We start from the raw sequence: 56072 nt of genomic DNA on the forward strand, positions 1-56072 counted from the left end.
AGAGCATGAGACCGAGATCATTCCGACGCTCGAAGAGCTGGGCATCGGACTGGTGCCCTTCAGCCCCCTTGGGAAGGGCTTCCTGACCGGCAAGATGGACGCCAGCACGCCATTGGCCGACGACGACCTGCGCCGGCTCCTGCCGCGCTTCTCCCAGGACGCCATGGAGGCGAACCAGGCGCTGGTCCGCCTGCTCCAGCAAATCGCCGGCGACAAGCGAGCCACGCCCGCCCAGATTGCGCTTGCCTGGGTGCTGGCCCAGAAGCCTTGGTTCGTTCCAATCCCTGGCACGACGAAGTTGCACCGGTTGGAAGAGAACCTGGGCGCGCTCGACGTCGAGCTGACGCAGGGCGACCTGCGGCGCATCGAGGAGGCCTCCGCCAAGATTCATATCCAGGGCGCGCGCGTGCCTGAACGGCTCCAGGCCCGGTTTGGACGATGACTCCCTATATTGCGGGCCATGACCGCCGCGTCCCTGTCGTCTCCGCGCTCCGAGCTGGGGCACTTTCTCCGGACCCGCCGGGCGCGGCTGCGGCCGTCCGAGGTGGGGCTGCCCGAGGGTGGGCGGCGGCGCACGCCGGGGCTGCGGCGCGAGGAGGTCGCGCAGCTCGCTGACGTGGGGGCGAGCTGGTACACGTGGCTCGAGCAGGGACGCGACATCCAGGTTTCGGAGGCGGTGCTCGAGCGGCTTTCGAGCGCGCTGCGCCTCGATGCCGCGGAACGTTCGTACCTGTTCGAGCTTGCCCAGGGTCGCTCGCCCCGTCCGATTGCCGCAACGCCGCCGATCGTGAGCCCCCTGCTCGCGCTCACGATCGAGGCGCATCGTCATCCGGCGATTGTCTCGACCCTGCGCTGGGACGTCGTCGCAATGAACGGACCCGCGCTGAAGCTCTGGGGTGATCTGCGTGGCACGAATGCCCTGCGCAACCTCTTCCTTGGAAAGGGACCGCCGCTCGTCACGGTGGAGCGCGAGGCACACGCACGAAACCTCGTCGCGCGCTTTCGCTCGGAAGCAGCACGCGCGAGTGCCCACGAGCAGTTCCAGGAGCTCGCGGACGAGCTGAAGGCGAGGAGCCCCGAGTTCCGCCGGCTCTGGACGCAGCATGACCTGGCTGCCGAGCCAGAGGGCACGAAGGTCGTCGACATCCCCGGAACCGGACACATCGAGCTCGCGCACGTGACGCTGATGCACGTCGAGCCGGACGCACGCACGCTCCGAGTCCTCTTCTATTCTCCCGTCGGCCCCGAGAGCGCGCAGCGAATGGAGCGTGCTCTCGCGGAGCGTTGAAAGCACGAGGACCGTCAGGCGCTCTCGCGGACGTGGACCACCACCTTGCCGATGGCTCGCCGCTCCGCTAGGGCGAGCAGACCATCGGCGGTCCGCTCCAGGGGCAAGCGGAGCGTGATGTACGGAGAGATGCGGCCCTGCGCATACCAGGCGAAGAGCTGGTCCATGGTTTCGCGCAGCGCGGCCGGGTCGTGGTGGCGGAAGTAGCGCAGCGACGAGCCCAGCACCGCGCGATGCTTCACGAGCAGCCGGTGGGCGGGAATGCTGGGAACCTGTCCCGCGGCGAAGCCCACGAGCACGTAGCGGCCTCCCCAGCCCAGCGTGGAGAGCGCTGGGTCGAAGAGCGGGCCGCCGACCGGATCGAAGCAGACGTTCACGCCTCCTGAGCCCGTGGCAGCGAGGACCTGCTCCTTCCAGTCTCCATGACCCAAGACATGGTCAGCGCCCGCTTCACGCGCGATGGCAAGTTTCTCCGGAGTGCTCGCCACCGCGATGACCTTGGCGCCCAAGGCCTTGCCCAGCTGTACCGCCGCAAGCCCCACGCCTCCGCTCGCTCCAAGAACAAGGAGCACCTCTGAAGCCTTCAGATTGGCGACGCGGACCAGCGCCAGCGCGGTGCTTACGTAGGCGCTGGTCAACGCGGCGGCGACGTCGAACGAGACTCCCGGCGGCAGCAGGAACGTCTCCTGGACGGAGGCCACGGCCTGCTCGGCGTAGCCTCCGTGCCAGAGGATGGCCACGACGCGGTCCCCGGGTTTGAAGCCCGAGCCCTCCGGAGCGCTGACGATGGATCCCGCGGCCTCCAGGCCCGGGACGAAGGGCAGTTCGGGCCGGGTCTGGTAGGTCCCGGCGATCATGAGGAGGTCGGCGAAGTTCACGCTGCAGGCGTGCACGTCGATGCGCACCTCGCCGGGTTTCGGAACAGGCTCGGGGACGTTGGTGAGGGTGAGCTGCTCGGGCCCACCCCATTTCCCGCAGACCATCGCTCGCACGTCATTGCTCCTGGGTGGAAGTGAGGCTTCGCCAGAGGTCTTCGTTCGTGGGCAGGTTCAACGCCTCGGTGACCAACTGCTCGAGCTGCTCCGGGCTGCGGGCGCCGACGAGGATGGAGGTCACGAAGGGGCAGTGCACCAGCCACCAGGTGGCCAGGCCGGATGGAGACAGTGCATGCGCGGCGGCCATCGACTTGAGCTGTTCGACGCGGGCTGCGTTCTCCGGGGTCCAGGCCTTCGCGTAGAGGTCCCGGCGCTGGCCGATGCGCGTGCCCTCCGGAATCCCACCTGTGATGGCGTACCGGCCGCTCAGCAGGCCGCCGGCCAGCGGTGAATAGGGCGTGTACTGGAGCCCCAGCTTCGCGCAGGCCTCCAGCACACCGTTGTGCACGTCATCCTGTTCCAGGAGGTTGAAGCGGTTCTGGACCCAGCCGAACCCCACCGGGCCTCCGGAGCGCGGCGCGGCGCAGCGCCAGAGGTCGCTCGCGGCCACGTTCGACAGACCGAAGCGGCGGACCTTCCCTGCCCTCACGAGCGCCTGGAACGTGTCCAGGACCTCCTCCCACGGAGCGGCAGGGTCCGGCACATGCGCCAGATAGAAGTCGAGCGTGTCGATGCGAAGCCGTGCGAGCGAGCGGTCTACCTCCGCGAACACATGCTGCCGACCGAGCCCACCGCGCAGGCCCACCTTGGACGAGATGAGCACCCGGTCCCGCATCGCGGCGCCACGCGAGGCGAGCCATGTGCCGATGATGGCCTCGCTGGCTCCGTCCGCGTAGGTGCCCGCCGTGTCGATGAGGTTGATGCCCAGCGCCACCGCGCGGTCCAGGAGCGCATGTGCTTCGGCTTCGGTCTCGCCCTGCCCCAGCAGCTTCCGGGAGCTTCCGATGCCCCCGAAGTTGGCCGCGCCCAGCGCGAAGACCGACACGTCGATGCCACCCAGCTTGCGGTAGATCACGTCCGCCACGCCTCCGGAAAGGGCAACGCCAAATCGCTCTCCCCCGCTCCGGCCAGCAACGTGAAGTGCGCCGTGTAGGTCGCTGCTGGAGCTCCCTCATCAATGAAGACCTGTGACGTTGCAGTAAGCCGCACCTTGCCTCCCTGACGGAGCGTGTCGGCCTCCAGAGCGGGCAACACGTCACAGCGGGCCCGGTAATCGCAGGTGATGGGCCGGTGGATGGCGAACTCACAGCGGCGCAGCAGGATCTGCACGCCAAGCCGCTCCGCCCACGCCGCGCGCACGAGCAACAGCCACGGGGCAAGCCCGGCCGCGGTGAACACGCCAGGACCGAAGGCCGTCCCCCGGTGATTGAGCGAAGGCCCCAACGGCGCCCCGAGCACGATGCGTCCGGGCTCGAACTCCACGAAGTGGATCCCCAGGAACTTCGTCATCGGGATCCGCTCATGGAGGTCTGTCGCCAGAAGAGCGAAGACGTCGTTGCGCACCTCAACTGGAAGGCTCATGCGCCAGGCACCTGGAGGTCGGGACCGGCTTCGAGGACGACGTGGTAGTGGGTGCCGCCACTTCCCGCCGCGTTGACTCCCGCGAAGCGCGCTTCCTTCAATGCCTGTGGCTCCGTGACGACTCGAAGGTTGTCGGTCTCACCCGTTCCCCCCAAGGTCGCCGGAATCCGCTTCGCGGCCAGTGTGAGGAGCGCCTTGATCAGGCTCGCGGCTCCTGCCGCTGCTCCGGTGTGGCCAATGTTCGGTGTGATTGCGCCCAGGGGCAGCGGTCTGGCTCGCGCGGTCCCGAGTGTCCGTCCCAGCGCGGCCAGCTCCGCGCGATCGCTCGCGGGATGCCCGCTGCCGAAGCACTCCACGAAGGCGAGCGCGTCCGCTGACACGTCACACCGTGACCAGGCACGCCGGATGGCCAGGCTCATCGCGGGTTCGGAGACGAGCCCGTGGTCGTCAGGCGCGCCGAACGCACTCCCCACCGCGCGGATGATCCCGAGCACGGGCTCACCCCGCTCCCGAGCATCCGACAACCGTCGCAGCACGCACACCGTGGCGCCTTCGCCGGGCAGATATCCATCGGAGGCCGCGTCGAACACGGTCGGTGCGTCCCGGTGGGACAGGAGTCCCTGCGCGCCTTCATCCACCAGCCGCGTGCCACCGAGGCGCATGTCCGCGGTGGCCCAGAAGACCGCGTCCGCTTCACGTGACGTCAACCGGCCGCAGGCGACCTCCAGGCCTCCCAGGGACGCCGCCGCGCCTCCGGCCTCGATGGCGCAGGTCGGTCCGGTCAGGTCGAACGCTCGGGCGATCCTCGCCGCCATGAAGCTGGGCGACAGGTTGAACAGGCTGCCGGCCCACAGCTCCGGCAGATCGTTCGACAGTCGCTTCATCGCCGCTCGCACGGTGCGGGCCACGCCCTTGAGGTCCTTGCCCGTCTCGCGCAGCACGCGCTGAAGGTGTTCTTCAATCTCCGGCAGACGTGCCGCCGCGACCTGGCGCAGGCCGTACTCGCTGCAGTGCTCCGCGGAGACGACCACCGGGACGTTGCTTCCCCGTTCAATGGAGACCTTCGCCGCCGCGCTCCGCGCCAGGTCCACCAGCAGGTAGTGGAGCGGATCATGCCGGAGGATGTCGGCAGGACGTTCGTCGTACTGGCTGGCGCTTCCAGTGAATCGTGACGCATCCAGGTTCAGCGGCGCCCCGAGCCCGAACGGCAACCTCCGGAACGCCCGACGGCCGTGAAGCAGGTTCGTCCACAGCGTGGCGAGGTCGGGGGCATCCGCGAACGCGCCGGCCATCCCAACGATGGCGATGGGCTCGTCACTCCTCGCCGGACTCCTCCGCACCCCTCTCAGCAGCGCCTGGGCCCGCGCGGGTGAAGGCTGGTCCTCCACCACCGCGTGGTAGTTCTGGCCTCCGCTCGCGATGGCGCTGACGCCTCCGATGCGTGGCTGCTCGCCAGCCGGCCAGGACCGGGCCGTCTTCTCCACCTCGATGAGCCCTCCCGGTTCGAGCAGGCTCCTCGGCTTGTCCCCGTGCACCGGTCCCGGAATGCCACCGGACTCGAACAGCGCCAGCAGCGCGATCAGGTTCGCCAGGCCTGACGCCTCCTTCGCGTGCCCCAGGTTCCCCTTGATGGACATCACGGGCACCGGTGACCTGGGCTGTGCGTCCTCCCCGTGCGCCTTCAGTGCCCGGTCGAAGACCTTCGCCTCCACGGCGTCACCAGCCCGGGTGCCCGTTCCATGCGCGAGGATCACTCCCAACTCCCTGGGCTCCACGCCTGCCTGGTCGAGCGCCCGCCGTACCGCGAGCCCGTGACCGCGCGGGTTCGGAACCAGCATGTACGCTTCGGCCGCGCCGTCGTTCGCCCCACCGACGCCCCGGATCACTCCGTGGATGGGCAGCCGCTCCTGGACGGCCCGCTCCAGGCTCGTGAGCACCAGCAGCACCACTCCGTCGGAGATGACCGTGCCGTTGCCCTTCTGGGCGAACGGGAAGCAGCCCTCGGAGGAGAGGAGGCGGGAGTTCGAATAGAGGACCTGGTTGACCGTGTCGACGTAGGACAGCGCGCCCGCGATGGCCCACGGCGCCCCCTTCGTGAGCTCCCGCGCGGCCAGTTCAATCGCGGCCAGACCGCCGGTGCAGTTCCCGTCCACGAGCAGGGCCTTCTCCGTCGTGCCCAGCGCCTCCGCGATGCTGCTCGCGAGCCGGTGCGTGGCGCGCTCCCTCGGGTCCTCCACGAACTCCGGCCCGAACGACTCCCGGAGTGACTGGCGCACCTTGCGGGTGAGGTCCGTCAGCTCCTGATGGGAGAACTCATTCGGGTGCGCCCCATGCACGAGGTACGGCTGGAGCTGCTCCGCCACCGCCAGCACCGCGGCGTCGTAGAGCCCATGGCCACCGCCTCGTGAGTGCGCGAGGAACACCGGGACGGGCTGCCCACTCAGCGCGCCAGGAGTCAGCCCGGCGGAAGCCAGGGCCTGGCGCGCCATCTCCGGCAGGTCACAAGCCCCGACGACACCTCCCAGCAGCGTGGAGGTCCGCGCCGCGCCCACCGCCGCCGTGGGGTCCAGATACAGGGCCCGGGGAATGCGCTCCTCCGGCCACTGGCCATACGTCGTCCTTCCCCCGTGAAGCACTTCCGCCAGCTCATCGAGGGTGCGAGCGCCCGGAAGGGCAAACGCAAAGCCAGAGATCGCCACCGGCGCGATCCCATCCAGATGTCCTTTCCGCATTGCCAGTCAATGTAAAGACATGATCCGGACGCGTCCACGACCAGCCAAATCACATACATCCAGGCCGACACGCGGGGGCACCCCGATCCTACCTGACGTATTCAAGGGGTTCCGTCGAGAGGACACGGTCGCCCTCCTGGGAGCGTCGTTCCAGAGCCCAAGCACGGCTGATACAGTTTCAAGCTGCGCGCTCCACCCACAAACACTCCCAACAGCAAAATCCAGGGAGGCTTGACGCCGGATTTCCAGATCCGTATATCAAGACAGACATCGCGGCCATTGCCAGCCATTGGCGGCCGCCTCATTCCCCCTCATCCCCTGGACAGCCATGAAAAGACTCGATCCGAGCCGTCTCAAGGATTCGTTCATCAATGTCTCCACCTTCCCGGCGGACCTGGCGGAAGGCCGCCCGGGGGCTCCGGCCGGTGCCTTGCTCGACGCCGTGGTGGAGGCCGTGGAGCAGAAGAACGGGTTCGCGGTGGTGTTCGGCGTGAACAAGCTGCTCGCGGACCGCGGGCTGGACATCCACACGGAGTCCGGCGCCGCGCTGGCCCGTGACTACCTGGAGGGCGTCTTCCGGGCGATCGCTCCGCGCTTCGACCTGGCCCGCTACAGCCCCACGCCCATCGCCTATGACCGCGTGGCCAAGATGGACGTGGACGGGTTCAACAAGAACCGGAACTTCACGCCCAACAGCGACCACACGGAGAGCCGCGAGTTCGTCACCACGAAGTGCGTCCACTTCGACTCGGCGACGCCGTTCATCGCGAACCTCTACGGCCCCAACCAGAACATCAGCGGCGGCATGCCGATGATCTGCGACACGCGCCGGTTCTGCCAGGACAAGGGCCTGGACCCCCGGGCGCTCATCGAGAACATCCCCAACAACTACAACGTCGCCGTGAAGGCGGAGTTCTCCGAGGAGATCCTGCGCGATTACTCGTTCGCGCTGAAGCTCGACCTGGAGAACGACATCGTGATGATCGTCCTCCACAACGAGGTGGTGGGAGGGCTCGCCCACGCGGCCACCCAGCCGTCCCTCACCGACGCGAGCAAGGCCGCGAAGCGCCCCATCCGCCACGTCGAGTATCAGGTCGCGGGTACCGACGACCTCAAGCGCTGGTACGACTATTACGGCCTGTCCCTGGATAAGGCGACGAACCACAAGGACGACGCCAACATCACCCGCTTCGTCCGCGGCGAGCTCGCCCCGTACCCGAACATCATCGAGGTGCGGGCATGACCACGCGACAGCACGCGGAGCGCAACGCGGCGGAGATGAAGGACCTGCTCGCGTACCTCGACGCCCGGCCCTGGCCGGACGGCTACGAGGCCGCCCGGGTCCACTACGATTCGCTCGGGCTGCCCATCGCGGCGGACATCCGGGTGGAGCCTGTCAACGTGAACGGCGTTCGGGCCCAGTGGCTCACGCCGCCGGAGTGCGATCAGGACCGCGCCCTCCTCTTCCTGCACGGAGGCGGGTTCGTCTTCGGGTCGCTCGTGAGCCACGGGCACATGGCCGCGGAGATGGGCCGGCAGGCGCGCTGCCGGGTGCTCCAGCTCGACTACCGCCGGGCTCCCGAGCATCCCTACCCGGCCGCGCTGGACGACGCGACCACCGCGTACCGGTGGCTCCTGGAGCAGGGGTTCAAGCCCGGCCACCTCTCCATCGCGGGTGACTCGGCGGGTGGTGGCCTGGTGGTGTCCATGCAGGTCCACGCGCGGGCCAAGGGGCTTCCGCTCGCGGGGGCGCTGGTGTGCATCTCGTCGTGGTTCAACCTGGGCATCCAGGGCGAAAGCTACGAGACGCGCGAGAAGGCGGACGCGCTCGTCCAGCGCAAGGTGGTGGAGGAGGTCGCCCGGCACTACCTCAACGGGCAGGACGCCCGGCAGCCGACGATCTCTCCCATCCACGCGGACCTCACCGGCTTCCCTCCGCTGCTCATCCAGGTGGGCGAGCGGGAGCTGCTCTTCAGCGACTCGCAGGCGATGGCGAAGAAGGCCCAGGCCCAGGGCGTGGACGTCACGTTCGAGGAGTGGCCCGACATGGTCCACGTCTGGCACCTGCACTTCAACCGCCTCAGCAGCGGCCGGGAAGCGCTTCAGCGCATCGGCCAGTTCGTGATCGACAAGACAGGAGCGCGGAAGTGACGACGCCCAGCGACGCGGTGATGGGTCCCCATGTCCACCGCAACAACCAGAAGATGATCCCCGCCAGCGAGAGCGCCTGGGCCGTGGCCCGGGAAGCGAACATGCTCAACATCCGCGTGGAGGCCGTGGGCGGCCAGAACCACTTCCGCGAGGTGGACACCGGGCACGAGTTCGCCAACCTGTGCTCCTGCTCCTACCTGGGGCTCAACAGCCACCCGGAGGTCCTCCAGGGCGGCATCGACGCGCTCAAGCGCGCGGGCATCACCGGCCTGTCGATGGCGGAGTTCCGCATCCGGCTGGGCCTGCTGGAGGAGCTGGAGCACCAGCTCGCGGACCTCCTCGGTGGACCGGTGCTGCCCGCCGTCACCTCCAGCGCGCTCACGGCGGCCATCCTGCCGGTGCTCGGGTCCGGCCACCTGACGGACAGCGAGCCGCTGGTGATGGTGTTCGACAAGTTCGCGCACTTCTCCATGGCGTTCGTGAAGCCCATCGTCGCGGACGAAACGAAGGTGCTGAACGCCCCGCACAACGACATGAACTTCCTGGAGGACGTCTGCCGGAAGTACCCGCGCGTGGCGTACGTGTGCGACGGCGTCTACTCGACGGGCGGCGTGACGGACCTCCAGGCGCTGCTCACGCTCCAGGAGAAGTACGGCCTCTTCCTCTACATCGACGACTCGCACTCGCTCTCCACGCAGGGGAAGAACGGCGAGGGCTACATCCGCTCGCGGCTGCGCGAGATGAACGACCGGACGCTGATCATCGCCTCCATCGCCAAGGCGTTCGGCAGCACGGGCGGCATCGCGATGCTCGGCTCGCGCAAGCACTACGACTTTCTCTACAGGACGGGCCCCATGGGCTGGTCCCAGAGCCTGCGGACGGCGGCCATCGGCACGACCATGGGAAGCATCAAGGTCCACCGCAGCCCGGAGCTGGCGAAGCGGCAGGAGCAGCTTCGCCGCAACATCGCCCTCTTCGACGAGCACATCCAGACCGAGCAGCGCGGCGACGGACTGCACATCAAGGTCGTGGAGGTGGGTGAGCAGGAGAAGGCCGTGAAGCTGTCGCGCGAGCTCTACAAGCGAGGCTTCTATTGCTCCGCGGTCTTCTTCCCCATCGTGCCCGTGGGCAAGGCGGGCATCCGGCTCATGCTGCGCGGCGACCTGCCCACGGAGAGGGTCCAGTCGTTCATCGGCCACCTGAAGGAAGTCCTCGCGACGCTGTAGGCCCAGGGACGCGCGATGGCTGCCTTCCTTTCCCACGACGTCGTCTCCGCGCACGGGAACCTGCCCCGGCTCGTGCGCGAGCTGGAGGCGGCGCTCACGGAGGGCCTGCATGAGCGCGTGCAGGTCCCGCTGCGCGTCGCGGTCCCCTCCTCTTCCCGGCAGGCCGCGTTCGTCTCCATGCCGGCCGTGTCGGAGCAACTGGGCCTCTACATCAACAAGGTGGCGACCCTGTTCGAGCGGGCCGCCACCGACCCGCTGCCCACCATGAACGGAGTGGTCGCGGCGTTCTCCACGCGCACGGGGGAGCTGCTCGCGCTGCTCGATGGCGCGGCGGTGACGGAGCTCAAGTGCGCCGCGGTGTCCGCGCTCGTCACGGACTTCTGCGCGCGCACGGATGCGCGGACGCTGACGGTGGCCGGGACGGGCGCGCAGGCCCGGCAGCAGGTGCTGTCCGTCCTCGCGGTCCGCCCCATCCGGGAGGTGCGGCTGTGGGCCCGGAACCCGGCCCGGCGCGGTGCGTTCGCCGCGGAGCTGCGCTCCTCCCTGGGGGACGCGGTGCACGTCGTGGCCTGCGCGTCGCTCGACGAGGCCATCCGGGGCGCGGACGTGATTGGCACCGCGACGTCGTCGAAGACGCCGCTGGGGAGCTTCGAAGGCCTCTCCCCCAGCGTGCACATCAACTGCATGGGCGGGCACACGGTGGAGGCCCGGGAGGTGCCGCTCGAACTGCTGCGCACGTCGACGGTCATCGTCGAGGACCTGGCCACGGCGCTCGCGGAGGCCGGGCCCGTACACGCCCACGCCATCACCCTGGCGCAGCTCGTGCGGAGGGACAGCGGTCCCCTGCGGACGAGCCGCACCGTCTTCAGCTCGACGGGGCACGCCTTCCTGGACGTCCTCACCGTCGCGCACGTGCTGCGTGAACGAGAGCTGATCCACCGAACCTGGAGGAGCACATGTTGAAGGAGTTGCCCCGAATCGACCTGTCGTCCGCGACGCCAGGGTCCGAAGCCGAGCGCCGGGCGGCGTTCGAAGTCGACCGGGCCTGCAAGCAGGTGGGCTTCTTCACCTTGAGCGGGCACGGCATCGCGCCAGCTGTCTTCGAGGACGCCTATGCCCTCTCACGGGCGTTCTTCCGCCAGCCGCTCGAGGTGAAGAACCGGTGCCGGTTGAAGTCCGGCTTCACCATGGCCGCGGACGACTACACGCCCTACGGATACAGCGGCATGCTGGAGGAGAACGCCTTCGCGTACATGGGCCGCAAGGGGTTGCCTGGCGACTACGTGGAGAAGTTCAGCGTGGGCCGGCTCATCGAGGACGACGGCGCGATCCTGCCGTTCAGCGACGACGCGGATGGCCAGCGGCTGCGCGCGGCGCTCAAGGCGTACTTCCGCGAGTGCGAGGCGCTGACGGCCCGGCTCACGGAGCTCTTCAGCATCGCGTTGGATCTGCCCCGGGACTTCTTCGCGAAGAAGACCTCCGCTTCCACGGACTCGCTGCGCTCCCTGCTCTACCCGCAGCTCAGCCCGGAGCTGGTCAACGACCAGGGCATGGGCGAGCACACGGACGGGACGCTGCTCACGGTCCTGGCGCAGACGGGCCCTGGCATCCAGGTGAAGGAGCGCGGCGGTTCGTGGATCACCCCCACGCTGGAGCGGCGGGATCACCTCATCGTCAACATCGGAGACCTGATGGCCCGCTGGTCCAACGACGAATACGTCTCCACCCCGCACCGGGTCGTCCTGTCCGGCGGTGAGCGCCAGTCGCTGGCGTTCTTCAAGCTCGCCAACGACGACGCGCTCATCGAGTGCTTCCCCAAGTTCTGCAAGGACATGCCCGCGAAGTACGAGCCCGTCGTCTACAAGGCCTTCTCCCTCCAGAAGATGAACGCGCTCTTTGGGGTCAACCCATGATCGGCGAATTCAACGAGCCGTTCCTCGCCGCCGTGGAGGAAGGATGGACGGTCGCGCGCGATGCCACGGCGCACGCGAGCACCATGGCCGCCATCCACGACCTGGACTCTCCCATGTATGAGAAGAGCCAGTTCGCGCACCCGCTCCTCTTCAGCGAGGCGGAGTTCCTGGAGCTGAGCCAGGCGTGCCGCGCCCTGCTCTCCGCGCAGCTGAAGCTCATTGGCCACCTCATCGACACGCGCTCGCGCGAGGGCCTGTTGGACCTGCTGCGGATGCCCCGGCGGCTTGCGGGCTTCATCCACTGGGACAACCTGCGCCACGGTGACGCGACGATTGGCCGGATGGACGTCGTGCCGACGCGGCAGGGCTACTTCTTCTGCGAGTTCAACATCTTCCCGGGCGTGGGCGGAGGCGAGGCCTACGAGGGCTCCCGCGCGGCCGCCGAGGCGCTGGGCTTTCCTCGCGCTGGATTGACGGACAGTCCGCTGCGCGACCTCGCCGTGCTGTACGCGGCGGAGTGCCGCAAGCGGGACCTGCGCCGCGTGGTGATCCTCGACTCCACCATGCATTCAGGCCTGGGGTATCCGCGCCAGGAGTACCTGAAGCGATACCTCGAAGAGCTGAACCCGGGCGTTCCGGTCCACATCCTCGACGAGGTCCGCTACCCGGAGGCTTGGCTCAGGCGGGAGGAGGCCGAGCGCACGCTCATCCACCGCATGTTCACCTACGAGGAGGTCACCGACGGCTTCGTGTTCCTGGAGAAGCTGTGGGCCAGCGGCGCGGTGCTCACCAACGGCTTCGAACCGGAGCTGCGGATGAGCAAGCGGTTCCTCGCGCTGCTGTGCGAGCCGGGTCACCAGGCGCTGTTCAACGACGAGGAGCGGGCCGCCATCCAGAAGTACCTGCCCCCTGCCTTCTCCCTCACGGAGGCGAACCTGGCGGCGGCGCTGCGCGACAAAGCCGGGCTGGTCTTCAAGATCGACGACAGCAGCTCCTATGGCGGCAGCGGCGTGCTGATGGGGACGGACTGGCCCTCGGACGTGCTGGAGCAGAAGCTGCGCGAACCGGGCGTCGAGCGGTGGATCTGCCAGCGCGTCGTGGAGGCGGAGACCGTGAAGCTGCGCGCGGCCGGTGATTCCGTCCCGCATGAGTACCGGCTGGTGCTGGGCTTCTACTCCTACGGAGGGAAGGCCAACGGCTTCCTGGTGCGCGGCAGCCGCACTTCCAAGGTGGTGAACATCACCAGTGGAGGCAAGCTGGGGTGGGCGTTCGTCGTTTCCGAAGAGGGACGCCAGGCCTTCATCCGTCACGCGCGGAGCCGCGCGGAGGACGTCACTGCAAGGAGTGCATGAACCATGGCGGCGAACCTCATCCTTCTGGGCGCAAGGCAGTTCATCACGGAGCGGGCGTGGCAGCTGGGCCTGCGGCCGTTGATCATCCAGCAACCGGGCCAGTCCGATGACTACGTGAACCGGCAGTCCGACCGGGTCCTCCTGATGGGCTACGACGACCCGGCGCTCATCCCCATGCTGAAGGCCGCGCACGCCGTCACGCCCTTCGTGAGCGCCGTCACCGTCGCGGAGGAGGCGCTGATTGCGTGCGCGCGCATCAACCAGGAGCTGGGCCTGCCAGGGACGCCGCTGGAGCTGGTGGAGAAGACACGCGACAAGCCGGCCATGCGGCGGGTGCTCGACTCCGGCGGGTTCTCCCCGGTGCAGTGGGCGCCGGTGAAGACGCGGGAGGACGCCGTCGCGTTCGGTGAGCGCCAGGGCTACCCGTTCATCCTCAAGCCCGTGGATGGCGTGGGCAGCATCGACGTGCGGTTGGTCCGCTCCGCCTCGGATTTGGAGGGCGTGCTGAACGGCCGCGCGTCGTGGATCGCCGAGGAGTACCTGGACGGCCCCGAGTACTCCGTGGAGTGTTTCTCCTTCGCGGGCCGCCACGTCATCCTGGGCATCAACGAGGAGACGAAGAGCACGGACCCCAACGGCAGCGCGTTCCTGGAGGTCGCCCACCAGGTCCCCGCGCCCATGCCTCCCGGACGGGACCGCGAGGTGCGCGACTTCATCCGGAGCTTCCTGGACGTGCTCGGCCTCAAGGATGGGCCTTCGCACACGGAGCTGAAGTACACGTCGCGCGGGCCTCGCATCGTGGAGACGCACACGCGGCTGGGCGGCGACCGGCTGTGGGACCTGGTCCGGCTGACCACGGGGCATGACCTGCTGGACATGACGCTCCAGTGGGCCATGGGGACGCTGAAACCCCTGGAAGCGGATCCGGTGCCCCGGGGCGGCGCGGCCATCCAGTACTTCACCCCGCCTCCCGGCAAGCTCAAGCGGATCAACGGCGCGCTGGCGCTGAAGCGACTTCCGGGCGTCGTGGACATCTCGCTCGCGGTGGAGCTGGGCGCCACCATCCGGCAGGCCCTGAAGTCAGAGGACCGCGCGGGCTACGTGCTCGCCTACGCGGACTCCGTGCAGCAGGCGCAGGCCGTGTGCCGGGAGGTCACCCAGCGGCTCGTGCTGGAGACTACGTAGGGGTCGGCCGGTCGACGCCAAGTGCCTTCAGGCAGGCCGCGGCCCGGGGATGCCCAGCGTCCGCGGCCATCCTGTAATACCGGGCCGCGCGGGCTTTGGACCTGGGCACTCCGTCACCCTTCGCGTGAATCCGCCCCAGGCCGAAACACGCGTTGGCATGGCCTTGCTTCGCTGCTTCCTGGTACCAACGGATCGCGCCGAGGACGTCTCGAGGGCCCCCAATGCCCTTGCGATACATCCATCCCAGGGTCGCCTGCGCATCGGCATTCCCCCCTGCGGCGGCCTGCTTGTACAACTGGATGGCCTTCCCCAGATTCTTCCTGACGCCTCGCCCCCGCTCGTAGGCCTCGGCCACTGTGCAGAGCGCACCCATGTCGCCCTGTCGTGCAAGTGCTCGACAGAGCACGACGGCCTCCTTCCACTTCTCCCGATTCCGGCCGAAGTAGAGCAAGGCCGCGAGATTCCCCTTGGCCTGTGGAAAGCCAAGGACTACGGCGCGCCGGTACCAGCGTTCGGCAATCCGCCTGTCCTTCCGGACGTCCTGCCCCTTCGCGTAGAACAACCCGAGGTTGAAGGCAGCAACATCATCCCCCAGTCGGGCGGCCTTTCTCGTCCATCGGAGCGCCTGCTTCACATCCTTGCGGACTCCATCCCCATACATGAGGTGGAGGCCCGCATTCGTCATCGCCTCCATCCTCCCAGCCCGTGCCGCCATCAAATAGGCATGGAACACAGCTTCTCGGGAGGCCTTGGCATCCGACTCGAGGTTCCAGGCCTGTTCCATGGCCGCGATCTCGAGTGGTTCAATGGGGTCCTTGGTGTTGATTCCGCCAGTCGCGCTCATTCAGGCATGATCCTCTGGACCCGCTGGCTTCCCCGTTGAAAGCGGAACGAGGCTCCCCCGTCCGCCCACACCGCGCCCGGCCCGTAGCAAACATCCGACATGATGAAGTGCACGTTGATGTTCTCGTCCAGGATCTCCACGGCGGATGTGTAGCTCTCCAGGCGAGCCAGACACCGCGCCACGGCATCATGTGGATCATCGTGCGTCAGGGCTTCCAAACGCTCTCGCTTGAACTCCTGACTCGCAAGCTCAAAGGCCTTCCCATACTCCCCACCGACATTGCTGCAGTCCGGCAGGCTGGCGGTACGAACCGAGGTACACACCAGCAGCGGTCTCCCCTTCAGATCAGATGGCCCCGTCAAATGCATACAGGAGAGGCCCATCAGAGCAAGGCCGCAAACAACTCCCAGACCCGACTTGCGCATGACAGCTCACTTGACCGAAAGGTGTGCTTGGACATCGCTGACGAGCGATAGAACCGCATCTACCCACTGCGCTGTCAATGCGGGTGGAAGCGGGTCACGAAGGGCACGGCTTCACTCTGTCCGTCCGGGACCCGCGTCCCGACGACGCGCAGGAAGCCCTGTGCGTCCAACCTCGCGGCCGTGGGCTGCTCCTTCCCGGGGAGGTCCGTCCGGTGCGCGCGAAGGACCTTCAAGCCACTCTTGTCCACGTGGACAACCCCCAGTCCGGAGGCGCCCTTCGCATCCTGACTCCAGGTGGCGGCGACCACGGTGCCATCCGCCAGCAGGTCCATGCCCACAAGCGCCTCCTGCACGCTCGGGAGCCCTGACTTGAAGAAGGCGTAGCCTCCGTCGCCGAAGAACGGGTCCTGAGCCGCGCTCGCGCTCAGCCCCACCACCACGCCCTGGCTGGTCCCATCGGAGAACACCGCCTTGCCCCCCACCAACCGCTTCCCGTTCGACAGCCGGATGAGCGTCCTCGGCGTGAGGTCTGGCGAGCTGAAGTCCGAGAGGGAATGGAAGGTGTTGTCCAGGGTGCCACTGAGGTTGAAGCGGCGCACGACCAGGTTATCGAGGCTGCCCGTGGAGGTACCCGCCACGACGATCTTGCCGTCATGCCCGGCAACGACGCACAAGCCTTCATCCTGGTGCCCCTCGTCCGCCGTCGCCACGCCGTCCCCGCTGAAGGTCGTATCCAGGGCCCCCAGCGGCGTCAGGCGGATCACCACCAGATCCAGGCCACTGTTGTCGACCGTGCCCGCGCCGATGATCCGTTCGCTCGCGTCGAGGGTGAGCGCGTGAAGGGTGGAGATGCCCGTGGAGAGCTGGAAGGTGCGCACGCCCGTGCCACCGAACGTGGTTTCCAGGACGCCTGCCGGCGTGACCTGCCGGGATGGAGGAGCCGGCCCGGCCGGTGCGAAACTCCCAGCAGAGTCGTGCCCCTACCTCGCTACCGCTCGGAGCGACTTGGATTCGATACCCCGCCCGGTTGGCCAACTCACTGGAGGTTGCGCAGTAATCTCACGAACTCGCTGTCTCACTCACGTTGACAGGTTCCGCTGTGCGGAAGCGGCTGACCAGTAGTTCAGCCACCCGAGAAAGTGCGGAATCTCAGGCGAAGACCTGTCCCATGGGAGCTTGAGCGACGGCAGCCCATAGGGCGGAACGTGCAGCTCATCGCCGGGATGGCGGAAGTGTTGCGCCACGATCCCTCCGTAACCGCTCGGCGTCACATGCCCCCATACCGCGCGAGCGCTCTCCGCGATACCTGCAAGCACATCGACAGCCCCCGCGATGCCGACTGCGTCTAGTGGCAGGTCCGCATGGATCTCAAAATGCGGTGGGCCTCCTGCGGCAAGACCGCTTGGGTTTTCCAATCCGGCAACCGTCACTGGCCGGTCATCATCATCGTTGCAGAGGAACGGAAACCCTCCGTTTTCCATGTTGGCCGCGACCCACTCGTCGCGTTGAGGCAATGCAATGAGGTCTTCTGGCTCAAGGGTCCGGTAGCACGTCTCCACCAGCACGGGCCAAGGCTGGGAAGCCTCGCGGACGACGCACCGTCCCCCGTCAGTCCACGGCAGCTTTGCTGCTCGCTGGAGGTTGGCGACCCTCGGGTTCCGCACCGTTGGCTCGTTTCGGCGCGGCGCTGACGTCGCGCAGGCCGAGAGAAAGAGCAGAAGCGCGATGCTGGGGGCAAGATGTCAGACCCATGGGTCATAGTCCGCGATTATCTGACATTCCTCGTTTAGGGACTTGTTCATGGATGCTGCGGAGAACGGCGAAGAGCTCTTCCATTCGACCCTCCACCTCGCGGACCTGCTCTATCCACGAGCGGAGCGGTTGGGAGATGCGCGGCCATCCGAGGAGTGGAGCTTCTCGAACCTGGACACCCGGGCGCGGGCCCTGGGGACGTGGCTGCGGACGCTGAACGCGGCCGGCGAACGAGTGCTGCTGCTGTATCCGCCAGGCCTCGAATACGTCGTGGGGTTCATGGGCTGCCTGTACGTGGGCGCCATCGCGGTGCCGTGCCACCCGCCGGATCCTTCCCGGTTGGACAGCGCCCTGCCCCAGCTTCTTGCCATCGCTCGGGATTGCGGCGCGCGCTTCGTGCTGACGACGAGCAGCATCCTGGAGATGTCCCCGCTCCTCACGTCAGAGGCGCCGGAGCTGGGTGAACTCCACTGGGTGGCCACGGACATGGTGCCGATGTCGCTTGCGGAGGACTGGAAGCGGCCAGCGCGGGCACAGGTGGCCGTGCCCACCGCATCCGAGGACGTGCCTCTGCTCGACACGGACGAACGGTACATGCCGCTTCGCGAGTTGAACGACCTGCCGCCGCCGTCCCCGCCGGACGATACGCGCTGCATCCCCGCGCAGTTCCGCGCGCAGGTGACGCGCACTCCGGACGCGGTGGCGGCGGTAGCGGAAGATGAAACGCTCACCTATGCGCAGCTGGATGCGGCCAGCGACGCGCTGGCGTGGCACCTGCGCGAGCACGGTGTCTCGCGGGGCGTGCGCGTGGGCCTGTGCGTGGAGCGCTCCACCCGCATGGTGGTGGCGATGCTCGGCATCCTCAAGGCAGGCGGTGCGTTCGTTCCACTGGATCCGGACTGCCCGCGGGAACACCTGGCCGCGATGATGGAAGACTCACGGGCGCGGGTGCTCGTCACGGAGTCCCACCGGGTCCAGCACCTGCCGGTGGACGGCGTGTGCACCGTCCTGCTGGATTCCCAGGACGCGTTCGAACTGGAGCTGCTGGGGCCCCCGCGCGCGGGCACGACGCTGGAGGACCCTGCCTGCGTCCTCTACCCGGCCGGCGCCTCCGGCAAGCCCACTGGCGTGATGGTTCCGCACCGGAGCGTGGCGGACTTCTTCAGCGCCATGGACGCACGCGTGGGCGCGGCACCCGTGGGCACGTGGCTCGCCGTCACCCGCATCTCCTGCGACAGCTCCATGCTGGAGCTGTTGTGGTCGCTCGTCCGCGGCTTCCGCGTCGCGGGAGCACCTTCAGGGCTCAGCGCTTGCGCACCAGCAACCGCCGCACCTGCTTGAGGCACGCATCCGTCACGGCCTCCACGGACAGCTCACCGTCGATGTTCACGATGCGCTCGCGCTTCTGCCGCAGCGTGATGGCCTTGAGGTACTGCTTCGCGATCCGCCGCTGGGCCTCGTCCGCTTCGAACAGCTCCGCGGGGCCTCCGCGCACGGCCCGGCGTGTCGCCGCGACGTTCGGATCCACGCCCACGAACAGCGTCAGGTCCGGCGACACCGCGTGCGCGTTCACCGTGTCCACCCACGTCATGGGCAGGCTCGCGCCCTGGTACGCCAGCGAGGACAGCACGTAGCGGTCGCACAGCACCACCTTGCCCTCCTCCAGCGCCGGCAGCACCCGCGCGTGCAGGTGGTCCGTCCGGTCCGCCGCGAACAGGAGCGCCAGCGTCTCCTGCGCCAGCGGCCCCCGGCCGTGCGGCAGCCCCAGGCGGCCCGTGAGCGCCTGGCGCAGCATCGTGCCGATGGGACCGTCGGAGGGCTCGCGCGTCGTCACCACCGCGTGCCCGTCCGCCCTCAGCGCGGACGCCAGCCGCTCCGTCTGCGTCGTGGTGCCGGCGCCATCCAGGCCCTCCAGCACGATGAACCGCCCCGGGAGGGCGGCCTTCCTCGCGGCGCTCACCGGGGAAGGAGCGCGGCGGGGTTGTCCAGGTGCAGCTCGCGGCGCAGCGCGAGCAACGCCTCGTACCGCTGCAGCTCCTCCACCAGCACCGCGCGGCCCTTGCGGTAGCTGCGGAAGCCGTACACCAGGAGCCCCAGCGCCAGGAGCGTGGCGCCCCAGGCCAGCAGCGGCGTGCGGAGCGAGTCGTAGAACAGCTTCCCCGCCGCCCCGCCAATCAGCATGAAGGCGATGACGGACACCCCTGCGTGGGTGAAGTGGGTGGTGCTCTGCCGGGTCGCCAGGCTCTCCTGCAACTGGTCGAACCGGGCCCGCTTGTCCTGGATGTCTGCGCTCACGGAGCCGAGCACCCTACATCACACGTCCCAGCCCGTCGAGTCGCCGGCAGGGCTGCGCCTACCTACACGGACGCTCAGTCACAGGTTGCGCTCATCCCAGCCATTGAACGGACGCACGCTCGCTGCCCGGGCATCGCTTGCCACCCCACCCCCCTCGCGTTACATGCCGCGCACCATGCCTCTCCACGTCGTCAGCAGGATGAGTTCCCCCGACATGAGCCGAGACTCCGAGTTGAACACCATCGAGGAGGCCATCCGCGACATCCAGGCCGGCAAGTGCGTCATCGTCGCCGACGACGAGGACCGCGAGAACGAAGGCGACCTCATCATGGCCGCCGAGCTGGCCACGCCGGAGATGCTGGCCTTCATGGTCCGCCACACCAGCGGCATCATCTGCCAGCCCATGCTCGCCGAGCGGCTGGACGCGCTACGCCTGCCCCAGATGGTGGCGGAGAACACCGAGTCCCACCGCACCGCCTTCACCGTCTCCGTGGACTTCCGCCACGGCACCACCACCGGCGTCTCCGCCAGCGACCGCACGAAGACGATCCGCGCGCTCGCCGATCCGAACAGCACCGCGGACGACTTCCTGCGCCCCGGCCACATCTTCCCGCTGCGCTACCGCGAAGGCGGCGTGCTGCGCCGCGCGGGCCACACCGAGGCGGCCGTGGACCTGGCGCGGCTGGCCGGCCTGCAGCCCTCCGGCATCCTCTGCGAGCTGGTGAAGGACGACGGCACCATGCAGCGCATGCCGGACCTGAAGCAGTTCGCGCGCGAGCACGGCCTCAAGCTCATCACCATCGCGGACCTCATCGAGTACCGCAGCCGCAAGGACCGCCTGGTGCGCCGCGAGCCCGGCCAGGGCGTCGTGCGCACCCGCCACGGCGAGTTCACCGCCTACACGTACACGTGGACGCCCGATGGCGCGAAGTCGCTGGTGCTGGTGAAGGGCGACCCGTCCAAAACCCAGCCCGCCCCGCTGGTGCGCCTGCACGGCGCCTGCGCCATGGGTGACGTGTTCGGGTCACCGGATTGCAAGTGCAACCTGCTGCTGGACCGCGCGCTGGAGAACGTGGCGCGCGAGGGCACGGGCGTCATCGTCTACCTGCCCGGCATGCACGGCAACGACTTCGGCATCCACCACAAGCGCGCGGGCGACGGCAGCAACGCGTCCGTCAGCCGCGCGGCCAACGAGTCCCGCGACGTGGGCATGGGCTGCCAGATCCTGACCGACCTGGGCGTGAGCGCCATGCGCGTCATGTCCAACACGGACATGACCTACCGGGGCCTTTCTGGATTCGGGCTCACCATCGAGTCGCGCTTGCCGCTCGTGGTGGACTAGCAAGACCCGCGAGGTTCGCGGGACGCCCTGTGTCAGACCGGGATGGGAGGGTTCCCCCCCATCCAGCGAGACCAGGGCATGCGAACCGAACCGGGCCACGGCATCGACGACGACCCCGGGCGGCCGCCCTTCTCCCGGTTCGTGCTGCTGTGGTCGGGCCAGACGGTGTCGGGCATGGGCTCGCACCTCCATGGCTTCGGGCTGGGCGTGTGGATGTACGAGCACACGCAGTCCACGTCGCTCTACGCGCTCATCGCCCTGGCCAGCTTCGCGCCGGGCGTGCTGGTGGCGCCGCTGCTGGGCGGCGTGGTGGACCGGCAGGACCTGCGAAGGGTGATGATCCTGGGCCACGCGGGCGGCGCCGTCTGCACGTTGCTCATCGCGCTGCTGATCGCCCTGGACCGCTTGAGCCTGGGCGCCATCCTCCTGCTCGTCGCGGCAGGCGCGGCGTTCAACAGCATCCAGCTGCCCGCGTTCCCCAAGGCCACGACGTTGATGGTGGCTCCGGAGCAGCTCCCGCGCGCCAACGGCCTCATGCAGCTGGGCGTGGCGCTGGCCCGCATCGCCGCGCCCCTGCTGTCCGGCGTCCTGTTGCCCGTCATCGGCGTCATGGGCCTGCTGGCCATCGACCTCGTCACGGCGGGCTTCTCCCTGGCGGTGCTCCAGGCGGTGCGCATGCCCGCGCCCGCGCGGGACGTGGCCCCCGCGCGGGTGTCACTTGGGGTGTCCCTGGCGGGCCGCGCGCTCCAGGACGCCGCGGTGGGCTGGCGCTACATCCGCGAGCGGCCCGGCCTGCTCGGCCTCCAGGTCCTCCTCACGTGGATGAGCTTCAACCTGGGCATCCTCCAGGTGCTCGTCACCCCGCTGATCCTGTCGTTCGCGGACGTGCGCACGCTGGGCGCGGTGATGACCGCGGGCGGCGTGGGCATGCTCGCCGGCAGCCTGCTGCTGCTCGCCTGGGGCGGTTCACGTCAGCGCGTCTGGAGCGTGTTTGGCTTCGTGTTGCTCCAGGGGGTGTTCATGGGCCTGGGCGCGACCCACGCGTCCCCGTGGGTGGTGGGCGCGGGCGCGTTTGGCGTCCTCTTCACCGTCCCCGTCATCATGAGCTGCAACCAGACCCTCTGGCAGCGCAAGGTCCCCACGGCGCTGCAGGGCCGCGTCTTCGCCGTGCACGCCGCGCTGTCCGGTGGCTCCATCCCCATCGCCTATCTGCTCTCCGGGCCGCTGGCGGAGCTCGTCTTCGAGCCGCTGATGGCCCCGGGCGGACCGCTAGCCTCCGCGCTGGGCCCGTGGGTGGGCGGCGCGGGTCCCGGCCGGGGCATCGCGTTGCTCTTCCTGCTGCTGGGCGCCGCCACCGTGTTGCTGGTGGCGGCCTGCATGCTCATCCCGGGCGTCCGCCGCGTCGAGCAGGCCCTGCCCGACGCGCCGCTGGAGCCTGCTCCACGGCTCACGGGGTGACGCTCAGCCCAGGTCCTTCAGGGCCTCGCGCACGGCGGACAGGTCCGCTGGCAACTCCAGCGGCGGGTTCGCGTGCGCGGCCGTCACGTCCTTCAACGTCCGCCGGTGGTAGCCGACCTTGAAGTCCGCGAACTTCAGCCCGTGCGCGGTGGCCACCACCGCGACGCTGGAGCCCTTCGCCATCACGCCCGACGCGGCCAGCTTCTCCACCGCCGCCAGCGCGACGCCCGTCTGCGGACAGGCGAAGGTGCCCTCGCGGTCCGCGCGGGCCGCCGCGTTCGCCAGCTCCGACTCCGACGCCTCCTCCACCACGCCGTCGAACGCGCGCAGCATCCGCACCGCGCGGCGGAAGGACACCGGGTTTCCAATCTGGATGGCGGACGCGAGCGTCGCCCCCGCCTGCATGGGCACCAGCTCCTGGAAGCCGCCCCGGAAGGAGCGCGCCAGGGGGTTCGCCCGCTGCGCCTGCGCCACCGCGATGCGCGGCCGCCGGTGGATGAGCCCCAGGTTGAAGAGCAGATCCAATCCACGGCCCAGGGCGCTCGCGTTGCCCAGGTTGCCGCCCGGGATGACGATCCAATCCGGCGGCTCCCAGCCCAGGTCCTGGCACAGCTCGATGGCGATCATCTTCTGGCCCTCGATGCGCAGCGAGTTCATCGAGTTCGCCAGGTACAGACCCGTGTCCGCCGTCACCGCCTGCACCAGCTTCATGCAGCCGTCGAAGTCCGTGTCCAGCGACAGCACGCGCGCCCCGTTGGCGATGGGCTGCACGAGCTGCGCGAGCGACACCTTGTTCTTCGGCAGGAACACCACCGCCGGGATGCCCGCCGCCGCGGCGTACGCGGACAGCGCCGCGGACGTGTCCCCCGTGGACGCGCACGCCACCGCGCGGATGGGCGTGCCGCGCGAGCGCAGGTGCTTCACCGCGGACACCAGGACCGTCATCCCCCAGTCCTTGAAGCTGCCCGTCGGAGAGACGCCGCACTCCTTCAACATCAGCGAGCCCAGCCCCAGCTCCGCCGCCATGCGCGGCAGCGGCTTGAGCGGCACGCGCCCCTCGCCCAGCGAGACGATGTCCTCCGTGGGCAGCTCCGGCAGCGCCCACTCGCGCTTGCCCCAGACGCCGGAGCCGTCCGGCAGCCGGGACGTCGCGAAGCGGGACTCGAAGCGGCGCTTCCACTCCACCGCGGGGATGGCGCGCAGGGCGGCCTCGTCGTGCACCACCTCCAGCAGGCCTTCACAGCGCGGGCAGCGGTAGACGACGTCCCACAGCGAGGCGGTGAAGCCGCAGCCCTCGCTGCACGCATAGCCCGCCGTCAGCGCCGCGGACGTCATGCCTCCACCTCCACCTTCGTTCCGCACGCCACGCACGCGCGGCCCGGCCAGGCCGGCACGTGGCAGGAGGGACAGGGCACGCGCTCGCCCTCGTCCGCGCCCCGGCGCTTCGCCGTCGCGGGCGCCGCCACGCGGACGCGAGGCAACCGCATGCCGCAGCCATCACACAGCAGGCCCTCCGCCTGGACGTGGCGGCAGTAGCGGCACGTCACCGCGCCCACGGGTGCGGCGGTGCGCACGCCGTCGTCCTGCGCGCGGCCCGTGTCCAGGTCCGTCATCGGCGCGACGGGCACCTCGCCCGTGGTCCCCGAGCGGGTCAGCTCCAGGTCAGGCACGGACTGGGCCGGCAGGTCCGGCCCCGAGCGCAGCCGCGTCAGGTCCAGCTCCGGCAGCGCGGGCGCGTCCACCGGCACGCGGCCCCCCGCGTGGTGCGTCAGCTCCAGCTCCGGCAGCGGGGCCACGGCAGGCGCGGGGATGTTCATGAGGCCGGGGAAACGCTTGCCGCAGCCTTCGCACTCTTCGCCTTCCGACTGCACGTGGTCGCAGACCGGGCAGATGATCATGGCCGGGACGTTACCGGTCCCCTCTCCCGTCGGCAACGCGACCCGGGGCGCCGCGAGTGGGCGTCCAGGCGCGCGTCCTGCCGCACCTCTTCAGCCTGGCGCCGCTCCCAGGCCCGTCATGGGGACGAAGCGCACCGGCAGCAGCCGCTCCACCTGGGGCAGCATCCCCGGCTGCCTCCGGCGGATGCGCAGCAGCTCCTGCGTCTCGTGCACGCCGCCCACGGGGATGACCATCCGGCCCCCAGGCCTCAGCTGACGCAAGAGCTCCCGGGGAATGTCCTCCGGCGCGGCGGTGGCGATGATGGCGTCGAAGGGCGCGGCGTCCGGCCAGCCCAGGGAGCCGTCACCCTCCTTGTAGAACACGTTGTTGAAGCCCAGCCGATGGAGCAGCCGCCGGGCGGGCCGGGCCAGCTCGCGGACGATCTCCACCGTGAAGACCTCGCGGGCCAGCAGCGCCAGCACCGCCGTCTGGTATCCGGAGCCGGTGCCCACCTCGAGCACGCGCTCACAGCCGCGCAGGCGCAGGGCCTCGGTCATCAGGGCGACGACATAGGGCTGGCTGATGGTCTGGCCGTGGCCGATGGGCAGCGGGACGTCCTGATGGGCCGCGTCCCGCGCACCCGCCGGCACGAAGTCCGCGCGGCTCAGGTTGGCGATCGCCGCGAGCACCCGCCGGTCCCGGATGCCCTGCCGTGCCAGGTACTCTGATCGGCCCCAGTCTCCCATGGCTGACGTCCCCCGTGGTCCCCCGGGCAAGAACGTAAGCACCCCGACAGTGCGAGCCATACCGGAGGGCGGGTGCCTGCCTGCTCGCTCCTACCCGCCTACCCGACACGGGCCAGCGCGAGCCGGCCCTCCCAGCGCTCCTCCAGCGCCTTCACGAGCCCCTGGTGATCCGGATCCTGGAGCTTCGGGTCGGTGTCCATGATGCGCCGCGCCTCCGCCTGCGCGAGCGACAGCAGGTCCCCGTCGCGCACGAGGTTCGCCACGGCCAGCTCCGGCAGGCCGCTCTGGCGCGTGCCCAGGAACTCGCCGGGGCCGCGGATCTCCAGGTCCTTCTCCGCGATGACGAAGCCGTCGCTGCTGCGCTCCATGACGCCCAGCCGCTCGGTGGACTCCCAGGAGCGCGCGGCGCCCGCGACGAGGTAGCAGTAGCTGGCCGCGGCGCCACGGCCCACGCGCCCGCGCAGCTGGTGCAATTGCGACAGGCCGAAGCGCTCCGCGGACTCCACCACCATGACGGACGCGTTGGGCACGTCCACGCCCACCTCCACCACCGTGGTGCAGACGAGCAGCTGGATGCGCTTGTCGCGGAAGGCGTCCATCACGGCGTCCTTCTCCTCCGGCTTCATGCGCCCGTGCAGCAGGCCCACGGTGGCGTTGGGGAACACCGCCTGCAGCTTCGTCGCGCCCTGGGTGGCGTCCTCCAGGTCCAGCTTCTCCGACTCCTCCACCAGCGGATAGACGACGTAGGCCTGGTGTCCCTTGGCCAGCTCCGCGCCCACCGCTTCGTAGACGCGCGCGCGCTGCTCGTTGTTGAAGACGCGCGTGGTGATGGGCGTGCGGCCCGGCGGTAGCTGGTCGATGATGGACACGTCCAGGTCGCCGTAGAGCGTCATCGCGAGCGTGCGCGGGATGGGCGTGGCGGTCATCACCAGCACGTCCGGCGTGAGCCCCTTGCTCATGAGCGTGTGGCGCTGGAGCACGCCGAAGCGGTGCTGCTCGTCGATGACCACGAGCCCCAGCTTCTGGAAGGACACGCCGCCTTCCAGCAGCGCGTGCGTGCCCACCGCGAGGTGGATTTCCCCCTTGCCCACCGCCTCGCGCACCTCGCGCTTGTGCTTCGCGGTGCCCGCCGCGCTGATGAGCCCCACGCGGTAGCCCAGCGGCTCCAGGATGCGGCGGAAGGTGCGCTCGTGCTGTTCGGCCAGGATTTCGGTGGGGGCCATCACCGCCACCTGGTAGCCGTCCTGGAGCGCCACCAGGCCCGCCACGAGCGCCACGGCCGTCTTGCCGCTGCCCACGTCGCCCTGCACCAGCCGGTTCATGGGCTCCGCGCGCGCCATGTCCCGGGCGAGGTCCCCCACCACGCGCGCCTGCGCGCCGGTCAGCTGGAAGGGCAGCGCGGCGCGGGCCTTCTCCAGCCGCTCCGGCGTGACGGCGAAGGAGATGCCCTCCTCCGCCTTGATGCCCTGGCGCTTGAGGGCCATGCCCAGCTGGAGGAAGAACAGCTCGTCGAACGCGAGCCGGCGGTGCGCGGGGCTCTGGTGCGCGTCCAGCGCCTCCAGGTCCGCGTCGTCGGGCGGGAAGTGGATGAAGCGCAGCGCGTCCGGCAGGCCCATCAGGTGATAGCGGCGGCGCAGGTCCGCGGGCAGCGGTTCTTCCAGGTGGTGCGCGTGCTGTTCGCTGATGCGCGAGGCCAGCTCGCGGAAGGAGCGCTGCTCGCCGCGCTCGAAGCCCGGGTAGACGGGGACGATGCGGTGGAAGTGGACGGAGGTCGAGTTCTCCAGGTCCTCGGCGGGCTCCAGCTCCGGGTGCGCCATCTCGCGGCCGTTCATGGACGCGCGCACCTCACCGGAGAGCACCAGCTGCTTGCCCACGGAGAAGCGGCTCTTGAGCCACGGCCCGGCGTTGAAATAGGTGGCCGCGATGCTGCCGGAGCGGTCCCCCACGACGGCGCGGAACATGCGCTTGCCGCCGCGCCCCGGCACGAAGTCCGCCGTCTTGACGGTGCCCACCGTCACGCCGCGCTCGCCGGGGATGAGCTCCGCGATGGTGCGCAGCTTGCGGCGGTCCTCGTAACAGCGTGGCAACAGGAACAGGATGTCGCCCGTGCGGCGCAGGCCCTTCTTGTCGAGCACGGCGACGAGGCGCGGCCCCAGGCGCTTGCCCAGGGACTTGAGCGGCGCGGACAGCGGCCCGGTGCGCGGCGCGATGGACAGGAGCTTCGCCTCGGAGCGGGACGCCTCCGCGCCCACGGCCTTGGCCTTCTTCTTCCGGGCCTTCTCCGTGGGAGCGCGGTCCGCCGGCGGCGCGCCCTTGCTGGGCCTGGTGCCTGGAGGCACGGTGGCGGCGTTCTTGGACGCAGCCATGCGCGCGCCGTAGGGCTGGGCCTCCACCTGCGCGGGGCCCGTGCGTGATGCCGCTCCCCGTGTGCCGGAGGGCATCGGCTCGCCCATCGACGCGTTCCGGGCCGCGGCCATGCGCGCGCCGTAGGGCACGGGTTCGCCCTTCGCCGGGCCTGTGTTGCCATCCGGGGGACGGGCGGCCGGAGCACCACCCTTCACCGGCGGCACGGGGTCCTGCGAACGCCATGGAGGCACGGTGTTGCCCCGTGCCTCCAGCGTCCCTGGTGGCGGCGTCACCCGGCGGCGCGGCGGCGCGGGGATGAGCTCCCCTTCGAGCACGTGCGCGCGCTCCGGTGCCCGGGGAAACCCCGCCGCCGCGGCGTTGATCTCCCCGGTGACGACGACGCGCTCCAGCTCCTCCGGCAGCGCCACGCCGCTGAGCTTCAGCGCGCCCAGCACCTGGCGCAGCGCGGCCTTGCGGTGCTCCGGCGGCGCGGGCGGATCCACGTGCGGCAGCGCCGCCCTCAAGTCCTCCAGCGCCCGCGCGTCCACGCCGTTGGCGGCCGCCAGGGTGCGCTCCATCAACGTGCGCAAATCACGCACGATCCCGAGCTGGGCGAAGTCACGCTGACACGCGTACTTGAGAGGTCCAACGAGGCTGGCGAGCGGGTGGTTCACGCGGGATTTCCAGCCTCCATCCTACGAAGCGCCCCTGACGCCGCAGGGAAAACGAAACCGGGGGAGCGAGCCCAGGCCCGCCCCCCCGAAAGACACCCGGCCAGCCGGGCTTCAACGCTAGCTGGCCGGCTCTTCCTTCGGATCCTCGAAGCTGATGGACACGACCTCCAGCTCGCGCACGCCGCCAGGGCTCTGCACCGTGGCGATGTCGCCCACCTTCTTGCCGATGAGCGCGCGCGCCACCGGCGAGGTGACGGCGATCCAGCGCTTCTTCAGGTCGGCCTCCGTCTCACCCACGAGCCGGTAGCTGATGGTCTTGTCGTTCTCCGTGTCCACCAGCTCCACGGTGGCGCCGAAGACGACCTTGTCCCCGCCCAGCTTCGCCGGGTCGATGACCTCCGCGCGGGCAATCCAGTCGCCGAGGGTCAGGATGCGCCCCTCGATGTGCGACTGCTTCTCCTTGGCCGCGTGGTACTCCGCGTTCTCACGCAGGTCGCCGTGCGCACGCGCGACCTCGATTTCACGCGAGATCTTGCCCCGCTCCACGGACTGGAGGTGCTTCAGCTCGTCCTTGAGCTTCTGCAGACCGTGGGGGGTCATCGGGATGTTGTCGCTCCCGCTCATCGAACCACCGCTCCTTCCGTCACCTGGCTGCTTGCATCGGAGGTCCGGCGTTCCCTCCTGGAACCCGGCCCGCGACTCGAAAGGGTCAATGTAGGGAACGAGTGACTGGCCGGTCAACGAAAGCCTTACAACCATCGTCTGGTAGTGGCTGGGCGCCCGACGGCCGACCCGTTAGGCTGCTGCACGTGCTGTCCGTCCAGGAATTGCGCGCGCTCGCCTCCGCCCTCCCCGTGGGCACCTTCCAACATCAGCTGGGCCCCTTCGCGCTGGTGCAGCGTCCGCCGTCGGAGCTGTCCGCCGCGGCGCTCGCGCCCACCCGCATGGCCAGTCCCGGCGACGTGGAGCAGGGCATGCTCGCCCTGCTCTTCGAGTTCGACGACCTGCTCGTCGCCACCCTGCCCACGCTCCGGGACTCGGAGGTGCTGCGCATTGGCCGGAGGCTGGACTGCGAGCTGGTGCTGGACGACGCGTCCGTGTCCAAGCAGCACGCGGAGCTCAAGTGGAGCCGCGCGGAGGGCCGCTGCACCGTGCGCGACCTGGGCTCCACCAACGGCACGTTCGTCAACGCGAGCACCATCGGGCAGCGCGAGGTGCCGCTGAGGGGCGGCGACATCCTCAGCTTCGGCAACGTCCAGTTCTGGTACCTGCTCACCGCCGCGCTGCATGAACGGCTGCGCGCGGGCGCGGCCTCCGGCCTGGGCTCCCACTCCGGCTGAAGGGCCGCCCCACCCTCACCTCACGGGCACGCGCCGCAGTCCGCCGCGCACGCGTCGTACGTGTTGGACGCACCGCAGGACTCCGTCACCTGGCAGATGCCGTCACCGCACGCGGCCAGGTCCGCGTCGCGCACGCGCGTGGTGAGCGGCTGGAAGGTCACCCCACCCACCGTGCAGCTCGTGAAGGCGAGGGAGGTCCCCTCCCGCGTGCACACGGCCGAGCAGCTGCCCACGTAGGCGAGCGGCGCGCACGTCATCCGGGGGTGGCCGCTGCCATCCACCACCGCGCACGCGCGCGTGGTGCTCTGGGCCGCGGTCAGGGGCGGGTTCTGGCTGCCCGCGTAGAGCCCCTGCCCCTGGAAGACGTTGCCGAAGAAGCAAGACTCCGGCCGCGTGAACGTGGCCAGCTCCTCCGCCGTCGTGGGGATGGGCGCCCCCTGCCCGTTCCGGCCCAGCACGGAGATGGGCACGCTCACGCCGAAGCGATTGGCGTGCGCGGCGAGGCACGCGGAGACCATCTGCTGCTCGGCCAGCGTCGGGGGCGCTCCGTTGGCCCAGCCCGGCGCCAGCCCCAGCAGCCCCGGCCAGGTATGCACCGTGTTCGTCTGGGCATCCGTGTACGAGCGCGTCTGTCCTTGCGGAACCGCGCAGCGCACGACGTAGCGCATGACCTGCTCCGCGAGCGCGGGATCCGCGCTGAACCACTGCGCGAAGCTCGCCGTGGACAGGCCGTTGAAAGACAGCCCATTGAAGGACAGGCCGTTGAAAGACAAGCCATTGAAAGACAGCCCGTTGAAGGACAGGGCGTTGTAGCTGAGGGCCGCCTGCCTTTGCGTGGCCAGGTCCTCCCCTGGCGCGGGCGCCCCCGAGCCAGGGTCACAGCCCGCTCCCAGCACCGCCAGCATCAACGCCCAGGCCCCCAACGTTCCCGCGCCACGACGACGCCCGCATTCCACGTTCACCATGTGTGTGCACCCTCGCTGCTGCCGCGAGCGCTCCAGCCGGGCTCACGGTCGTTCGGACGAGAAGGGCGTCAAAGACAAACAGGTGAGCAGCGCCCCCTCACGCACGAAAAGTGTGAGCACGTTGTACGTGGGGCAAGGCATGAGAGCTAAGGGAAACGCGGGAGCGCAGTCAGAGCCGACACTCGCGCCGTCTGGGGTTGAACGCGTGGGCCTGTGTTCATCCAGGAACATGAAGGCCGTGGCCCCGCAGGGTGAGGCGACGTCTCCCCACTCCGGCGCCACGGCCGTCCGTTGCTTCACTTCATGAGGCTTTCGATTACCGCTGGGCCTGGGGCGAAATCTTCACCTGGGCCTTGTTCAGCTTCATGGCCGTCAGCTCGCGGTTGATGTTGGCCAGGTCCGTCTGGGTGAGGCCGAGGCCCGGATCATGTCCGCCCGGGGGACCGCCGCCCTTGGGGCGCGGGCCTTCGGGGGCGACGGCGCCGCCCCGGTCCGGGTCCACCAGGGACGTGCCGCCACCGGCCTCCACGGCCGACAGCGCCTTGAAGTTGGCGGTGGTGCTGGCCGCGTCCTTCTGGGTGAGCTGCTTCACCAGCGTGAGCTTTCCGCTGCCCCGGTCATACCGGTACATGCGGGTGCCCTTGGCGCCCTCGTCCACGGCCACGTCCACGGAGCCGGTGGCCTTCGCCGCCGCGGGGCTCGCGATGGGCTTCGCCGGGGCGAGCTTCACCGGGGTGTTCTGGGTCTTCGCCTGCTGGGCTCCGGCCTGTGCCGCCGACAGCGTGGCGATGCCCACGGCCATCCTTCCCACTGCGGACTTCCAACGCGTGATCATGATTCCTCCCGGCTCCCATACGCGCGGCGGCGCGTTTATTCGCCGGGACTCTACCTATTCGAACGCGACCAGGTCCTGGACCCAGCGGGCGCTGCCCTGCTCCAGCCACCGGGCGCGGGTGTCCCGGAGCGCCTGGGCGGGCGGCGTGCCGCGCCGCAGCGATTCCTGGAGCGCCTGGAAGAAGGCGCCGGCCTCCACGTCCGGCACCTCCGTGGAGGGCGCCACCACGGCCCGGGCCCCCGCCTGGATGAGGGCGGACGGCAGGCTGGACACCGCGTGGTAGCGCCACGCGCCCACGTTCGCGTCACAGGCGGCCAGCATCACCACCGGGGAGCCCCGGAGCGTGTGCCGCTCCAGGTCCTCCGCGGTGAGCGCGTAGCGTCCGGACGCGTCCGGGGACAGCGCCAGGAAGGCCGCGTCGGACATGGTGCCGGCCAGGCCATGCGTGTGCAGCTCCACCTCCGTGGCGTCCTCCATCTCCGCGAGCACCGCCTCGGGCGTCGCCGCGCGGCCCCGCAGGTGGACGTCCCCGGCTCCAGTCACGCCCTTCCACGGCATCAGGCGCGGCAGCCCCAGCGTGGCGGGCGGCTCCACGTCCGACACCACCAGCCGCTTCGGCGCGGGCGCCACGGCGGGGGCCTCCACGCGGTGGCCACCGGGGGCCAGGTAGCTCCACGCGCGGTCCCCGGGGAGGAGCCCCGGGCGCCCCTGGAGGATGGGCTCCGCGAGCACCTTCACCGCCTCACAGCCGGCGAGCACCTGGAGGATGGCGTCCGGCACCGCGGGCACCTGTTCGCGCAGGGGCCGCTTGAGGGCGTTGAGGTACAGCCCGCTGCTGGAGCCCGTGGGGCCCCGGGCCACGAAGAGCATCCGCTCGTCCTGGCCCGCCAGCGCCAGCAGGCACGACGTGGGCGCGGTGCGGTCCACCTCTTCCGCGAGCAGGTCCACGGCGGGGCCCCACTCCTTCGCGCGGCCCGCGTCCATCACCAGCACGTGGTGGCTGTGGGCCCAGGCCTTGCGCGCCTCGATGTCGGTGGAGCGGTGGAGCGCGGAGCCGGTGATGACCCCGCGCAGGACCTTCTGGCCCGCCGCGCGGTCGCGCTCGATGAGGATGCGCCCCTCGATGTGGTCCACGAGCAGCCGCTCGCCGATGGTGAGCGACGGGTCCTCGCGCAGCACGCGGATGCGCTCGCGCACGCGGTCCAGCTCGCGGCCCGGCACCGCGCTGCCCTCCAGCCGCAGCAGGTCTCCCGCGACGGCGACCTCCAGCAGCGTGGGCGCGGTGGGACAGGTGAGCGCGTCCTGCACCTCGCGACGGGCGCCCTTGGCGTCCAGGTCCTCCACGAAGAGCAGCGCGCGAGCGTGGTGGTACTCCGAGCGGCGCGCGCAGTCCTGGGGCGCGTGCTGGACGTACTCGTCCAGGTAGGCGCGGGCCAGCGCGGGGGCGTGGCTCAGCCGGGCGCTCGTCACCAGGTCGGCCAGGAGCAGCTCCTCCTGGAACCAGCTGTCCGTGCGGAATGCCTCCTCCAGCGCGGAGCGGGCCAGCGACCCGGCCTCCTGGCGGCGATCCATCCGGTTGTAGAGGGCCGCCAGGCTCCGCTGGAGGTCCACGCAGCGGTACTGGAAGCCCGCGCTCCGGCACGACGCCAGGCCGTTCTTCAGGGACGTCTCCGCCGTCTGCATGTCCCCCCGGTCCTGCGCCGCCTGGGCCCGGCCGCGGGCGAGCGGAGCGTCGTACCAGGCGGGCTCTCCGGACTGACGGACCAGCGTCGTCAGCTCGTCGACGAAGCGGTCCTCCTGGTGGAGCAGCAGGATGCCGCCCATGAGCAGGTCGCGCTCACCGGAGCGCCGCAGCCGCGCGAGGAACGCATCCGCCTCCGGGCCCTCCAGCGAACGCGTGCCGGAGAGGATCTCGCGGTAGGTGTTGGCCAGCGGGCCGCGCTTGCTGAAGTCCGCCGAGGCGACGCGCGCCACGTAGGCGCTCGCCGTGTTCGTGCGGGTGGCGTCGTCCAGCAGCTCGGCCAGCGGGGCCAGGGCCTTCACGCGCTCCACGGACGGGGCCGCCCGGAGCGCGTGGTAGAGGTACAGCCGCGCCAGGTCCGGGTTGCGGCGCGCCATCGACGCCGGGTACGGCGTGCCGTCCAGCGCCAGCGCCATGCCGGCCGCGTTCATGGCCTGCCACGAGTCCCGCCGCGCCAGCGCGCCCTTGCGCAGGCCGTCGGCGCGCTCGGCGGCCTCGGTGCTCCAGCCGGGCTCCTTCGCCTGGGCCACGCGGGAGAACTCCGCCGCGGCGGCCAGCTCCAGCGAGAGCGCCTGGAGCGCGAGGCCCCGGTTCCAGTGCAGCCTCACGTCGTCCGGAGCGGACTCCAGGCCCACCTCCAGCACCGTCAGCGCGCGCTCCGGCTGGGCCCGGCCCAGGGCCGCCAGCGCCAGGTCTCCCATGACGGCGGGCGTCGCGGGCAGGCGCCCCAGGATGCGCTCCGCGCGCTCGAAGTCCCCGGCCGCGAGCCAGGCGGTCGCGACGCCGTGCAGGTCCCCGTTCGCCTCCAGCTGTGACAGGGCCTGGAGGTCCAGCTCCGGCTTTCCGTCCGCGCCGCCGCGCAGGGTGCCCGGGGCACGGTAGGCCGCGAGGCCCGGGTGGCTCAGGCGGCCCTCCAGCGGGCGAGCCTCGGCGACCGCGAAGGGCAGTGTGCGTTCGGGCTCGGAGGTGCGCCACGGACGTCCCACCGCCAGCACCGCGAGCACCACCGCGGCGGCCGCGGCCGCGAAGCCCGCCACGCGGCGGCGATCCCACCTTGCGCGGGTGCGAGCATGCGCAGGCGTCGTGCCCGCGCTGGACGTGCTTCCCCCACCCGGCACCGCGCGCAGCGCTTGCCCCTGCGTGGCAGGGCCGCCATCAGCGCCGGAAGGCACCACGGGCCCGGCCTCCGTGCTCACGGGCGCCTGTGCTCCGGACGCCGAGCGTGCTTCGGCGGCGGCCTCCACCAGGAGGCTCGCCTGGACCTGGTCCTCCAGGCCGGCCTGGCACTCGGCGCAGGTGGCGAGGTGGGCCTGGAAGGCCTCGGCCTCCTCCAACGGAAGCTCTCCGTCCACGAAGGCGGCGAGCTGTTCACACGACACGCTCACGCCGGGCCCCCCGCGGTGCCTTCCCGGGCCAGGAGCAGCTCCTTGAGCTTCTTGCGCGCACGAAACAGCCGGGTGCCCACCGTCATGGACGGGATGCCGAGCCGCCGGCCGATCTCCGCGTAGCTCTGTCGCTCCATGTCCTTCATGCGGACCACCTCGCGCAGCTCCGGGGGAAGCTGTTCCACCGCCTGCCACACGTCTTCCAACGTGTAGCGCGCCCATGTCTCCGGGGCGGCTTCGGCCTCCGCCAGGGTGTCCCCCATCGCGTCGGTGAATTCCTCCTGGGGGTGGCGCCGGTCGTGCCGGCACCAGTCGAGGAAGCGTCGAACGAGGATGGACGCCAGCCACGCCATGGGGGGCGCGGACCGGTCATACGTATGAAACGCGCGGAAGGCCCGCTCGTAGGTCTCCTGCAACAGGTCCTTCGCGTCCGACGGGTTGCGGCCCCGGCACAGGATGCGGGCCCGCTCCTCCAGCGCTGGAGCACACCGCGCGATGAGCGCCTGGAACTCCGCGGCATCCTCACGGGAGGCCGAAGGCACCTCCGGCTCGGATGCGGAGGACTCCCCGGGCGGGACGGCGCGGGGCGATCGCGGGCGGAAGACCACGAGGCCGTTCCTAGCAGGAGCCGCCCCGCCCGCGAAGTCCGTCGACACCCTCCCCTGCGCTTCCCACCTGGCGGGTGGGAGGCCCGGCACGGTGGCCCGGAGGGCTAGCAGGGGCCGTTGCCCAGCCGCACGCCCGTGCGGACCCGGCCCTTGAAGACGCCCAGCGCCGCCCCGAGCCCCGTCACCCGCACCTTGCTGTAGCTCGACCCGCCCGTGCCGATGTTGACGCGCAGCGAGCAGTGGGCCGGCCAGAAGGGGCTCGCCGGGTACCAGGTGCCGGTCGTGCTCACGGAGCCCATGGCGTACCAGAAGCCGCTCTTGAAGCCGAACGCCGCGCCGGAGATCGCGATGCCCTTGCAGGCGCTCTCGGTGACGTTGCTCGTGGCGGGGATGACCTCCACGAACGGCTGGACGTAGGCGCCGCCCAGGCCGGTGACCTCCGTCACGAAGCGGTGCGGGCAGGACGGCTGATCATACGTGCCGTCGTTGGAGGCCGCCGACGCGTCCGCGTACGAGCAGTGGGGGAACACGGCGGTGACGACCGCGCCGTCCGGCTGCGCCAGCACCACGTCCGAGCCCACGCAGGACTCGTCGATGGCCTGCTCCTGGCTGGCGACGGACTCGTCCACGACCTCGGCGCCAGGGGTCTCCTCCTCGAGGGGGCCTCCACAGGCGGTGGCGAGCGAGGCGGCGAACAGGAACGCGGCGGCAGGGATGAAGCGCATGGGTGACTCCGGAAGGTTGAGCCCACCCGCGGGCTCCTCCCTGTTACGTCCGGTGCCTCGCTTATTCCCCCGCGCCATTTCCACGCCGTTTTTCCGCCGTGCTAAGGCACCGCGCGTGGACATCGACAAGCCCTACCTGCTCTTCCTCGGGGACGTGAAGGATCAGCTCGCGGCCAAGACGGCCCACGGCATCGTGGACTGGCGGCCCGACTGGTGCGTGGGTCAGCTGCGCCTCCCGGGCTGCGTGGCGGACTGTGGGCTGCCGGACATGGACCTCGCCCGGGCGAAGGCGGCGGGCGCGCGCACGCTGGTGGTGGGCGTGGTGAATCCGGGCGGTGTGCTGGCGGACGCGTGGGTGGACACGCTGGTGCGAGCGCTGGAGGCGGGGCTGGACGTGGCCACCGGGCTGCACAAGCGGCTGGCCTCGTTCCCCGCCGTGGCCGCCGCGGCGGCGAAGCACGGGCGCAGGCTGCACGACGTGCGCTTCCCGGACAGGGACTTCGCCACGGGCCAGGGCACGAAGCGGCCCGGCCTGCGCGTGCTCACCGTGGGCACCGACTGCGCGGTGGGCAAGAAGTACACGGCGCTGGCGCTGGAGAAGGAGCTGCGCCAGCGCGGGTGGAAGGTGGACTTCCGGGCCACCGGTCAGACGGGCATCCTCATCTCCGGGCGCGGCGTGGCGCTGGATGCCGTCGTGTCCGACTTCGTCTCCGGCGCGGCGGAGTGGCTGACGCCCGCGAACGACGCGGACCACTGGGACGTCGTGGAGGGCCAGGGCTCGCTGTTCCACCCCTCCTTCGCGGGCGTCACGCTGGGCCTGCTGCACGGCGCGCAGCCGGACGCCTTCATCGTCTGCCACGAGCCCACGCGCACGCGCATGCGCGGCGTCCAGCACCCGCTGCCCTCCATCCAGGACGTCATCGACCGCACGGTGCTGGAGGGACGGCTGACGAACCCGGCCATCCAGTGCACGGGCATCGCCATCAACACCGAACACCTGGGCGAGGACGAAGCGCTGAAGCTGCTGGAGGCCACCGGCCGGGCCCATGGCCTGCCCTGCGTGGACCCCCTGCGCACGGGCGCGGGCCCCCTGGCCGACGCGCTGGCGAGCCGCTACCCGCGCGGGTGACACACCCTTCGTTGAAACCCTCTCCACCGGAGCGGGTCACGGTATATTGAGGAAACCATGGGACGCATTTTCGAGACACGCAAGGCGACGATGTTCGCCCGCTGGAACAAGATGGCGAAGGTCTTCACGCGCATCACGAAGGACATCGTGATCGCGGTGAAGGCGGGCGGGCCGAACATCGAATCGAACCCCGCGCTGCGCCGGGCCGTGCAGAACGCCCGCGCGGCGAACATGCCCAAGACCAACGTGGACGCCGCCATCAAGCGCGCCAGTGGTCAGGACCAGGCCGACTACCAGATCCTCCTCTACGAGGGTTACGCCCCGCACGGCGTGGGCATCCTGGTGGAGGCCGCCACGGACAACGTCACGCGCACGGTGGCCAACGTCCGCTTCCCCTTCACCAAGCTGGGCGGGAGCATGGGCACGGCGGGCAGCGTGTCCCGCCTCTTCGAGCACATGGGCGCCATCCGCCTGGACGCCGAGGGCGTGAACCAGGAGGAGCTGGAGCTGGAGCTCATCGACCACGGCCTGGAGGAGATGGGCGAGACGACCGGCGAGAAGGGCGAGAAGCAGCTGCTCCTGCGCTGCAAGTTCGCCGACTTCGGCAAGCTCATGTCGGCGATTGAAGCCAAGGGCATCGCGCCCGTGTCCACCCAGTCCGAGTACATCCCCCTGCCCGGCACGCTGAAGGAGCTGCCCGAGGAGCAGGCCACGGAGGTGCTCAAGCTGGTGGACATGCTGGAGCAGGACGACGACGTGCAGCACGTCTTCCACAACCTCGCCTGAAGCCACGCCGTCCGGCCCCCGTGCGCACCCTCCGGAGGCCGGCGCCCAGCCGGTGCCGTGATGGAAGCGCGCTGAGGTACGAGGGGAGTCCATGTCGGACGAGGGTGACGGGCAGGACCTGCGGGACACGGTGAAGCGGTTGGAGGCGACGGTCGCGGCCCTGGAGTCGAGGCTCGCGACCCTGGAGGCCCGGGAGGCGCCGCGCCCCGTGGCCTTGCCGGGAGCCGCCGCCATCGCGGCCCCGGTGACCGTGCCCGAGCCGCGACGGGACCTGGAGGCGCACGTCGGTACCTACTGGTTGAGCCGCCTGGGCATCGTGGCGCTCATCATCGGCATCGCGTACCTCATCACGTACCACTTCGGAGAGCTGGGAGTGCTGGCTCGCGTGGGCGCGGGCTACCTGCTCAGCGCGGGGCTGGGCGCGTTCGGGTTGTGGCTGGCGCGGAAGCACCAGCTCTTCGGCCGCATCGTCTTCGGCGGTGGCCTGGCGCTGGCGTACTTCGTCACCTACGCGCTGCACTTCATCCCGGCGGTGCGGGTCATCGACAGCGAGGTGCTGGCGCTGGTGCTGCTGGCGGGGTTCGTGGTGGCCATCGTCACCATCGCGCACCGGATGCAGTCGGAGACCGTCGCGGGCATGGCGCTGTTCCTGGGACTGCACACGGGGATGCTCAGCGACATCACCGCGTTCACGCTGCTGTCCACCACGCTGCTGGCCGCGGGCGCGCTGTTCTTCCTGGTGCGCAACCGCTGGGTCATCGTGCCCCTGTCCAGCCTGGTGGCGGTCTACAGCACGCACGTCGTCTGGGCGGTGCGCACGGGTCACATGGCGCCGGGGGCGCCCGAGCACGACCGGCTCGTGCTGAGCATGGGCTTCCTGTCGCTCTACTTCCTGCTGTTCTCCGTGGCGCTGCTGGTGCGCCCGCGAGATCTGCCCGTGCGCGCGAGCCTCGCGTTCACCCTGCTCAACTGGGTGGGCCTGACGTCGCTGGGCGCGTACGAGGTCTCCCAGGAGCAGGACTCGGGCCTCTTCGGGTTCCTCCTCGTCGTCGCGCTGGCGCACGGCGCGGGAGCGGTGGTGGCGCGGCTCCAGCGCGCGCCCGTGGCGCTGACCCATACGTACCTGGCGCTGACGGCGGTGACGCTCGCGCTGGCCATGCCTGCCCGCTACGACGACGTCGCGCTGGTGGCGGCGTGGACGGTGACGGGGCTCGTCGCGGGCCTGGCCGCGCGCGGGGTGGAGTCGCCGGTGCTGCGAGGCGTGGGCGTGCTCATCCTCTACGTGGCCCTGGGCGCGTGCGAATGGGAGGCGCCCGGACGCGTGACGCTGCTCACCGGACTGGTGGTGGCCTTCGTGCTGGTGGAGCGCGGCGGGACGGTGCGCGTCGCGGGCCTGCCGGAGCCGGAGGCCCGGACGCCCTTCACCGCCATCTGCGCGGTGGGCACGGGGCTGTCGCTGGTGGCGCTGGTGGGCGCGCGGATGCCCGAGGGACTCGTCACGCTGGGTTGGGTCATCGCCGCCTTCCTCCTCTTCGGCGTGGGCTTCGCGGTGCGCGAGCGCTGGTACCGGCTGGCCGCGCTCGCGGTGCTGGGGCTCGCCCTGGGGCGGCTGGTGCTGGTGGACGTGGCGAAGCTGCCGCCGGATCAGCGCGTGCTGACCTTCATCCTGCTGGGCGTCATGCTGCTGCTCGTCTCATACACATACACGCGCCTGCGCGACCGGCGCGGGTGAAGTCAGACAGCGGGCGTCAGTTCTGCTGCCGGTCGATGACCCGGTACTCCTGCCGGTACGACTTGCCTCCACGCTCGAAGAGTTCCACCACGGTGACGCCGTCCTCGGAGAGGAAGAGGCGGTAGTTCGTGTCCCCCGTGGGCGAGCTCAGCCCGTAATTGCCAGAGGGCAGCTTGAAGACCACGCGCGGGGGGCGATCCGGGCAGCAGGCCGTCAGCAGCGAGGAGGCCAGGGCACTCGTCAGCATGCCCGCGAGCACGATGCCGAGCTTCCTCATGGCTGCCTCTGGAGGCTGATGTTCCGGTAGAACTCGCCCGTGCCTTCCGTCGGCGCGGCCTCGAAGAGCGTGGCCTTCGCGAAGTCGCCGGTCGCGCCCGCCTCCGGCCGCACCGCCGTCACGTAGTAGGCGGAGCCAATGGGCCCCGGCCCCTGCGCGGGGATGATGGAGACGCCATCCGCGGTGGCTGACACGAGCTGCATCCGGACGCTCTCGAATTCATCGGCGAGCGGATCACACACATTCCCCTGGAGCTTCGCGCCCGCGAACAGGGGCCAGCCCAGCGCGAGCCCCGCGCAGAAGAGCGCCGTGGAGACGATGTCGCGACGATACGAGGAGGGATTTGGCATGGGAGGAGAGCCTGGCCCAACTCCCATGCGACGCACCATCGGCCCCGGGAACAATTACGGAGGACACGGCCGGTCGAAGTACAGCGTCAGTTTGGGCCGGTAGACGTCCTGGCCGTGGTAGGGCGAGTAGAACTCGACGCCGTCCGACGAGTCGCTGCGCAATCCCAGCTCCAGCCTGAACCCCGTGCCATTCGTGCCCAGCGTTCCGCTGCGACCTCGCACCAGGTCCGTCACGTCCATCAACATGCGGGTGGAGGGAGGCACTTCGCCAAGCTCCGCGATGGGAGTCGGTTCCAGTTGGGGCCTCGTGTTCCAGGTGCGGCTCTGGGGAGTCCAGGTCCCCGGCACCACGTTGTACAGTTTGGGTCCGTGTTTGGTGCCGTCATCGCGTGAGCGCAGGCCCAGCACCGCGCGTTTGATGTCGCGTCCACGCGGGTCGATGATGAAGCTGAGGAAGGTTTCACGCCCCACGTCCGCGTCCACCCACATCGAGGTCTGGCGGGACAGGCGCGAGTCGGGCGAGGACTCGGACACGTAGAACGCCCGGTCCGGGAGGTTGACCTCGTGGCTCTCCACGAGCGTGCCGGGGGTGCAGTTCGAGGGTTCCAGGTTGATGTAGAGGGTGGGCCACAGCGACTCCAGGGTGCTGTTGCGCGACACGAAGCTCGCGCCGTCGGAAGACCCCATTCCCATTCCGAAGCTGTACAAGCCGTCCCCCTGCACCACCTCCGTGGCGTCCAGCTCCACCCAGGACTCGTCCTCGATGGGGAGGGGCGTATGGAGCACCGGGCCGCCGGAATACAGGGGACGGTTGGCCCAGGTGATGGTGGATTCGGTCCAGTCGTTGGACACGGGCCACGCGGCCAGCGTGCCCTCGGAGCCGGTGGTCGCATACACGCGCAGCTTCGCGTTGTTCACCGGGGCGCCCAGTACCCAGGTGTCGAAGAGCAGGAAGGACTCGGCCGCGGGCGAGGCGTCCGCGCGAAGCCGCGTGGTGTCGCCGTAGTTCGTATCCGCCGAGCTCGCGTCCGTCCGAGCATCAGCGCTCGCCCTCGTGTAGGCCGTCCCGCCCGGCGTCGCCGGATGGACCTCCTGCTCCTGGGACATTGGCGCCACCTCCTCGTCCGCGAGCTCCAGCTCGTCCGCCTCTTCCTCCTCCGGCCCACAACCCGTTCCCGCCACCAGCAGGAGCCCCAGCCCCGCCGCGCTTCCCACCGCCTTCAGCGACATACGCACCCCCAGGATGTACCCGCGCGAAGTGCATCCCGTATGCCCATGAAACAACGTCTCGGACGTATCAGCGGGCGACAGTCGCGCGTTTTCCTGGGGAACTCCGGGTGTGTCCCAGGGCAGCCGTCCTCCCAGACAGGGGAAGGCGCCGGACGTGCCGCTGGCCTATGCTCCCGCCATCCTCCCCGCCGCGCCTCGAATCTCCCCATGAGCCAAGACGCCACGCCCCCTGTCTCAGACAAACACGGTCCGCTCGGACCGCTCGCGCTGTGCCTGTCCGGCGGGGGTTACCGCGCCGCGGCGTTCCACCTGGGGACGCTGCGGTTCCTGGACACCGTTGGACTTCTGTCCGATGTCGTGGGGCTGTCCACGGTGTCCGGCGGCACGCTCACCGGCCTGGCCTGGGTGGTGAGCCAGGTGGATGGCAAGCCGTTCAAGGACTTCCACGAGTCGTTCTCCGCGTATCTCTTGCGGACGAATGTGATTGCCGAGGCGCTGACGGGGCTGACCACCAACCGCGACCACGGCAGCCACGCGTGGGCCAGCCTCATCCGGTCCGCCGCGGACGTCTACGCCCGGCCCGACTTCCTGGGCGACCGGCGCTTCGGAGAGGTCCTGGACGCGAAGCAGGTCCAGTTCCAGGAGGCCATCTTCAACACCACCGAGTTCCACACCGGCCTGGACTTCCGCTTCCGGCGCAGCACGAACCCGGGCACCGTCCTGGGCAACAATGGCAACCGGATGCCGCGCCCGGTGGCCAGCCACGCCCGGCTGGCGGACATCGCCGCCGCGTCGTCGTGCTTCCCGGGCGGCTTCGAACCGCTGGTGTTCCCGCAGCAGTTCCACTGGCCCCAGGACTATCCGCTCGACACCGCGCTGGCGGCCCTGGGCCCGGGCTTCCAGAACGGGCTGCCGCTGATGGACGGTGGCATCTACGACAACCAGGGCATCGACAGCCTGTTGCTCGCGTTCAACCGCGCGGATCCGCCGCCCACGCTGGTCATCTGCGACGTCAGCGTCCAGGCCCCGGAGATGTACAACGTCCCGGAGAACCCGACGAAGCGCGGCTGGGTGACGCTGAACGGCGTGTCCTGGATGGCCTACGGCCTCTTCTTCCTCACCCTGCTCACCGCCGGCATCCTCGCGTGGCGCGGATTCGAGACCGCCGTCGAGGGCGCCTGGGCCCCCCGGGACTACTTCCTCTATCTCGTTCCCGGCGTGCTGGCCGCGTCGGTGGCGACGGCGCTGGTCTGGGTGCGCGCCCGCCTGGAGGACGTCATGGGCCTGCTCAAGCGGCAGATGGACCTGGACGTCTGGCCTTCGTTCAAGAAGCTCACGGTGCTGGAGTTCGCGCAGATGCTGGTGCTGCGCGCGACGTCGATGCTGGCGCTGACGTCCCAGGTGTTCATGAAGCGGGTGCGAGGACTCGTGTTCGGCAAGGTGTATGGGGATTCGCGGTTCAAGGACCGGCGCATCTCCAACCTCATCGCCGCGCTCACGGTGGACCGGCCCAACCTCTTCGCGAAGCACCCGTGGCTCAAGCCCGGCGCGCACCTGACGGCCCTTGGCGCCCAGGCGTGTCAGATGCCCACCACGCTCTGGTTCACGAGCAAGACCCAGTTCGTCATCGTGGAGGCCGCGGGCCAGGCCACCATCTGCTACGTGCTGCTGCGCCACCTCATCGAGCACCACGCCGGGCAGTACGAGGCGCCGGGCCAGCCGCTCCATGACCTGTACGAGCGCCTGCGCAAGGAGTGGACGGTGTTCAACCAGCCCGGCTTCCCTCCCATGAGCGAGCAGTCCCAGGCGGCGGTCGTGTAGGCCAATAGGTCGAGCGAGGCTGGCTGTTGGGTCAGCATGGCACCGCCTTCAGCGGACCGGCACCTCGCGGAACTCGACATCGCTGGCGCCCAGCTTGGCCACCACGGCGGCGAAGCGCTCGGACACCACCAGCACCCCCGTTCCCCATATGCGAAACACGTCGGCCGATGGCAGGGTGGCCGCGTCCAGTGTCCATTCGGTGGACAGGTTGAAGCCTCCCGGGTGGCCGCAGACGTCGCAGGACGGGCTGCTCGGCGTCACCGAAGCGTGGTGAGCGCGGCCAACAGGCCGTGCCTCCACCTCGTACATCTGTCCCCCACTCCCCTGGAGTTCTGCCGGCACCAGGTGCAGGCCCTGCAGCTGCAGGCCGAACAGTGCTGCCCGCGCGTCCTCGCGCACGAGCAGCTGCCAGCCAGGCCAGGCCGTCACCGGTCCGAAGTCGCCGGAGGCTGTGCCCCGAAGCGGCCCGAATTCGCCCCCTGGCGTCAGCTCCTGGTCCGCCGCCAAGAAGGGCGCGACCCCGGCTGCCATGCGCCTGTACTCGGCGAGGCTCCTTGGCCAGCACGTCTCCTCGAGCTCCTTCGCAAGCGCTCCCGTCCCGCTCAAGTCCACCGTCGGGTACGCGCCCGAGTCCGCCCAAGTGCCGCACTGCGGACAGTCCACCCCAGGGAGGACCCAGCGATGCTCGGCGTCATAGCGCCCGCTCCACCTCCATGGCCCCTTTGACGCACGCGCCTTGTAGTACCGCATCAGTCCTCCCTCACGGGCTGGGGGCTCAGGTCAACGGTTTGCCAGTACGTCATGGTCAGGCCGAAGAGGCCGTACTTCTGAATCATGGCCGACGCCTGCTCGAAGTACTCCACTTGCCGGGCGCGGTCCCGTTTCAGCTGAAGCCATTCCTCCCACTCTTGATTCCACGGCCCGCCCGCCTCGCCGCGGTGAATCTTGTGATGCAGCTCCGCATCAATGGCGATGACCCACTGATGGACGTCGATGCCCCGGCGCGCGAATCGCTTCTCGAATGCCTGTGGGAAGATGTGGTGGCGCTCCTTCGGGCGCCGCGCCCACTCCTCCGGCGGACCGACGCGCAACCCACCACCACAAGCAGTCCAAGCACCCAACGCATACGGCCTCCCGCGTTGCTGCGTCGCTGGACTGTGAATGCTCCCTGTTTCCCTGGCGTCGCGGAGTCGTCCGCGAGGGCACCGCGGCTTCAGGTCCGCAACACCTGGCGCCGTCTTTCCGTTAGCGCCCCAGGAGCGGATGCCTCGGGTTCTGCGTGCATTGGTGGATGCCATGAGTAGGATTCGGGCAGCCCCCGCCCGGAGCCCCCATGACCTCCCCCACCGACACGCAGGACCCGTACGAGCGCATCTACCGCGTCTGCGAACAGGTGCCGTCCGGGCAGGTGGCGACGTACGGAGACATCGCCACCATCGTCGGCGGCGCCTGCGATGCGCGCACCGTGGGCCATGCAATGGCGGCGCTGGGGTCGCGCGCGGCGACGGTGCCCTGGCAGCGCATCATCAACCGCACGGGAGGCATCAGCACCTCCGGCCACCGTCAGCGTGAGCTGCTGGAGGCAGAGGGCGTCGCCTTCGACGACGCGGGCCACGTCCGCATGGACGCGCATCACTGGAAGGGCCCGAGCGAGGCCTGGGCCCGCGCCCACGGCTTCAGCGTGCTGCCGCCCCGGGACGCACCCGCGCCCTCCGCGCAGCTCACGCTCTTCTAGCGCCCACGGAGCGTCCGGGCGGCCGGGCACGAGGGAACAGCGCTCGCCAGGCCGTCTGCTTTTCACGGCGGAACAAAGACGGCAGCCTCGGGTCCCAGCTCACTCCTTGGACCTCCGACGAATGTCCTCTCCCCTGCTCCGCTGGGGCCTCGTGCTCCTGGTCTGTCTCCTGGCCCCCGTGGGGTTCGCGAAGGAAGTGAAGGTCCGCAAGGCCAAGGCGAAGGGCCCGCGGCTGGTGCGGATCCACAGCGGCCACCGGCTCCATCGGGACGCGGCGGCGGCCTTCGAGCGCATGGCGGCCGAGGCGCGCACGGCGGGTCAGCCCCTGCTCGTCACCAGCGGGTGGCGTTCGTATCAGCAGCAGCGCTTCCTGTGGCGCCGCTACCGCAAGGGGCTGGGGCCCAAGGCGGCGCGGCCGGGCCGCTCCAATCACAACCGTGGGCTCGCGGTGGACCTTGTTGTCGGCAGCGAGGAAGCGTCCCCCACGTATGATTGGCTCGCGGGCAATGCCTGCCGCTTCGGCTTCCGCCGCACCGTGGCCTCGGAGCCGTGGCACTGGGAGTTCCGGCCGAAGAGCACCCTCGCGCCCGACGACGGCGTGGACTGCCTGGGCCGCCCCCTGGACGTCGAGCCCACGCCCGCCGTGGTCCGCCAGGACGCGAGCTAGGCGAAGCCCTCAGTGGGACGGGCGGGGCGGCAGCTCCACGATGAACTTCGCGCCGTGCCCCGGCTCGCTCTCCACGCGGATGCTTCCGCCGTGCGCTTCGATGATCCGCCGCGTGATGAAGAGCCCCAGGCCGAGCCCTCCGTAGTTGCGCGAGGAGGCGCGCTCGAAGCGCTCGAAGATGCGGGCCTGGGATTCGATGGGAATGCCCATGCCGTGGTCCGTCACGATGAGCCGTGCCATTCCGTCGTGGCTCGTCACCTCCATCCGGATGGGGCTCCCCGCGCCGTACTTCATCGCGTTGGTGAGCAGGTTGAGCATGACCTGCTCCATCCGCAGCCGGTCCCAGTGCCCCCACACCGGCTCGCGGCTCACCAGCTCGAACTCGCAGCCCGCCTTGTGGAACTGCTCCGCGACGTGGCCCGCGACGTGACTCGCCACCGCCACCAGGTCCATGTCCTCCAGGCGCAGGTCCAACCGCTTCTCGTTGATGCGGGAGACGTCGAGCAGGTGGTCCGCCAGGTGCGCCAGCCGCTGGAGCTGCTCCTTGAAGACCTCCAGCATCTTCGACATCCGCTCCTTGGACAGGGGGCGCGAGCCCATGAGGTTGGACTCCAGCTGCTGCAGGCGCAGCCGCATGGAGGTCAGCGGGGTCTTCAGCTCATGCGACGCGATGGACAGGAACTCGTCCCGCGCGCGGATGGACTCCTGCGCCGAGCAATAGAGCTGGGCGTTGTCGATGGAGAAGGCCGCCCGACGCCCGAGCTCCTCCATCAGGGCCAGCTCATCCGGCGCGAACGCGCGCCCCGGCTCGGAGGAGAGGAGGTACAGCACCCCCAGCGTGCGGCCTCGCGCCTGGAGCGGCACACCGAGCGAAGGCCGCCCCTGGAGCGACCTCACCTCCGCCCACCGGACCTCCGCCAGTGCCTCGGCGTCCAGCAGCCCCTGTGATGCGTCCGAGGCCTCCGGCCTGCCGGTGGCCAGCACCCGGGACGGACCATGCGGAGCCTCCGGGCGCGGAGGGTGGAGCCGCAGGAACTCCCGCACGCTGGCGCCGCGGGCTGGCGAACGGTCCGCCACCGCCACGGGCCGCAGCACCACGCTGTCCGTCCTCAAGAAGAAGACACACAGGTCCGCCATGAGCGGCACGGCCAGCTTCGCGACGCGCTGGAGCGTCGTCTCCGGATCCAACGACGCCACCAGCTCGCGGCTCGCCTCGGCCAGGAACCGCTGGGACGCCTCCATCCGCTTGCGCTCGGTCACGTCGGTGAGCACCGCGAGCGAGCGGACCATCTGGCCCGCGTCATCCCGCTCCACGATGGCGGACAGGAGGACGTCCATCACCTGCCCGTTCTTCTTCACGACCTGGTACGGCACGTCCCGGGACCAGCCGGTCTTGAAGTACTCGGGGAGGACGACCTCGCGGGCGTACCGCTGGGACTCCGGCGTCAGGAACTCCACCGACTCGCGCCCGAGCACCTCGCCGCGCTCGTAGCCCATCGTGTCCAACCAGTAATCACTGACGCTGATGAGCCGTCCGTGCGTATCAATGGAGTGCATCATCACGGGCGTGCTGTTGTAGAGCGACCGGTACTTCGTGGCGCCCTCCCGCGCCGCGTCCTCGGCCCGCTTGAGGTCGGTGACGTCGCTGACGACGGACACACCGCCGCGCACCCGGCCAATCTCGTCACGGACAGGACTGGAGCTGACGTGCAGCCAGGTCCCCGCCGGCCGCTCTGCGTTGCGCAGGAAGACCGCCGCGCGGCTGATGGATTCGCCTTTCAGGGCCCGGCTCATGGGCAGCTGGTCGGACGGATAGAGCGTGACCTGGTCCGGCAGGTGGAGCCCGTAGTGCGCCGGCCACCGGCTGACGGGCTCGTCGGTGGCTCCCATGCCCAGGATGGACTCCGCCTTCGGGTTGATGAACACCAGGTGCTGGAACTCATCCGCCACCAGCAGCCCCTCACCCATGCTGGCGAGCACGGCATCCAGCAGAAGGCTGTGCCCTGGCGGCGGGGCCCGCTGGGGCTGAGGCGTAGGGCTGTCGTGCAGGCGGTCCATGGAACGCGCGAAGGGGAACGGACTTCTTCCTTCAACGATGGGGGCTCGCCCGCCCATGCGCCAGACACAGCCTCCCGAGGAGCGGAGCGCTGACTCCTCCATCCAGTCGATGCGCGTCCGTGGCTGCCGTTGGGGGCCGAGCGTGAGCCTGCCGCGCCGTTCGCGGCGCTGACGCCCGTCAGTCTCCGAGCGCTTCGAGCAGGGCCGCCCGGAGCGCCTTCCGGTTCTCCGGGAAGCGCTGGTTGGGATAGGGACGCGCGCCGCTCAGGATGTCCGCGTACTGCTGATACATGGGGTCGGAGCGCGCGGGCTCCTGCTGGTAGAAGGCGCGGTTGGCCTGGAGCAGGTAGCGGGGCCGGGTGCCCTGGGGGGCGTCCTTGCTGAACGCGATGAGGCTGCGCGTCTCCGGGGTCTGCATGAACGACGTGAAGGCCCGGGCATCCTCCGCGCACGTCCCGGTGCAGTTCGCGTTGACCACCAGCGCATCCACGAAGACCGCCGGAGCCGAGCCCGCGCCCAGCGGCACGGAGACGACCTCCGGCAGCGGCATCGTGGGCTGGGCCTGGAGGATGTAGAACAGGCGCTCGGTGTAGCCCATGAACCCGTTGGCCTGCTCCTTCGCGAAGGCCTCCTCCGCCACCGTGTTGTCCGCGTAGCTGCCATCCAGACACGGGTTGACGCCCGCCTCCAGCGAGCAGCTGTCGACGACCTCCGAGAGCGCGCTCACCGTCGGCGGATCGAGCGGCAGGGAGATGGCGCTCGCGAGCGCATCCCCCGGGTGCGTATCCAGCCAGGCATCCAGGTACGTGGAAGGCAGCGTCCAGCTGCTGTCGAAGTTCGTCGCCAGCGGGCGCTTGCCGGGAGCCGCCTCGCGGAGGATGCGCACCAGCGAGGTGCTGTCGGTGGCGGACCGGACGGCCGAGGTCCGCGAGTAGACGACGTAGGTGCACAGATAGGTGGGCACGCCGTAGTTCGCGCCGTCAATGCGGACGGCCTCTTCCGCCGCCGGATGCATGACGCCCGGCTCCAGCGTGACGGGCTGGATCCACCCCTTCGCCGCGAGCGAGCCGAGCACCAGCGTGTCCACCTCCACCACCTGGGCGGCCTCGGCCTGCGCGCCCAGGAGCCGGTTGAGCTTTCCGCCGTCGTCCAGATCATAGACATCCTGGTTGAGGTCAAACACGACATCCAGGTCGATGTCCGGATGGGCCTGCTCGAAGTCCGCCTCCAATCGCTGCTCCAGGCTGGCGAAGCTGTCTCCCGCGGAGTCGGGGATGTATGGGAACAGGACTGCCTTCAGCGGACGCCTGGGCGTGGGGTCAGGGTCGGTGGAATCCGAGCACGCACTCAGGACCAGGACGGCGGGGCAGATCAGGGCTTTCCAACTCATGACGGGGACCTCTCCAGGAAGGGACGCCCGCGGGTGCGCGAGCGATCTGGCGAGGAATGATTACCCGGCAATCCGAGAGCATCAAAGGAAGGCACGCATGGCGGAGACGACCTCCGCCTGCCGCGTGAGCCAGAGGTAGTGCCCCGCGCCCGGGAGCGTCACGACCTTCCAGTTCGGCAGGCTCCTGAGCAGCGCGTCCTGGGCGGCCTCGTGCTGACGCAGCTCCGGAAGGAAGGCCCGGGCCCGCTCGCGCAGGTCCGCGGGGACGCCCTCCGACTGGGACAGGAACTCCACCCACCCCGCGAACGCCTGCTCATCGGAGATGGCCAGCACGGGGCATTGAATCTTCGCGTAGTCCGGGAGGGCCGAGCCCCGGATGGCCTGCTCCGTGGCCTCCGGCTGGCGGTGGTAGCGCAGGTACGCGCCGGTCGCGGCGTCGAACTCGTACGCGTGATCAATCTCGTGCGGTGGGAACGGTCCGCCCAGGTCGCGCGCCAGCAGCGCCGTCACCGCCTCACGTGACGGCTGCCCGTCGAGCACGGTGAACGGCAGCGGCGGCAGCGGACCGGGCTTCAGGAACGCGGCGATCTCCCCCTTGTTGTCCGTGGCGTCCAGGAAGATGAGCCCCTCCACGCGCTCCGGATGGTTCAACCCCATCCAGTTCAGCTCATCCCCCGCGAGCGAGTGCCCCGCGAGCGTCGCCTTCGCGAGCCCCAGTCCCTCCATCGCTGCCAGCACGTCGTGCCCCAGCGTCGCGCTGTCGTAGCCGGTCGCTGGCCAGCTCGAAGCGCCGAAGCCGCGCCGGGTGAACGCATAGACGTGGTGCGTGGCGGTGAACTCCGGCGCCAGCACGTCGAAGACATGGGCCGTGCTCCCCAGGCCCGGCAGGAACACCAGCGCCGGCCCCTTGCCACCGTAGTCGAGCACCTCCAGCTCGACCTCCGGAGCCACCCGCACCCGCTTCACCTGGTGCAGCGGATCCTCCGTGCCTCCAGGAGGCGATGACGGCGTGGTCGCACAAGCCGAAAGCAACAGCACCCAAGACAGACGGAGCCAGGAGATTCGCATGGGCGGAAACCTTTGCACGGCCGGCCACGACAACGAAACTGCCTCAAAGGGCCTGCTCGGCTTCAACGCAAATTTCCACCCCTCGCTGAATCCCCCTCTGGAGAGAGATGATGCGCTCGAATTGGATGACGTGGTCCCCCGCCCTGCTGGTCTCCGCGGGCCTGATGCTGGCCGCGTGCGGAGGTCCGGAGCTGGAGGTTCCCACCCAGGACGTGTCTGCCATTGGCACGGTGGAGGGCGAAGCGAACTCGCCCATCTATGACCGTGCTCGCGCGTTCGCGGCCGCCAATCCCAAGCGCGACGGCGGTTCGTGGAACCAGTGGTGCGGTTCGCTGATGGTCCGCTTCGGCCAGCTTCCGGACTCCGCCGTGCGCCCCACGGCCATCGAGGCCTACCGCGCATCGCGCATCGTCTCCACGGACGCGTCCAAGGCGCTGACGGGGGCCTTCCACTGGTGGGACATCGGCTCCGCGGGCCACGTGGGCGCGGACCTGAACGGCGGCGGCGGCACGGTGTTCATGGCCACGTACAACCTGGCCCAGTCGTGGGGAGATGCGATTGGCGTCAACAGCGTGTCGGGCTACTCGGCGAAGACGGGGGCGCGGTACCTGGGTTGGTCCATGGACTACGCGGGCGGAACCATCGCGGGGGGTGGCCAGGCGCCGGGCGGCGGCACCAGCAGCCTGCCGCAGACGACCACGGAGTTCGACGGCATCCCGGGTGAAATCTATTACAAGCGCATCCAGACGGTGGGCCAGCGCGACTACGGCTACACGGGCCCCATCGACGGCGTGACGGGTCCGGCCACGGAGAAGATCCGCGTGCGCATCACCGCGCGCGAACTGAACCGCCGCGGCAGTCCCCGCACCTCCGCCGAGGACGATGGCATCCCGGGCTCCATCTACTGGACCCGCGTGCAGACGGTGGGCCGCGCGTTCGGCTACACCGGCCCCATCGACGGCATCCCCGGCCCGAACACGTACAAGGCCGAGCACCAGATCTGCGCGTACGCCGTGAACCGCGCGTTCTGACCGAGCATGAGGCCCGACGGCGCGGTGCGTGATCCACTCACGCACCGTCGCCATGCATGGGCGCGCCGGGGTAGCGTGCGGACCTCTCCACGGAAGAGGGGGCCCATGCGCGTCGTACCGTCCGTCCTGGAATCCGTCACCGTTCACGCCGAGGGCGCGCTGTGCACACGCGCGTTCGTGCTCTCGCCCGAGAACGGACACCTGCCTGGCCAGGTCCGCGTCGACGGACTGCCCCTGGCGCTGCGCACGGGCTCGTTGCGTGCCCGCGTGGTGGAGGGGCCCGCGGACCTGCTCGTCCGCGACCTCAAGCCCACGTTCGACGTACGGCTGCCGCCGGAGTCGGAGCTGCCCGCGGAGCAGCACGCGCTCGAGGCGGCGGAGGCGGCCCTGTCCGCCGTGCATGGCCGGCTGGAGCGGGTGCGCTCGGAGATCAAGGCGCTCCGGAACCTGACGCCCACCTGGCCCGCCCAGCGCAAGGGCCAGCCTCCGCGCGAAGCCCCGCTGGCCGCGATGCTGTCGCTCACCGGCTTCGTGGACGCGGAGCTGGCGGAGCTGCAGGCGCAGGAGCTGGACCTGGAGCGCCAGCACCGCGACGCCACGAACGAGCTGGAGCTGCGCCGCCGCCGCGTGCAGGAGCTGTCCTCCGCGAGGAACGTGGACCGGGCCCGGCTGTTCCGCGCGGCGCTGCTCACGCTCTCCGGCCCCATCGCCGCGAACGCGGACGCGCGCCTGGTGCTGGAGTACGCGGTGGCCGGCGCGCGCTGGGTGCCCACGTATGACCTGCGCCTGCCGCGCACGCTGGAGGAAGGCACGCTGCGCATGCGCGCCGCCATCCTCCAGCGGACCGGCGAGGACTGGACGGGAGTACGGCTGGCCGTCTCCACCGCGAGCCTGGAGCGGCGCGCGGAGGTGCCGGAGCTGAAGTCGCTGCGCATCGGCCGCAGTCAGCCGCCACCCGCGCGCTCCGGGTGGCGTGAGCCCGCGCCCGGCCTGGAGGAGCTGTTCGCCGGCTACGACGCCGCGCACGTGGCCCGGCCGGAGTCCGTCCCCGCCAGGCCCCTACCGCCTCCGATGTTCGAGGAGCCGGAGCCGGAAGCGGATGAAGACGCGTACGAGCAGGAGCAGCCGTACAAGGAGATGGCGACGTTCGGAGGCGCGGCCCCCGGTGGCGCACCGCCCAGCGTGTCCGCTCCGCCTCCGATGCCACCGCCCATGGCGGCCCCCAAGTCCTCGGGAGCATTCCTCGTGGGAGGCGCCCGTCCGTCGTCGCCCCGTCGCAGCGCCGCGCCGGCCGTGAGCATGCCCGCGTCCCGGGGCGGTGGTGGCGGCATGGACCGCATGAAGAGCAAGAAGCGCGCGGTCGAGGTGGACGAACTCGAAGAAGCGCCGATGGCGGACATGGCGATGGACGAAGGAGGCGGCGCCGGTGATGAGCTCCGGCGCGCGGCGGGCCTGGAGCCGGCGGACGGCCTGTTCGACTACGACTCGCTGACGCTCGCCTCCGCGGCCTCTTCCGCGCAGCGCGGCCGGCTGCGCCCCCGTCCCGCGCTCGTCTCGCAGGCGATGCTGTCACTCACCGCGGTGAGCGTGCAGGTGGAGGTGGTGCGTCTGGAGGCCCAGGCCTTCATGTTCGCCGACGCCGTGCACATGGTGACGCCGCCCACCTGGTCCGTGCCGCCGCGAGAGTCCGCCCGGCACTTCGATGCGCGCTTCGACGCGGAGGCCGTCGCGGACGTGCCGTCCGATGGCGCGTGGCACACCGTGCCCATGCTGACGGTGCCCCTGGAGCTCAAGGTCGAGTACGTCTGCGTGCCCTCCGTGGAGCCCCGCGTCTTCCGCACGGTGCGCCTGGACAACGCGTCGCCGCATCCGCTGCTGGCGGGGCCCGTGGACGTGACGCTCGGGGACGAGTTCCTGATGACGTCCCCTCTGCCCACGCTGGGGCCGGGCGAGACGCAGCGGCTGGGCCTGGGCGTGGAGGAGGCGCTCCAGGTGGCGCGCAACACGCGCTTCGAGGAGGCCTCCGGCGGCATGTTCGGCAACAGCACGGTGCTCACGCACCATGTCTCCGTGGAGGTGGCCAACCACCTCTCCCGCCCCGCGAACATCGCCATCTCCGAGCGCATTGGCGCGGTCCCCGAGTCCCAGAAGGACCTCAAGGTGGAGGAGGCGGAGGTGGTGCCGCCCTGGCAGAAGCCCACGCCGCTGCCGGGTGAGGCGCCGGTGGAGGGCGAGCGGGTGTGGCGCGTGAGCGTCCCCGCCGGAGAGAAGCGTTCGATGAAGGCGACGTGGGTCGTGAAGCTGCCCTCCAGCAAGATGCTGAACGGCGGGAACCGGAGGACGTGATGCGCACTTCCATTCTGTTGCCCCTGGTGAAGGTGACGGTCCTGGAGGACCGGGCGCTCGTCGAGCGCAGCGGCACGGTGACGCTGCCCCCGGGCCCCTGCCGCCTCGTGGTGGACGGGCTGCCGGCGGTGGCGGTGGACCGCTCGCTCCAGGCGAAGCTCACCGGCGGCATGGTCACCCAGGCCAGCCTGCGCCGTTCGATGCGCGCGGTGCTGCCGGAGGCGCTGCGCGAGCACCATTCAGTGCTGGCCCGCCGCGCCTTCGAGCGCGAGCAGGTGCTGGCCCGCGCCCAGGCGGAGGTGCGGCGCCTGGAGGCGAGGCACGGCCTGCTGGAGACCGCGCGTCAGGAGGTCCTGCGCGCCATCTCCGAGCGCACCGGCGCCGGTGAAGCGGATCCGGCCAGGTGGAAGGAGCAGCTCGCCACCATCCGTCAGGAGCAGACGGCGGCGGACGAACAGCTCCTCCAGGCACGCCGGCAGCTGGGCCGCCTGGAGCGGCAACACATCCAGGAGACCCGCGACGTGCTGGCGCGCACGGAGGTGCCTGAGCCCACGCTGGACGTGCAGGCGGAGCTGGACGTGAGCCACGCCGCCGGGGGTGAGGCGACGTTGACGCTCAGCTACCTGGTGCCCTGCGCCGCCTGGCGGCCGGCCTACCGCGCGCGGCTGGGGACCACGGAGGCGGCGTCCTCGGTGACGTTGGAGTGCGAGGCCGTGGTCTGGCAGAACACCGGCGAGGCCTGGAAGGACGTGACGCTGGCCTTCTCCACGGCGCGGCCCACGCTGGGCGCCACGCCGCCCCGGCTCACGGAGGACTGGCTCACGCTGCGCGACAAGACGACGCGCGAGAAGCAGGTGGTGGACGTCTCCATCCGAGAGGAAGCCCTCCAGGAGACGGGCGAGGCCGGGACGACGAAGGCGGCGGACGCGCTGCCCGGCATGGACGACGGCGGCGAGCCGGTGACGCTGTCCGCGCCGCACAAGGCCACGGTGCCGTCGGACGGCGAGGCGCACCGGGTCGCGCTGTTCGCGTTCACGTCTCCGGCCACGTCGGAGCTGGTGGCCTGCCCGGAGCAGTCGCCGCTGGTGCACCGGGTGGCGAAGTTCGACAACACGGGCCCGGCGGTGTTGCTCGCGGGGCCGGTGGACCTGGTGCGCGCCAACGGCTACGTGGGCCGCGCGCAGCTGAAGTTCGCGGGCCGGGGCGAGCGCGTGAAGCTGGGCTTCGGCAGCGAGGACTCGCTGCGGGTGTCGCGGCAGGTGGACGTGGGCGAGGAGGTCGCGCGCATCACCGGCCGGCGCACGCGCACGCAGAAGGTGAAGCTGTTCGTCTCCAACATGGGCGCGAAGCCCGCGGCGCTCGCGGTGGAGGAGCGCATGCCCGTGTCGGAGGTGGAGGCCGTGGAGGTGGCGCTGCTCAAGGACGCCACGAAGCCCGCGCCCACGAAGGTCAGCGACGAGGGCATCGTGCGCTTCGAGTTGAGCGTGCCGCCGCGCTCGCATCAGACGGTGAACTTCGGCTTCACGGTGGCCCGCGCCGCGAAGGTCGCGGGCCTGTAGGGAAACCCACCGCCATGCCCTTCGCGACGAAGTCCGGCCGCCGCATCCACTACGAGGTCCAGGGCCACGGCCCTCCCCTGCTGCTCCTGCACGGCCTGCTCCAGATGGGCTCGCACTGGACACTCAAGGGGTACGTGTCCGCGCTGACGGACGCGTACACGGTGGTGACGTTCGACTCGCTGGGGCATGGACAGAGCGACACGCCGCACGAGCTGGAGGCCTACGCGCTGAGGCATCGCGTGGAGGACGCGCTGTCGGTGCTCGACACGCTCTCCATCGGCCGGGCGCATGTGTGGGGTTACTCCATGGGCGGCTGGACGGTGTGTGGCCTGGCGTCCTTCGCGCCGGAGCGGCTGGCGTCGTACGTGGTGGGCGGGTGGGATCCGGTGGTGGGCCTGCCCGTGGCCTACGCGGCGCTGGAGAAGCAGCTGAAGCCGGGCACGAACGTGGACTGGTTCCAGGTGCTCCTGCTGGGAGCACGGCGGGCGCCGGAGCTGGCGGGGGCCATCGACAGAGGTGACCTGGAAGCGCTGCGGCTGTGCATGAAGGTCTGCGAATCCTCCGCGGGCCTGGATGAACCCCTGGTGCGCTCCGGCAAGCCGGGGCTCCTGTATTGCGGCGCGATGGACCCGTATCACGGCTCCATGAAGGCCGTGGCCCAGAGGGCCGGCGCGGCGTTCGCGACCATCGAACACGCCGACCACGGAGGAGCGTGGGCCAAGGCACCCAAGGTGCTGCCCCACGTCCTGCCGTTTCTCGCGTCCGTGACGCGGTCCTGATCAGTTCGAGGACTGGATGGCGATCACCCGGACGTCGGCGTCCTTGCCGTTGAGCCAGGCTTCGCCCCGGCCGAACATCACGCCGTCGGCGTTGACGAAGAGGTCCTCGTAGCGCTGCCGGGTGATGACGTTGGCGATGGCCGGTGTGACGATGACGTCGTAGTGCCGCACGAACGCCGCGGCGTCGGGCAGCTTCACCTGCCTGCCGCCCACGGTCGCGGCGAAGGGATACGCCACCAGCGCGCCCACGGCCTTCGCGTCGTGCGCGGCCACGGCCTTCTGGAACGCGGCGAAGGCCGCTTCGTACTTCGCGGGCTCGCCGAGGATGTCCTGGATGCGGGTGTTGACCGGCGCGTTCTCATCAACATGCGGGCGATCATTCGCGCGCACGAGGACAAGGGCGGCAGGCCGCGTGGGTTTCGTCTGCATGAGCTCCCCCCGCCAGGACAGAC

Annotated in this window: 50 protein-coding genes and 2 pseudogenes (1 of these 52 only partly in view); 23 read left to right on the forward strand and 29 right to left on the reverse strand. The window is 70.1% G+C overall.

The features are described from left to right. Both D7X96_RS02480 and D7X96_RS02485 read left to right on the forward strand, forming a co-directional pair. On the forward strand, positions 1 to 442 hold the 3' end of the coding sequence (locus D7X96_RS02480; RefSeq protein WP_121768876.1) for an aldo/keto reductase. It extends 551 nt beyond the left edge of the window; only the last 442 of its 993 coding nucleotides appear in the window; its start codon lies off the left edge, out of view; its stop codon occupies positions 440 to 442. An 18-nt stretch (positions 443 to 460) separates the two neighbouring features. After that, a complete protein-coding gene (locus tag D7X96_RS02485; protein ID WP_121768877.1) occupies positions 461 to 1288 on the forward strand; it encodes a helix-turn-helix transcriptional regulator in 828 nt (275 codons plus the stop codon). Between the two features lie 14 nt (positions 1289 to 1302). Here D7X96_RS02485 and D7X96_RS02490 read toward each other — a convergent pair whose 3' ends face one another. The 4 genes from D7X96_RS02490 to D7X96_RS02505 are packed head-to-tail and all read right to left on the reverse strand — an operon-like array spanning position 1303 to position 6476. Further along, a complete protein-coding gene (locus D7X96_RS02490; RefSeq protein ID WP_244219425.1) occupies positions 1303 to 2271 on the reverse strand; it encodes an NADPH:quinone oxidoreductase family protein in 969 nt (322 codons plus the stop codon). 10 nt (positions 2272 to 2281) lie between these two features. Continuing rightward, the gene (locus tag D7X96_RS02495) at positions 2282 to 3247 is read right to left on the reverse strand and encodes an aldo/keto reductase (RefSeq protein WP_121768879.1); all 966 of its coding nucleotides are present in this window, start codon (positions 3245 to 3247) and stop codon (positions 2282 to 2284) included. After that, positions 3235 to 3744 carry a YiiD C-terminal domain-containing protein gene (locus tag D7X96_RS02500; RefSeq protein WP_121768880.1) on the reverse strand — a complete coding sequence of 170 codons (510 nt, stop codon included), beginning with the start codon at positions 3742 to 3744 and terminating at the stop codon, positions 3235 to 3237. Before D7X96_RS02500 ends, D7X96_RS02495 begins: the two co-directional genes overlap by 13 nt. Further along, the gene (locus D7X96_RS02505; RefSeq protein WP_121768881.1) at positions 3741 to 6476 is read right to left on the reverse strand and encodes a beta-ketoacyl [acyl carrier protein] synthase domain-containing protein; all 2736 of its coding nucleotides are present in this window, start codon (positions 6474 to 6476) and stop codon (positions 3741 to 3743) included. Before D7X96_RS02505 ends, D7X96_RS02500 begins: the two co-directional genes overlap by 4 nt. A gap of 328 nt (positions 6477 to 6804) precedes the next feature. Between D7X96_RS02505 and D7X96_RS02510 the strand changes: the two genes are divergently transcribed. From D7X96_RS02510 to D7X96_RS02540, 7 genes are read left to right on the forward strand one after another with little or no spacing between them, the layout of a single operon-like run. Beyond that, positions 6805 to 7719: a hypothetical protein gene (locus D7X96_RS02510; RefSeq protein ID WP_121768882.1), complete on the forward strand. Its 915-nt coding sequence runs from the start codon at positions 6805 to 6807 to the stop codon at positions 7717 to 7719. Continuing rightward, the gene (locus tag D7X96_RS02515) at positions 7716 to 8627 is read left to right on the forward strand and encodes an alpha/beta hydrolase (RefSeq protein WP_121768883.1); all 912 of its coding nucleotides are present in this window, start codon (positions 7716 to 7718) and stop codon (positions 8625 to 8627) included. The genes D7X96_RS02510 and D7X96_RS02515 overlap by 4 nt, the downstream gene beginning before the upstream one ends. Beyond that, the gene (locus D7X96_RS02520) at positions 8624 to 9853 is read left to right on the forward strand and encodes an aminotransferase class I/II-fold pyridoxal phosphate-dependent enzyme (RefSeq protein WP_199746834.1); all 1230 of its coding nucleotides are present in this window, start codon (positions 8624 to 8626) and stop codon (positions 9851 to 9853) included. The genes D7X96_RS02515 and D7X96_RS02520 overlap by 4 nt, the downstream gene beginning before the upstream one ends. A gap of 15 nt (positions 9854 to 9868) precedes the next feature. Then, a complete protein-coding gene (locus D7X96_RS02525) occupies positions 9869 to 10816 on the forward strand; it encodes an ornithine cyclodeaminase family protein (protein ID WP_121768884.1) in 948 nt (315 codons plus the stop codon). Continuing rightward, positions 10810 to 11766 carry an isopenicillin N synthase family dioxygenase gene (locus tag D7X96_RS02530; RefSeq protein WP_121768885.1) on the forward strand — a complete coding sequence of 319 codons (957 nt, stop codon included), beginning with the start codon at positions 10810 to 10812 and terminating at the stop codon, positions 11764 to 11766. The genes D7X96_RS02525 and D7X96_RS02530 overlap by 7 nt, the downstream gene beginning before the upstream one ends. Continuing rightward, positions 11763 to 13118 carry a hypothetical protein gene (locus D7X96_RS02535; RefSeq protein ID WP_121768886.1) on the forward strand — a complete coding sequence of 452 codons (1356 nt, stop codon included), beginning with the start codon at positions 11763 to 11765 and terminating at the stop codon, positions 13116 to 13118. The genes D7X96_RS02530 and D7X96_RS02535 overlap by 4 nt, the downstream gene beginning before the upstream one ends. Positions 13119 to 13121: 3 nt before the next feature. Then, positions 13122 to 14303, forward strand: a complete 1182-nt coding sequence (locus tag D7X96_RS02540; protein WP_121768887.1) for an ATP-grasp domain-containing protein — start codon at positions 13122 to 13124, stop codon at positions 14301 to 14303. On the opposite strand, the gene D7X96_RS02545 is transcribed toward D7X96_RS02540, so the two are convergent. The 4 genes and pseudogenes from D7X96_RS02545 to D7X96_RS02560 all read right to left on the reverse strand — a co-directional run. Further along, on the reverse strand, positions 14296 to 15147 hold the full coding sequence (locus D7X96_RS02545) for a tetratricopeptide repeat protein (protein ID WP_233609484.1): 852 nt from the start codon (positions 15145 to 15147) through the stop codon (positions 14296 to 14298). The genes D7X96_RS02540 and D7X96_RS02545 overlap by 8 nt on opposite strands. Next, complete coding sequence (locus D7X96_RS02550) at positions 15144 to 15572, reverse strand: hypothetical protein (protein ID WP_147442747.1); 429 nt, start codon at positions 15570 to 15572, stop codon at positions 15144 to 15146. The genes D7X96_RS02545 and D7X96_RS02550 overlap by 4 nt, the downstream gene beginning before the upstream one ends. A gap of 74 nt (positions 15573 to 15646) precedes the next feature. Further along, a complete protein-coding gene (locus tag D7X96_RS02555) occupies positions 15647 to 16450 on the reverse strand; it encodes a hypothetical protein (RefSeq protein ID WP_120548665.1) in 804 nt (267 codons plus the stop codon). A gap of 219 nt (positions 16451 to 16669) precedes the next feature. Continuing rightward, positions 16670 to 17299: pseudogene (locus D7X96_RS02560) on the reverse strand (DUF5953 family protein); the annotation flags it as partial. A 73-nt stretch (positions 17300 to 17372) separates the two neighbouring features. Here D7X96_RS02560 and D7X96_RS02570 point away from each other — a divergent pair. Next, positions 17373 to 18665, forward strand: coding sequence for an AMP-binding protein (locus D7X96_RS02570; protein ID WP_147468206.1), 1293 nt, complete (start codon positions 17373 to 17375; stop codon positions 18663 to 18665). Here the strand turns inward: D7X96_RS02570 and tmk are convergent. Continuing rightward, complete coding sequence (tmk, locus tag D7X96_RS02575) at positions 18628 to 19284, reverse strand: dTMP kinase (protein ID WP_121768889.1); 657 nt, start codon at positions 19282 to 19284, stop codon at positions 18628 to 18630. The two genes, D7X96_RS02570 and tmk, sit on opposite strands and share 38 nt — an antisense overlap. After that, positions 19281 to 19619, reverse strand: a complete 339-nt coding sequence (locus tag D7X96_RS02580; RefSeq protein WP_233609481.1) for a hypothetical protein — start codon at positions 19617 to 19619, stop codon at positions 19281 to 19283. Before D7X96_RS02580 ends, tmk begins: the two co-directional genes overlap by 4 nt. A 214-nt stretch (positions 19620 to 19833) precedes the next feature. Here D7X96_RS02580 and ribB point away from each other — a divergent pair, with 214 nt between their 5' ends. Both ribB and D7X96_RS02590 read left to right on the forward strand, forming a co-directional pair. Then, complete coding sequence (ribB, locus tag D7X96_RS02585; protein WP_121768890.1) at positions 19834 to 20961, forward strand: 3,4-dihydroxy-2-butanone-4-phosphate synthase; 1128 nt, start codon at positions 19834 to 19836, stop codon at positions 20959 to 20961. Between the two features lie 78 nt (positions 20962 to 21039). Further along, the gene (locus D7X96_RS02590) at positions 21040 to 22419 is read left to right on the forward strand and encodes an MFS transporter (RefSeq protein WP_158626299.1); all 1380 of its coding nucleotides are present in this window, start codon (positions 21040 to 21042) and stop codon (positions 22417 to 22419) included. Between the two features lie 3 nt (positions 22420 to 22422). On the opposite strand, the gene thrC is transcribed toward D7X96_RS02590, so the two are convergent. From thrC to greA, 5 genes are all read right to left on the reverse strand, one after another. Continuing rightward, positions 22423 to 23754 (reverse strand): threonine synthase, encoded by a 1332-nt coding sequence (gene thrC / locus D7X96_RS02595; protein ID WP_120548660.1) that lies wholly within the window; start codon positions 23752 to 23754, stop codon positions 22423 to 22425. Next, positions 23751 to 24317: a hypothetical protein gene (locus D7X96_RS02600; protein WP_121768891.1), complete on the reverse strand. Its 567-nt coding sequence runs from the start codon at positions 24315 to 24317 to the stop codon at positions 23751 to 23753. Before D7X96_RS02600 ends, thrC begins: the two co-directional genes overlap by 4 nt. A 90-nt stretch (positions 24318 to 24407) precedes the next feature. After that, positions 24408 to 25043 carry a protein-L-isoaspartate(D-aspartate) O-methyltransferase gene (locus D7X96_RS02605; protein WP_120548658.1) on the reverse strand — a complete coding sequence of 212 codons (636 nt, stop codon included), beginning with the start codon at positions 25041 to 25043 and terminating at the stop codon, positions 24408 to 24410. A gap of 98 nt (positions 25044 to 25141) precedes the next feature. Continuing rightward, positions 25142 to 28063, reverse strand: a complete 2922-nt coding sequence (recG, locus tag D7X96_RS02610) for an ATP-dependent DNA helicase RecG (RefSeq protein ID WP_121768892.1) — start codon at positions 28061 to 28063, stop codon at positions 25142 to 25144. A gap of 117 nt (positions 28064 to 28180) precedes the next feature. Continuing rightward, the gene (gene greA, locus D7X96_RS02615) at positions 28181 to 28687 is read right to left on the reverse strand and encodes a transcription elongation factor GreA (protein WP_120548656.1); all 507 of its coding nucleotides are present in this window, start codon (positions 28685 to 28687) and stop codon (positions 28181 to 28183) included. A gap of 185 nt (positions 28688 to 28872) precedes the next feature. On the opposite strand from greA, the gene D7X96_RS02620 reads away from it, so the two are divergent. Further along, complete coding sequence (locus tag D7X96_RS02620; RefSeq protein ID WP_120548655.1) at positions 28873 to 29403, forward strand: FHA domain-containing protein; 531 nt, start codon at positions 28873 to 28875, stop codon at positions 29401 to 29403. 20 nt (positions 29404 to 29423) lie between these two features. Here D7X96_RS02620 and D7X96_RS02625 read toward each other — a convergent pair whose 3' ends face one another. The 5 genes from D7X96_RS02625 to D7X96_RS02645 form a co-directional block, all read right to left on the reverse strand. Continuing rightward, positions 29424 to 30368 (reverse strand): hypothetical protein, encoded by a 945-nt coding sequence (locus D7X96_RS02625; RefSeq protein WP_121768893.1) that lies wholly within the window; start codon positions 30366 to 30368, stop codon positions 29424 to 29426. Between the two features lie 316 nt (positions 30369 to 30684). Next, positions 30685 to 31203 (reverse strand): hypothetical protein, encoded by a 519-nt coding sequence (locus D7X96_RS02630; RefSeq protein ID WP_147442746.1) that lies wholly within the window; start codon positions 31201 to 31203, stop codon positions 30685 to 30687. 54 nt (positions 31204 to 31257) lie between these two features. After that, the gene (locus D7X96_RS02635; protein WP_121768894.1) at positions 31258 to 34329 is read right to left on the reverse strand and encodes a CHAT domain-containing protein; all 3072 of its coding nucleotides are present in this window, start codon (positions 34327 to 34329) and stop codon (positions 31258 to 31260) included. After that, complete coding sequence (locus D7X96_RS02640; protein WP_233609480.1) at positions 34326 to 34871, reverse strand: RNA polymerase sigma factor; 546 nt, start codon at positions 34869 to 34871, stop codon at positions 34326 to 34328. Before D7X96_RS02640 ends, D7X96_RS02635 begins: the two co-directional genes overlap by 4 nt. A 170-nt stretch (positions 34872 to 35041) precedes the next feature. Further along, on the reverse strand, positions 35042 to 35662 hold the full coding sequence (locus tag D7X96_RS02645; protein WP_121768895.1) for a hypothetical protein: 621 nt from the start codon (positions 35660 to 35662) through the stop codon (positions 35042 to 35044). 115 nt (positions 35663 to 35777) lie between these two features. Here D7X96_RS02645 and dgcN point away from each other — a divergent pair, with 115 nt between their 5' ends. The 3 genes from dgcN to D7X96_RS02660 all read left to right on the forward strand — a co-directional run bounded on the left by dgcN (position 35778) and on the right by D7X96_RS02660 (position 39309). Beyond that, the gene (dgcN, locus tag D7X96_RS02650) at positions 35778 to 36791 is read left to right on the forward strand and encodes an N-acetyltransferase DgcN (RefSeq protein ID WP_121768896.1); all 1014 of its coding nucleotides are present in this window, start codon (positions 35778 to 35780) and stop codon (positions 36789 to 36791) included. A gap of 57 nt (positions 36792 to 36848) precedes the next feature. Beyond that, a complete protein-coding gene (locus tag D7X96_RS02655; protein WP_120548648.1) occupies positions 36849 to 37577 on the forward strand; it encodes a YebC/PmpR family DNA-binding transcriptional regulator in 729 nt (242 codons plus the stop codon). 91 nt (positions 37578 to 37668) lie between these two features. Then, on the forward strand, positions 37669 to 39309 hold the full coding sequence (locus D7X96_RS02660) for a DUF2339 domain-containing protein (protein ID WP_120548647.1): 1641 nt from the start codon (positions 37669 to 37671) through the stop codon (positions 39307 to 39309). A 16-nt stretch (positions 39310 to 39325) separates the two neighbouring features. On the opposite strand, the gene D7X96_RS02665 is transcribed toward D7X96_RS02660, so the two are convergent. The 3 genes from D7X96_RS02665 to D7X96_RS02675 are packed head-to-tail and all read right to left on the reverse strand — an operon-like array spanning position 39326 to position 41166. Further along, positions 39326 to 39586, reverse strand: a complete 261-nt coding sequence (locus D7X96_RS02665; protein WP_121722045.1) for a hypothetical protein — start codon at positions 39584 to 39586, stop codon at positions 39326 to 39328. Next, a complete protein-coding gene (locus tag D7X96_RS02670; protein ID WP_120548645.1) occupies positions 39583 to 39936 on the reverse strand; it encodes a hypothetical protein in 354 nt (117 codons plus the stop codon). Before D7X96_RS02670 ends, D7X96_RS02665 begins: the two co-directional genes overlap by 4 nt. 54 nt (positions 39937 to 39990) lie before the next feature. Next, positions 39991 to 41166 carry a DNRLRE domain-containing protein gene (locus tag D7X96_RS02675; protein WP_158626535.1) on the reverse strand — a complete coding sequence of 392 codons (1176 nt, stop codon included), beginning with the start codon at positions 41164 to 41166 and terminating at the stop codon, positions 39991 to 39993. A 207-nt stretch (positions 41167 to 41373) separates the two neighbouring features. On the opposite strand from D7X96_RS02675, the gene D7X96_RS02685 reads away from it, so the two are divergent. Further along, positions 41374 to 42987, forward strand: coding sequence for a patatin-like phospholipase family protein (locus D7X96_RS02685; protein ID WP_244219422.1), 1614 nt, complete (start codon positions 41374 to 41376; stop codon positions 42985 to 42987). Between the two features lie 48 nt (positions 42988 to 43035). On the opposite strand, the gene sitI6 is transcribed toward D7X96_RS02685, so the two are convergent. Together sitI6 and D7X96_RS39825 are read right to left on the reverse strand one after the other, a co-directional pair. Then, entirely contained in the window at positions 43036 to 43737 is a 702-nt protein-coding gene (gene sitI6, locus D7X96_RS02690) for a SitI6 family double-CXXCG motif immunity protein (RefSeq protein ID WP_121768898.1), read from the reverse strand. Next, positions 43737 to 44060, reverse strand: a pseudogene (locus D7X96_RS39825) (DUF2380 domain-containing protein); the annotation flags it as partial. The gene sitI6 and the pseudogene D7X96_RS39825, both read right to left, overlap by 1 nt. Before the next feature lie 260 nt (positions 44061 to 44320). Between D7X96_RS39825 and D7X96_RS02700 the strand changes: the two are divergent. After that, positions 44321 to 44722 carry an MGMT family protein gene (locus tag D7X96_RS02700; RefSeq protein WP_120552753.1) on the forward strand — a complete coding sequence of 134 codons (402 nt, stop codon included), beginning with the start codon at positions 44321 to 44323 and terminating at the stop codon, positions 44720 to 44722. 121 nt (positions 44723 to 44843) lie between these two features. Beyond that, entirely contained in the window at positions 44844 to 45389 is a 546-nt protein-coding gene (locus D7X96_RS02705) for a M15 family metallopeptidase (protein ID WP_120552746.1), read from the forward strand. Positions 45390 to 45398: 9 nt separating this feature from the next. Here the strand turns inward: D7X96_RS02705 and D7X96_RS02710 are convergent, their stop codons facing one another. The 3 genes from D7X96_RS02710 to D7X96_RS02720 form a co-directional block, all read right to left on the reverse strand. Beyond that, a complete protein-coding gene (locus tag D7X96_RS02710) occupies positions 45399 to 47549 on the reverse strand; it encodes a PAS domain-containing sensor histidine kinase (RefSeq protein WP_306449525.1) in 2151 nt (716 codons plus the stop codon). 76 nt (positions 47550 to 47625) lie between these two features. Continuing rightward, positions 47626 to 48837, reverse strand: coding sequence for an extracellular solute-binding protein (locus D7X96_RS02715; protein ID WP_121768901.1), 1212 nt, complete (start codon positions 48835 to 48837; stop codon positions 47626 to 47628). A gap of 81 nt (positions 48838 to 48918) precedes the next feature. Then, positions 48919 to 49905: an alpha/beta fold hydrolase gene (locus D7X96_RS02720; protein ID WP_121768902.1), complete on the reverse strand. Its 987-nt coding sequence runs from the start codon at positions 49903 to 49905 to the stop codon at positions 48919 to 48921. A gap of 125 nt (positions 49906 to 50030) precedes the next feature. Here D7X96_RS02720 and D7X96_RS02725 point away from each other — a divergent pair, with 125 nt between their 5' ends. The 4 genes from D7X96_RS02725 (at position 50031) to D7X96_RS02740 (ending at position 55620) form a co-directional block, all read left to right on the forward strand. Continuing rightward, positions 50031 to 50936, forward strand: a complete 906-nt coding sequence (locus D7X96_RS02725; protein WP_233610092.1) for a hypothetical protein — start codon at positions 50031 to 50033, stop codon at positions 50934 to 50936. Between the two features lie 105 nt (positions 50937 to 51041). Further along, entirely contained in the window at positions 51042 to 53282 is a 2241-nt protein-coding gene (locus tag D7X96_RS02730) for a DUF4139 domain-containing protein (protein ID WP_121724567.1), read from the forward strand. Next, a complete protein-coding gene (locus D7X96_RS02735; protein WP_121768903.1) occupies positions 53282 to 54841 on the forward strand; it encodes a mucoidy inhibitor MuiA family protein in 1560 nt (519 codons plus the stop codon). Before D7X96_RS02730 ends, D7X96_RS02735 begins: the two co-directional genes overlap by 1 nt. A gap of 14 nt (positions 54842 to 54855) precedes the next feature. Further along, positions 54856 to 55620 carry an alpha/beta fold hydrolase gene (locus D7X96_RS02740; protein ID WP_121768904.1) on the forward strand — a complete coding sequence of 255 codons (765 nt, stop codon included), beginning with the start codon at positions 54856 to 54858 and terminating at the stop codon, positions 55618 to 55620. Here D7X96_RS02740 and D7X96_RS02745 read toward each other — a convergent pair whose 3' ends face one another. Beyond that, positions 55621 to 56049 carry a hypothetical protein gene (locus D7X96_RS02745; protein WP_147468207.1) on the reverse strand — a complete coding sequence of 143 codons (429 nt, stop codon included), beginning with the start codon at positions 56047 to 56049 and terminating at the stop codon, positions 55621 to 55623. Between the last annotated feature and the right edge of the window lie 23 nt (positions 56050 to 56072).

Source organism: Corallococcus interemptor, assembly GCF_003668875.1.
Taxonomy (GTDB): Bacteria; Myxococcota; Myxococcia; order Myxococcales; family Myxococcaceae; genus Corallococcus; species Corallococcus interemptor.

What these genes read in the sequence shown, in the direction of transcription:
- D7X96_RS02485 (WP_121768877.1), top strand. Translation starts at nt 461, where the DNA reads ATGACCGCCGCGTCCCTGTCGTCTCCGCGCTCCGAGCTGGGGCACTTT.
- D7X96_RS02490 (WP_244219425.1), bottom strand. Translation starts at nt 2,271, where the DNA reads ATGGTCTGCGGGAAATGGGGTGGGCCCGAGCAGCTCACCCTCACCAAC.
- D7X96_RS02500 (WP_121768880.1), bottom strand. Translation starts at nt 3,744, where the DNA reads ATGAGCCTTCCAGTTGAGGTGCGCAACGACGTCTTCGCTCTTCTGGCG.
- D7X96_RS02505 (WP_121768881.1), bottom strand. Translation starts at nt 6,476, where the DNA reads ATGCGGAAAGGACATCTGGATGGGATCGCGCCGGTGGCGATCTCTGGC.
- D7X96_RS02510 (WP_121768882.1), top strand. Translation starts at nt 6,805, where the DNA reads ATGAAAAGACTCGATCCGAGCCGTCTCAAGGATTCGTTCATCAATGTC.
- D7X96_RS02515 (WP_121768883.1), top strand. Translation starts at nt 7,716, where the DNA reads ATGACCACGCGACAGCACGCGGAGCGCAACGCGGCGGAGATGAAGGAC.
- D7X96_RS02525 (WP_121768884.1), top strand. Translation starts at nt 9,869, where the DNA reads ATGGCTGCCTTCCTTTCCCACGACGTCGTCTCCGCGCACGGGAACCTG.
- D7X96_RS02530 (WP_121768885.1), top strand. Translation starts at nt 10,810, where the DNA reads ATGTTGAAGGAGTTGCCCCGAATCGACCTGTCGTCCGCGACGCCAGGG.
- D7X96_RS02535 (WP_121768886.1), top strand. Translation starts at nt 11,763, where the DNA reads ATGATCGGCGAATTCAACGAGCCGTTCCTCGCCGCCGTGGAGGAAGGA.
- D7X96_RS02540 (WP_121768887.1), top strand. Translation starts at nt 13,122, where the DNA reads ATGGCGGCGAACCTCATCCTTCTGGGCGCAAGGCAGTTCATCACGGAG.
- D7X96_RS02545 (WP_233609484.1), bottom strand. Translation starts at nt 15,147, where the DNA reads ATGAGCGCGACTGGCGGAATCAACACCAAGGACCCCATTGAACCACTC.
- D7X96_RS02550 (WP_147442747.1), bottom strand. Translation starts at nt 15,572, where the DNA reads ATGCGCAAGTCGGGTCTGGGAGTTGTTTGCGGCCTTGCTCTGATGGGC.
- D7X96_RS02570 (WP_147468206.1), top strand. Translation starts at nt 17,373, where the DNA reads ATGGATGCTGCGGAGAACGGCGAAGAGCTCTTCCATTCGACCCTCCAC.
- ribB (WP_121768890.1), top strand. Translation starts at nt 19,834, where the DNA reads ATGAGCCGAGACTCCGAGTTGAACACCATCGAGGAGGCCATCCGCGAC.
- D7X96_RS02590 (WP_158626299.1), top strand. Translation starts at nt 21,040, where the DNA reads ATGCGAACCGAACCGGGCCACGGCATCGACGACGACCCCGGGCGGCCG.
- thrC (WP_120548660.1), bottom strand. Translation starts at nt 23,754, where the DNA reads ATGACGTCCGCGGCGCTGACGGCGGGCTATGCGTGCAGCGAGGGCTGC.
- D7X96_RS02600 (WP_121768891.1), bottom strand. Translation starts at nt 24,317, where the DNA reads ATGATCATCTGCCCGGTCTGCGACCACGTGCAGTCGGAAGGCGAAGAG.
- D7X96_RS02605 (WP_120548658.1), bottom strand. Translation starts at nt 25,043, where the DNA reads ATGGGAGACTGGGGCCGATCAGAGTACCTGGCACGGCAGGGCATCCGG.
- greA (WP_120548656.1), bottom strand. Translation starts at nt 28,687, where the DNA reads ATGAGCGGGAGCGACAACATCCCGATGACCCCCCACGGTCTGCAGAAG.
- D7X96_RS02625 (WP_121768893.1), bottom strand. Translation starts at nt 30,368, where the DNA reads ATGGTGAACGTGGAATGCGGGCGTCGTCGTGGCGCGGGAACGTTGGGG.
- D7X96_RS02630 (WP_147442746.1), bottom strand. Translation starts at nt 31,203, where the DNA reads ATGATCACGCGTTGGAAGTCCGCAGTGGGAAGGATGGCCGTGGGCATC.
- D7X96_RS02645 (WP_121768895.1), bottom strand. Translation starts at nt 35,662, where the DNA reads ATGCGCTTCATCCCTGCCGCCGCGTTCCTGTTCGCCGCCTCGCTCGCC.
- D7X96_RS02655 (WP_120548648.1), top strand. Translation starts at nt 36,849, where the DNA reads ATGGGACGCATTTTCGAGACACGCAAGGCGACGATGTTCGCCCGCTGG.
- D7X96_RS02660 (WP_120548647.1), top strand. Translation starts at nt 37,669, where the DNA reads ATGTCGGACGAGGGTGACGGGCAGGACCTGCGGGACACGGTGAAGCGG.
- D7X96_RS02665 (WP_121722045.1), bottom strand. Translation starts at nt 39,586, where the DNA reads ATGAGGAAGCTCGGCATCGTGCTCGCGGGCATGCTGACGAGTGCCCTG.
- D7X96_RS02670 (WP_120548645.1), bottom strand. Translation starts at nt 39,936, where the DNA reads ATGCCAAATCCCTCCTCGTATCGTCGCGACATCGTCTCCACGGCGCTC.
- D7X96_RS02675 (WP_158626535.1), bottom strand. Translation starts at nt 41,166, where the DNA reads ATGTCGCTGAAGGCGGTGGGAAGCGCGGCGGGGCTGGGGCTCCTGCTG.
- D7X96_RS02685 (WP_244219422.1), top strand. Translation starts at nt 41,374, where the DNA reads ATGAGCCAAGACGCCACGCCCCCTGTCTCAGACAAACACGGTCCGCTC.
- sitI6 (WP_121768898.1), bottom strand. Translation starts at nt 43,737, where the DNA reads ATGCGGTACTACAAGGCGCGTGCGTCAAAGGGGCCATGGAGGTGGAGC.
- D7X96_RS02700 (WP_120552753.1), top strand. Translation starts at nt 44,321, where the DNA reads ATGACCTCCCCCACCGACACGCAGGACCCGTACGAGCGCATCTACCGC.
- D7X96_RS02705 (WP_120552746.1), top strand. Translation starts at nt 44,844, where the DNA reads ATGTCCTCTCCCCTGCTCCGCTGGGGCCTCGTGCTCCTGGTCTGTCTC.
- D7X96_RS02710 (WP_306449525.1), bottom strand. Translation starts at nt 47,549, where the DNA reads ATGGAGGAGTCAGCGCTCCGCTCCTCGGGAGGCTGTGTCTGGCGCATG.
- D7X96_RS02715 (WP_121768901.1), bottom strand. Translation starts at nt 48,837, where the DNA reads ATGAGTTGGAAAGCCCTGATCTGCCCCGCCGTCCTGGTCCTGAGTGCG.
- D7X96_RS02720 (WP_121768902.1), bottom strand. Translation starts at nt 49,905, where the DNA reads ATGCGAATCTCCTGGCTCCGTCTGTCTTGGGTGCTGTTGCTTTCGGCT.
- D7X96_RS02725 (WP_233610092.1), top strand. Translation starts at nt 50,031, where the DNA reads ATGACGTGGTCCCCCGCCCTGCTGGTCTCCGCGGGCCTGATGCTGGCC.
- D7X96_RS02730 (WP_121724567.1), top strand. Translation starts at nt 51,042, where the DNA reads ATGCGCGTCGTACCGTCCGTCCTGGAATCCGTCACCGTTCACGCCGAG.
- D7X96_RS02735 (WP_121768903.1), top strand. Translation starts at nt 53,282, where the DNA reads ATGCGCACTTCCATTCTGTTGCCCCTGGTGAAGGTGACGGTCCTGGAG.
- D7X96_RS02740 (WP_121768904.1), top strand. Translation starts at nt 54,856, where the DNA reads ATGCCCTTCGCGACGAAGTCCGGCCGCCGCATCCACTACGAGGTCCAG.
- D7X96_RS02745 (WP_147468207.1), bottom strand. Translation starts at nt 56,049, where the DNA reads ATGCAGACGAAACCCACGCGGCCTGCCGCCCTTGTCCTCGTGCGCGCG.